The organism is Streptomyces sp. NPDC014889 (genome assembly GCF_043081205.1).
Taxonomy (GTDB): domain Bacteria; phylum Actinomycetota; class Actinomycetes; order Streptomycetales; family Streptomycetaceae; genus Streptomyces.
The window spans coordinates 56,068-113,738 of sequence record NZ_JBIBWH010000005.1 but is presented as its reverse complement, the minus strand read 5'-3'; the positions used below and the strand labels follow the sequence as shown (position 1 = coordinate 113,738).

Here is a 57,671-nt window from a genome sequence, read left to right as displayed (position 1 = left end):
TCCCGGTCGCCGCTTGGCTGGAGGAGCGCTTCGGGGTCCCCGCCGCCGTCGACAACGACGCCAACTGCATGGCGCTCGGCGAGCAGAGCGTCAGGCCCGCCGAGCACCGGCAGTCGATCATGGTGAAGATCGGCTCGGCAATCGGTGCCGGCGTCATCGCCGACGGTCGCCTCTACCGGGGCGCCACCGGAGCCGCCGGCGACATCACCCACATCCGCATCGACGGCGGCGCCGACATCCCCTGCTCCTGCGGCAACACCGGCTGCCTGGAGACGGTGGCGTCCGGCGCCGCGCTCGTCCGCATCCTGCGCGAACGCGGTCTCGACGTCGCCAGCCCCGAGGACGTGGTACGGCTCGCCACCGACGCCGACCCGGAAGCCACCCGCGCCGTCCGCAGGGCGGGCGACCACCTCGGCCAGGTGCTCGCCGCCAACGTCAACTTCTTCAACCCGGACGCCGTCTACCTCGGCGGCATCCTCTCCACCCTCGAACCGTTCGTCGCCGCGGTGCGCAGCAAGCTCTACGAGAGCTGCCACCCGCTGGTGACCCAGCACCTCACCATCGAGCGGGCCAGTCTCGGCGCCGACGCCGGCCTGGTCGGCGCCGGACTCTTCGCCCTGCAGCGCGCCCTGGCCCGCGCCCTCGGCGACATCGGCCGCGCCACCCCCGGCGCCGACCGGCAGCACACCGCCGCGGGCCACGGAGGGATCTGACGCCGCTGCAAAAAGCCTGGCAGTCGCTTAAATTACTCCGCTCACACGGCGACGTACCCGCCCGGGAACCGCGGCCCGCACCCCGGCTCCCGGGCGATCCCCCGGCCCCCGCCCCCGAGCCCTGAAACCAGGGGCCTGTCCAGGGGCCACTCCCGCAGTCCCCGCACCCGCCCGGATACCGAAGTCCGCGGCACGCCCCCTCGTGGCGGGCCGCGGAACGAGCCTCACGCCCCACACCCCGTCCGAGGAGCCATGTCGCACACCCGCACCCCCGCCGCCCGCCCGGTCATCGCCGTCGCCGGGCTCGGCATCGAGTCCTCCACCTTCTCCCCCGCCCGCACCGAGGCCCCCGCCTTCCACCCCTCGCGCGGCTCCGAGATCTTCGACCGGTACCCCTTCCTCGCCCCTGGCGAGGAACTGCGTGAGGCCGCCGAATGGCACGGCGCTCTGGTCGGCAAGTCGCTGCCCGGCGGCACCGTCACCGCCGCCGCCTGGACCGCGCTCACCGAGGAGCTCATCGAACGCCTCGCCGCGCTGCCCCGGTTGGACGGCCTCTGGTACGACATCCACGGCGCCATGACCGTGGAGGGAATCGACGACGCCGAGGCCGTGCTCCTTGAGCGGATCCGCGCCACTGTCGGCCCCGACGTGATCGTCTCCACCTCGATGGACCTGCACGGCAACGTCTCCCGCGAACTCGCCCACCGCAGCGACCTGATCACCTGTTACAGGATGGCCCCGCACGAGGACCACATGGAGACCAAGGAGCGTGCCGTCCGCAACCTGGTCGACCTGCTGGCGTCCGGCGCCCCCCGCCCGGTCAAGGCGTGGGTCCCGGTCCCGGTGCTGCTGGCCGGCGAGCAGACCTCCACCCGGATCGAACCCGCGAAGAGCGTGTACGCGGCGGTCGACGAGGTCGAGGCCGCCGACGGCGTGACGGACGCCGCCATCTGGGTCGGCTACGCCTGGGCCGACGAACCCCGCAACCGCGCCGTCGTGGTCGTCACCGGCGACGACACGGCCGCGGTCTCGGTCGGCGCCGAACGCCTCGCCCGGGGCTTCTGGAACGCCCGCCACGACTTCGACTTCGTCGCCCCGACCGGCACGTACGACGAACTCCTCGACGAGGCCCTCGCCTCCGACCAGCGGCCGTACTTCATCAGCGACACCGGCGACAACCCCACCGCGGGCGGCGCCGGTGACGTCACCTGGGGCCTGACCCGGCTCCTTGAGCGCCCCGAGTTCCAGAAGGAGGACGGGCCGACCGTCATCTACGCCTCGGTGCCGGGACCCGCCGCGATCGAGACCGCCGTCGCCGCCGGGGTCGGCGCCACCGTCACCGTCACCGCCGGCGCCGAGGTCGACGACCGGCACGCCGGCCCCGTCACCCTCACCGGCGTGGTCCACGCGATCCGGCACGGCGACCGGGACGCCGGGACCGAGGTCGTCATCCGGGTCGGCAGCGTGCACGCGATCCTCACCAGGCGGCGCAAGCCGTACCACCACGAGCACGACTTCACCGGCCTCGACCTCGACCCGCGCTCCGCCGACATCGTGATCGTCAAGATCGGCTACCTGGAGCCCGAGCTGTTCGACATGTCGGTCGGCTGGAAGATGGCCCTCACTCCCGGCGGAGTCGACCAGGACCTGGTACGCCTCGGCCACCGCCGCATCCGCCGCCCGATGTTCCCCTTCGACCGCGACATGGCCGACCCGGACCTGACGGCCCGTATCATCCCGGCCTCCGACCAGCCGCTCACCGGGGACGACGAATGACCGACCACACCATCCGGCCGGCACTGGAGATCGCCGTCACCTCACCGGCCGGTGCCCGTGTCGCCCTCGACCACGGAGCCGACCGCGTCGAACTCTGCACCGGCCTGGAACTGGGCGGTCTGACCCCGTCGGCCGCCCTCGTCGAGGCGGTCGCCGCCGTAGGCCTGCCGGTGCAGGTCCTGGTCCGCTGCCGACCGGGCGACTTCGTCCACGACGCCGAGGAGATCGCCCTGATGGTCGCCGAGGTGCGGTCCGTGATCGCCTCCGGCGCCTCCGGCGTGGTCGTCGGCGCGCTCACCGCCGACGGCGGCCTCGACACCGACGCCGTCACCCGCCTCGCCGCGGCGGCCCATGAGACGGGCCGCCCGGTCGAAGTGACCCTGCACCGCGCGATCGACCTGTCCGCGGACCCGGTCGCCACCGCCGCGCTGTTGCCCGCCCTGGGGCTCACCCGGATGCTCACCTCCGGCGGCGCTCCGGCCGCCGGAGAGGGTCTCGCCGCGCTCGCCGCCATGGTCGAGGCCGCGCCCGGTGTGCAGGTCATGGCCGGCGGCGGGGTGCGCCCCGCCGACATCCCGGCCCTGACCGCCGCCGGTGTCGCCGCCGTCCACCTCTCCGCGAAACGCCGCGCCGAACCCCGGCGCGGGGGCGCATGGATCCCCCTCGGCGCCTCCAGCGCCTCCGCCGAGCAGGACACCTACTTCGTCACCGACCCAGCGGTGGTCGCCGAGGCCAGGAGAATGCTGGAATCGCGGGCGACGGGCTGACCGACCGTGCGCTCGCCTGCCGGAGCGCGCCGCCCCGAGAGTGCGCGGTTGCGTTGGACCGCGGACTCTCGGGGCGGGAGGATGCACCGGAACCGATCACCGACCGGAGCCTTCGAAAGACCCAGAGCGGTTCATCAAGTCCGGCAATCGCACTGGGCGCCGTTGTGGTCATCCAGGAGGTCTTGCTCCCTGGTGAGGATGCGCACTTCGGTGGCGCCGACCATTCTCTGGGTTCTGGACGATCTCGGGCACCGCCGCCGGCGACAACCCAGGGCGACTCTGCTGCGCTATTCGCGCCAACTGCGCAGATGGGGTGGACGGTGTCTATCGGTCGCCTTCCTGCCGCAGCAGTGGAGCGAGCCATTGGCGCACCTGGGAATTACGCAACAGAGTCCAGCGGTCGGTCAAAGTCCCCCCGTCACCACTCCCTGCGGCTCGCCGTTGACCGTTACAGCAGGGTCGGCCTCCACCACGCGCACGGACATGTTGATCGGTGCGGGTCGGGCGTTGGCCGTTTCGGCTGCCGAGAGGTGTCGGACGTTGGGGGAGCCGTTGGCGAACGGGCGGACGGTGTGGGCCAAGAGGCGGGTCAGTTCATCGTCGAGGCCGTGCTGCAGTGGGGTGCCGTCGGGGCCGAAGGAGTCGATCTCACGCTCGGCGAGCACCACGCCGGTCTCCGCGTGGGTGGCGGTGAAGCGCAGGATGCCGCTCTCGTTGTAGCGGAACTTGATCTCGATCTTGTTCCGGCGGGTGTCCTGTTCGCGGGTCGGGAGATTCACCTCGATGTTGGCCAGGGGGAAGGCACGGTCGCTGTCGGCCGGGTAGCCGACCTCGCCCTCGATCACCGGCACGCGCACGAAGGAAGCGCCCGGCGTGTCCGGGTAGAAGTTGGCCGAACCCTCTGCGGGGAGCGTGGCGTTGCGTCGGATGATGGCGCGGAAGCCCTTCTGTTCGCCCGCGCTCACGGCCGTTCCCAGGTCGTAACTGGTCACCAGGGAGAAGTCGCTGTCGTCGCCGAGTTCGCTGTCGAGAGAGGCCGCATAGATGGCCGCGCCTCGGGCGACGGCGGTCATGGGCCGGCACAGGCCGCTGTCGACGATGCGGTCGTGGCCGAGCAGCTCGCCCACGGCGTGACGCACCTGGGGGATCTGCGAGGTTCCGCCGATCATCAGAACCGAGTCGATGTCGTCCGGGGTGATGGCCAGGTCTTCCAGCGCCTGCTGGATCGGCTCCAGGGCACGGGTGATGAGCGGGGCGATCGCCTCGGTGTACTCGGCCGCGGAGATCCTGACCTCGCGCTTCGATATCGAGGGGGCGAGGCCGACCGGGAGGTCGAAGAAGAGCGCTCCGTCCACCGGCACGGAGGACAAGGCGATCTTCGTCAGCTCGACTGACCGTCGCCACCGGCGTCGTTCGGCCTTGGTGAGCAGGTCCGCGGTCAGGCCGATCTTCTGCTGGATCAGCTGGGCCAGCGCGTTGTCGAACTCCATGCCTCCGAGGGCGGTGATACCGCGGGAGGTCTGCTCCTCGAAGAGGCCGTCGTCGTATTCAAGGACGGTGACGTCGATGGTGCCGCCGCCCCAGTCGAAGACGAGGAAACGGCCGGGAATCGGGACGTCGCGGACGTACGAGATCGCAGCCGCGGTGGGCTCGTTGAGCAGGGCCCGGACCTTCACTCCGCCGAGCGCTGCCGCGGCACGGGTGCGGTAGCGGGCGCCGCCCGTCGCCTTGGCGGGGACGGTGACGACCGCATCGGAGAGGTCGAGCAGCTGGGCGGAGACACCTTCCTTCATGCGGCTGAAGAGGGCGGCGGCCGCGACCGTGCTGTGGAACTTCTCCGAGCCGACCCAGACGTGGTGCTCCTCGAGCTGGACGGCGGCCTCGAGACCGTCGATGTCGCCGTCCTTCTCGGCACCGGAGCGGGTGCCGAGCATGCGCTTCACGGCATCGAGCGGCTCACTGGTGCCGGTCTTCGCCTCCCAGCCGAAGCAGAGTGTGCGCTGCACGTCGCGGACGGACAGCACGGAGGGGAAGAGCTGCTCGAACTCCGACATCCGCCACTGGGCCGGCACGCTGTCGCCGTCGACCGGCAACACCTCGGTGGTGTGCCCGTTCCAGTGGGCCACCACGGAGTTGCTCGTGCCGAAGTCGATACCGAAAGTCATTGCGTTCCCCTTTGCTTCATCCTGCGGCCCCAGTTACCTCCAGAGCGGGGACGTGAACCGCCGTTTCGCCGCCCATCGCCTCTGTGCTGCTGCTTTTCAGATTCCTGACCCCGGTGTGACTTCTTCCTCTCCTGCTGTACAGGAGCATCCTTCTCCGGCTTCTTCTTATCCACTTCTGCATGGTTCGCCCTGCGTTTCTGCCCCGGTTTCATCTTGCTGGGCTCGGGCGAGGGCTTGGGGAACGGTGCCTCCGCGATTGCCCGCAGCCAGCCGCGTTCGACAAGCTTCCCGGACTCCTTGTCGACATAGGCCGGCGCGACGACTTCGTAGGTGACCGGGCCTCTTTTCGTCACACCTGGCTGGTCATCCACGACGTTGAACAGCAACTGATCGCCAGTGTCACCAACGATCTGCAGGCCGGCCTTCGCCGCCTCGTGGTCGAGGCGGGTCAGCACCGCTTTCAAGCTCTTCGCGTCCAGCGCCTGCCGGTGCAGGACGGCCAGTTGGGCCAGGTGCATCTGGCGCGTGCGGATACTCTCCAGCACACCCTTGCGTACTGCTTCGGTGAACTGGGGAAGCACTCGGCGCATCAGCTCGGCCCGGAGGGCCGAGACCAGATCGGCCTCAGTTTCCTTGTCGGCCAGGGCCGCGCCCAGTTCCTCCGTCGCCGCCTCCAACTCCTTCTCCACCACGGGCAGGAGCGTCTCGTTGACCGACTTCAGGATCGCGGCGGCGTCCAGGGTCCCCGGAGTGAACTCGGGCAAGAGGCTTTCGGTGAACCGCCAGGGCGCAGTTTCAGCCGCCCTGCGCTCACCGCGTTTCCGCACACTTCCGTTGTTCGGCCCACGCCCGCGTTTCTCTCGGGATCCCTTGTGGGGGCCAGAACCACTGTCGCCTTTACCGGCTCCGTTGCTCACGATGTGCTGCTCTCTGGGTCTTCAAGGGCTGCGGTGTCTTCGGCAGCCGGGGAAAGGCGTTCTGTCGCCCTGGTGATTATTTCTCGGGCCGCCTTCCTGCGGGACCACGCGCGGTCGCTGTCCGTGGGCGGCCCGGTGAGCCTCTGCAGAGGCTCGGGCGGGAGTTCCAGCCGGTGGCTCGTGCCGGTGGGGTCCTTCCAGCGGTGCGGGACGAGCGGGACGGCGAACCGGAGTACTTCCTGCTGCTCGCGCTCGGTCTTCTCGATCATGTCCTTGGCCCGGTTGATCCGGACGCGGCCGCTGTCGTCGAGCTCTTTTCTCAGGGCTCGCCAGCCCTTCTTCCAGTCGTCCGCCCCGTCGGGCACGCCGAGCACCATATAGGGGTTGAGGGGCTGGTCACGTTCTCCGAGGGGCCGGTCCTCCAGGAAGCTCCGATTCTTCCGCAGCGTGGCCACGGCACCTCCGCCGAGCTGGTCCTGCACCGGGGGGCGGCCTTCGGCGTCCTGCTCCAGGAGTTTGAGGGACTCCGTCATCTCCTGGCCGGCGCGCAGGTAGGCCTGGATGTTTTGGGCCTCCCAGCGCACCGGCTGCGAGTGGTGCCGGAGCCTCGCTGCCATGGTGAGCGCCGCCTTCCTCCGCTGCTCCGCCGTCTCGCCGTCGCCGCGAAGGAGGGCACGGTGCATCTGCCGCACGGCCCTGATCAGGGTCCGCACGCCGATCCAGCCGTTGAACTTCTTGTTGCTCGCGCTGCGCACGCTGGGGTGGATCCGCTCCAGGAGAACCCACAGCCGCTCCTCGGCGACGAGGTCCTCAGGGACCTCTCCTGTCCGCCGCACCTCGCGCAGCGCGTCGAGGAGCTTCTGCGTCGGCGGCAGGAGGTCGGTCCACTCCTCGGCGACGGCCTTGGCGTCGTTGGCCTGCAGCCTCACCAGCAGGCGCCAGTCCTGCGGCCAGTCACGGCCGGGTTCCGTTCCCGGGCCTGCCTCCCGGCGCTCGCGTTCCAGGGGCCAGGCCAACAGGTCCATCTCCTCGTCGGTGAGGGACGCCGGGTCCAGGCGGGCGCGGAGGTAGGCGGCGCGGGAGGTGCCGTCGCGCTCGGGGACCGCGCCGATCCACTCCTCGTCGATGTAGTCGTCGAGAAGCGGCCGGGGAAGCTTCGCCAGGAGTGCCCTCTGCCGAGGGGCCGGCAGGTTGGTCTCCATCAGGCGACGATCGTCCTGATAGATCTGCCACATGCTGCCCGGTTCCCCCAGGAGCGGCAGCGGCTTGTCCTCCAGCAGGGCGCGGGCGCGGTCGTAGAGTCGGCCGTTGAAGACGTCCAGCCCGTGGTCCTGTGCCATGACGAGCAGGGAGACGCCTGAGACCGGGTCGTCCTGCCGGGATGCCTCATCGGCCGCGGCCCGCGCCAGCGTCTGCGAGGAAGGCGTCCCGGTATCCGTCTTCAAGGCGTCGGGCAGCATGAGTTCGGCGAAGGAGCGGGCACGTTCCCAGGCCTCCCGGTCGGCGAATCCTTCGGGGACCGGTTGGAGCGTGACCGGTTTCGACTCCGGCTGCTTCTGCGACGGAACGACCGGAGCAGGGCCGCCGGCGGCTTCCGCGACCTGCAGAGTTTTCCCAACGGTCCGGCTCTGGGTGCGGGCCTGGCGGAGGGCGAGGCGGCGGGCGATCTCGCGCTGCCGCAGCTCCTCCAGGCGGCCCTGCTCGTCCTGGCCCGCTCCCAGCGGGACTTCTGCCGTCATCAGAGCTCCTCCGCGAAGATGTGCACCTGCTCGATCACCGCGGCAGGGGTCCGGTCCAGGCTGTAGGAGTCGGCGAAGGCGATCCTGGTGGTGATGCCTCCAGCACGGACCTCGTGACGCAGGGCCTGGAGCCGTTCGTTCCCGCACTCGTCGGTGGCGGACTCCAGCGGATGCTTGACGGCGAGCGCGACGGGCTCGCCGGTGAAGTCCGAGGTGAAGAGCGCCACGGGTCCGGCGGCGGTCTCCTTCAGGCTGACGGCGGGCTCCTCGTCCGCCCAACCCTTCAGCAGGACGGCGTGTTCGTCCGGGTCGATCCGCAGTTTCCGGCCGCGCAGGGCGTCGGTCAGGTCGCGGGCGAGCCGCCAGTCGTACAGCGGGTGGAGGCGCATGTTGGAGTAGTCGCGCAGGCAGGCGTAGCAGGAGCTGCGGCAGTTCTGCGCATGATGGTCGGTCTCCAGGTCGTGCACGTACCGGTCGACCGCCTGGAGGAACTCCTCGATGTGTTCCTCCGAACCGAGGTAGGTGCTGAAGCCTGCGCCGTTGTCGAGGCTGTCCGCCAGGTAGGCCATGACGGGAGCGGCCACCGGAGCGTCCGAGCCGTGGATGCCGCTGAGGAGTTCCTCCGGCTGCACGTCCAGGTGCGGGGCGGCGGCACGGCGCAGCAGGGCCGCCAGCGAGTACCAGGCGGCGCGCCGGCCGTGGTAGGCCTCGGGGAAGCCGTCGATCTGCTGGGACTTCGAGATGTCGAAGCGCAGGCCCCGGATCGTGTCGAGGGCGCCCTTGGCTCCAATGAAGAGCATGTCGGTGTGCTGGGTGGCGCCGAGGGCGATCTCCAGGTCAGCTTCCGCCTTGGGGTGGTCCAGAGCGACGTATCCGCGCCACGGGCCGGTGTTCTTGACGAACCGGAAGAGCTTTCCGGCGTTGGTGTTGACGATGTAGCGGTCGCCGCTGCCGGTGTGGACGACCATCCAGTCGTCGGCGGCACGGTGGATGCGCGGGGCGGTCTTCTCCAGGTCGGTGGCGGTCCGTGCGCTGGTGGCGTTGGAGCCGAGCTCCCGGTAGCCGTCGTAGTCCCGTGCTTCGTGGGCAGCCCGGAAGCCTGCGGGCTCCCGGAAGGGGACAGCCTTGTAGTACTTGCTCTCCGCGCCGCAGGCGGGGCAGGCGCCGGCGCTCCCGGTTTCCGGGTCGACGACGGCCTGCGGGTCCACGTGGGAGCAGATCCGGCACATGGCGACCAACTGTTCCGGTCCGAACGGGTCCTCGGCGGCCTGCACTCCGCGACCGCTCGGGACGAGGGAGACCACTCCCCTGGAGCGGAGCAGACGGCCATCCTGCGGGGTCTCGCTGCCCGGTGCGAACTTGCTTAGGGCGACGGCCAGGTCGCGGTTGACGGAGTCGGCCGGCGGCCAGGGGAAGGTCTTCTGCGGGATGCTCCGGTAGAGGAGGCGGGAGCGGGTCGGGAAGCCGAACATGGGCAGGAGACCCGCTTCTGCCAGACGCTGGCTGAGGTCGGAGTGGCCGACCGTTCTGGCTGCCACCTCGTCGACCTGGCCGAGGAGTTCGTCGATGGCGGCCACCGGATCGATGGCGGTGATGTTCTCCGGTGTCGCGGCCCGGAGGGCGGCGGCAGCGGCCTTGATACGGTCCAGGTGCTCGGCGGTCCAGCGGCGGACGGCACCGCGATGCGTCGGCCAGTCGGCGGCGAGGCCGAACTGTCCGTGGACGTTGGTCGTCATGTCCGGCCCCTTCCGGCGGCCCTCCGGCTGCAGGGGCTCGAAGGCCTGGCGCAGGACCTCTCCCAGCAGGACCCGCCGGAAGACGGAGACCATGCCGAGGACCAGGTAGGGCGGCGGCGTCGGGTCGTTGGTGATGGCTTCCGGGCGGGCGAAGTAGTGCTCGTCGTGACTGCGGCCACGGCAGACGGTGAGGGCCACGGCAACCGGGCTGTTGCGTCGGCCCGCGCGCCCCACCCGCTGCTGGTAGTTGAAGCGGGTGGGCGGCATGTTGGCCATGATCACGGTGTTGAGGGGGCCGATGTCGACACCGGCCTCCATGGTCGTGGTCACGGAGAGCAGTTCCAGGCCGTCCGCCTGCGGGACGTCGTTGTCGCCGAGGAAGACGTCCTGGAAGAGGCTCTGCCGACGCTGGGCCTCCAGCCGGTCCGTCTGGCCGGTCAGCTCCGCGGTGCGCAGGGGGAAGTCACCGGTACGGTGGGCGGCCTTCCACGCGTAGTAGTCGTCTTCGAGGACTCCGCTGTACTGCTGGGGCACGGCGGGCAGCGGGGTCAGGCACTTGGTGCACAGTCGCGCGCCCGGGTGAAGGTGCGGCCGGTGGCAGGAGCGGCACGTCCAGGTCTTGTTCTCGCCGGGGCGCAGCGCCACCTTCTCCGGCTTGATGACGTAGTCGACGACGGCGTCCTTCCAGACGCCGAGCACCCGGTCCTCGATCGTCTGCACATCGGTGCCCTGGCGTTCGGCGACCCCCTTCCAGAAACGCTTCAGAGGCGCGGGCGGCCTCTGCAGAGAGGCACGTATCCGGGTGAAGCGCCGCATCAAGCCGAGAATCCGCAGGCTGGCACGCGCCACGGCCTGATCGCTGTCCGGGCCGGTCTCCAGGGGTGAGCGGTCGTCGCGCAGGCAGAGCCAGCCGAGTCCGAGCGATTCGAAGTCACGGCCGCCGCCGGAGAAGAGGCTTCCGATGGTCTCGAGGCGGAGGCGGGAGCGGATGCGGTTGAGCAGTTCCTCCTGTGCCTGGGTGTCCACCACCGCTTCCCGGTCCCGCTTCCAGTTGTAGAGCGCGGTCCAGGGCTGTCCGGCCGAGGTCTGCTGGAGCGAGGCTGCGGGACCGGCGGGGTTGGTGCCGTACGTCAGCAGCATGCCTTCGAGGTCGGAGGCGAGGTCGTCCAGGGAGGGCAGTTCGGAGAACTTCCGCTCCAGGTCGGGCAGGAGTTCCGGTTTCGCGTCGAGGTCGTCCGCGAGGATCGCCTTCAGGCGCCCCCAGTCCGCCGGGTTGCGGTCCCGCAGGCGTTCCATGGCGGTACGGGCACCCGCACGATCGACCGGCTCCCCGGCGTAGTGGGCCTTCAGCAGCTGAAGGTCTCCGAACGGGTCCCCCTGGCTCTCGACGGCCCGGGCGCTGAGCAGGCGGAGAAGGTCCTGGTGGTGACGGAGAGCAAGACCGCTGGCGAGCTCGGAGGCGTCGTCACGGCTGTCGGAGAAGGCGATCGCCTTGCGTCGGCCGTCGGGAAGGTGGCCGAGGGCTTCGGTCACCAGCACCTGGTTGATCTTGTAGAAACCGGTGCGCATCCGCCGGACCGGCGCGTTGCGCAGCCGGTCGGGGGATTCCAGCGGGATGAAACGGCCGTCCCTGTCGTACTTGATCTCCCAGTCGTCGCCGCAGGCGGGGCAGCGGGTGGGGAAGGCCTGCAGCCGGGCCGGGTCGTGGGCCGGCTTCTTGCTCTCCTTGTCCAGGGGCACGGAGATGTGGAACGACCATCCGGTGTGCTGGACGTCCCGGTTCTCCAGGCGGCCGGTGGCGGGCTGGTAGGCGCTGCGGCGGAACTCGAACCCGACCTGCGGCCCACCGTCGGACAGGCCCGCGTTCCAGCCGCGGTCGTCCAGGCCGAGGCCCTTGGTGCGCGGCCAGTACACGACGTAGTTCGCCGCCGTAGGCGCGCCACTGGCCTCGTCGGGGAGCAGATCCAGGTCCGGGAAGTCGGTGTGGAGGGCACCGGTGAACTTGCGCCGCTGGGTGTCCTTGGGGCTCGCGTACCCGCCGAGCATGAGGTCGCCGCAGGCCTGGCAGGAGAGGAGCTCCAGTACGCGGGCGCCGCAGGTGCAGCGGGAGGTGGGTTCGGCGAAGAGCCGGCCGACCCGGCGTTCGGGGCCGTGCTCCACGGGGATGTGGGGGCAGTTCGGGTCTGAGCAGGCCCAGACGCCCTCGATGTTCCGGAAGAAGAAGTGCGCGCGAAGCTGGGGAAGTTCGGGATCCTGGGAGGAGCCGAGCAGGCGCAGAACGCCGTGGAGAGCGTCCTGGCGCTGTTCCTCGGGGACGTCCGGGAAGAGGTTCGTCGCCAGTTCGGGGGCGGGCAGAGCACGAGGCTTGCCGCCTGGAGTGAGTGCGCGCTGGAGCGCCGGGCCGAGGCCGGTCTCCCGGGCCAGGGCGACGGCTTCGTCCTGGGTGACGGGGGCCTTCGCCGCCTGCGCGAGGCGTTCGGTGTGTACGGCCAGGTCGCCCTCGCCGTGGATCTCCTTCGCCTTTCCGGGGATGATCACGCGCCGGGAGGCGGGCAGGGCGAAGAACCCGTCGAGGAACTCGTCGTCCCGGCCGGCCTCCAGGGAGGCGGAGGCGGCGAGCACACGCAGCTTCTCGGGGTTCTTGTCGACGCCGAGGCGGTGGCGGAGGTTGCGTAGCAGGTAGGCCACCTCGGTGCCGGCCGTGCCGCGGTACATGTGAAGCTCGTCGAGGATCAGGGTGAGGCGGGCGCCGGGGGTCTCCTCCAGCCACTTCCTCGTGGCGCTGAAGATGTGCTCCTCCTGCTTGCGGAGCAGCATGATGTTCAGCATCGAGTAGTTGGTGACCATGATGTCCGGCGGCGCGGCCTGCATGTCCCAGCGGGCGTGCATCTCCGCTTCGCCGAGGCGCGGGATGAAGGGCCGCAGCTCCTCGTCGAGCTTCTCGTCGGCCTTGCGCTGCCTTTCCTGGACCTCCCGCAGGTACTGCCGGAGACGGAAGTTCGCCGGCTCGGAGTCGCGGCTGCCGGAGACGGGGGTGGCTCCGGTGTAGCGGCCGAAGTAGAAGCGGTGTCCGTTGCGCTTCCGGTCCAGCCATGCGTGGGCCTCGCGGCTGTCCAGCGACTTCCGGAGCCGGACCAGCTGGTCGTCGGCGAGGGCGTTGGTGGGATAGAGGATCAGCACGCGCACGGCGGCGGGGTGCCCGTGCTCGCTCTGCCGGCTGGGCACGTAGTCGCCGTCTCCCTGCCACCATTCCCGCTGCACCGCACGGGTGCCCTGCCAGTGGGCGGACTCGTCGACCAGGTCGGCGAGGACCGGCAGCAGGAAGGACTCCGTCTTGCCGGAACCGGTGCCCGCGGTGACCACGAAGTCCTTGCCCTCGCAGGCGGCGACCAGGGCGTCGTGCTGATGCTGGTAGAGACTGGTCACGCCGCCGGGAAGCGTGAAGCGGGCGAATTCGGCCGCGTCGGGGTGCGCCCCTGCTTCGGCGAAGGACTCCGCGATGCTGACGCCCCGGGAGGCGTACTGCGGGCGCAGCTCGATCAGCGGGTCGCGCCAGGCCCCGTTGTCCCGGTCCAGGAGGTTGCGCCGCTCCTCCATGACGGAACGGTCGTCGACGCCGAACGGGGTGTCGTAGTAGCGGAAGAGCGCGCTGCGCAGGTCGTCGAAAGTGCCCATGACGTCTTGGACATCGGTGTTCGTCACCGCCGCTGTCTGCTGTTCGCCGCTCATTTGGTCCTCCCGCCGGTGACCGCCACTGGTCGCGGCATGGTCTCCAGGTTCTGCTGCAGCGAGGCCGCGATGGCCTCGGCGAGCGCCCTCGACACGTTGGCGTACGCACGGGTCTGCGTCTGCTTGCCCACCGAGGGCGGGAAGCCGCTGCACAGGACGGCCGCGCGCTCGTGCAGGGCGGGCAGGGGCGCGTACCGGTCGACGAGGAGTCGGCCCATGCCGGCACGGCCCTTGCCAGATTCCGGCCGCCAGCGCATCGCGCCGGTGCGGTGGCGGGCGAGCTCCAGGTAGACGCCCGTCTCGCGTTCCACCGCATGGAAGACGCCGTTGCGGCGTACGCGGGTCAGGCGTGCGTAGTCGGCTCCGCGCCACCGGTACAGGCCGTCCTCGTCGTCCCTTGCCACGGGGACGAACCGCTGGAGGCGCAGCTCGTACTTCTCCAGCGTGTCGGCGGTGCTCCCACCGGGCGGCGCGGACTCGGGGCCCGGCGCCGCCTGCGGAAGCAACTCCATCAACTGGAGGGCGGCGCAGGGAGCGTAGCGGGCCCCGAGGAACTCCGCTGCTTCCTGCAGGGTCCGCGGGTCCTCGTACTGGAACAGGAGGGTGTCGGGCAGCGGGGCCTGACCGGCCTCCGGTCGGTGAGGGACGGTGATCAGTTCCATCCACTCCTGGGCCGCCTCCTTGACGCGCATGCTGATCCGCGCGGTACGCGCACCGGTCAGCAACGCGAGGCCGTCGGTGTGGGGCAACCGGGTCAGCACCGGCGGGGCCACCGACCAGCGGTCGGCACGCAGGTCCACGTCGATGAAGCCGAGGGCGGCGGCCTTGCGCATCCAGTCCCAGTCGGCGTACTCCTTCAACTCCATGCCCCACGCCTGGGCCTGGCTGCAGACCCCGCCGCGCAGGGCGGACGCCTTGCCGCTGCGGCTCTCGCTCAGCCAGCGCAGGAGGATCCCAGCGAACTCGTTGGTGCTCATCGGTCCAGCTCCTTCGCTGCCTGCACGTACGCGGCCCACGAGGGCTCGACGGACGCCTGCTGGGCGTTGAGGACGGCGCGGGCCCATGCCCGCGGGTTGCCGGCGCCCTTCAGCTTCGGCGTTCCAGGGTTCACCGGGCGGCCCCTCCAGCGTCCGCTCCGGCGCTCCAGGAGCCAGCCGCCGATGCCGTGGAAGTCTGTCTCGAAGCGGAGCGGGGCGGGGGTGTCGGGGAGATGGTCCGTCCACCAGTCCGGTTGCTCCGGGGCCTCCAACGTCCACAGCCGTCCGTCGGCCGCCGCGAACAACACCTCTTCCGCGTCTCGACGGCACAGCTCCATGACGGCTGCCGCGTCCTGGGTGGTGGCGCTCGTGCAGTCGGCGCCGGTGATGCCGGTCGGCAGGGCCTGCTCGACGAGGAGGGAGGGCGACACCGAGGCCTTGCCGTCCACGACGGTGAAGCCGCAGACCTTGGTCACCTTCGGCTCGACGACGGTCTGGTCCGCGGTGGCGAAGCCGATCTCGACGCCTGCGTAGCTCACCGTGTGGCGGCCCGGCTCCAGCCGGAGCACGGCCAGGGGGACGGGGCGGCCCGCGGCGGCCGCCTTCCTGAGCTCGGGCCGCTCCTTTCCGTCGACCAGGAGGGTGCCCGTGCCCTCCGTGGCGTCCGGGAGGACCACCTGGGGTTCGCCTCCCCGCAGATACAAGTGGGAATCGAGCGAGGGTGCGAGCTTCAGTCCGCCCTCGAGACGCAGCTTGAACTGGGCCGGGGGCTGCAGGAGGCCGACCGCGCCCTGGACTTCCTGGAGCGCCCGGCGCAGGGTGACCGCGTCGTCGAAGGTGACGGGCTTGTGCAGGGACCAGCCCTGCGGTACCCAGGCCAGCTTGCTGGTGTCGGCACTCCGGCCCGTGGTCGCGGCCTTGTCCAGCAGCCGCTGCACGTCCCGCTGAGCGGTCGGGGCGGCGAGCACCACGTGTGCCCCTCCCGGGCGGAAGCCGTCGGTGCCGGCCCAGACGCCGAGCACGTCGTCCCGTGCGAGGACCAGGACGGAGCAGGAAGGGCGGCTGAGCACCAGGGTGTCCCCGTCGCGGCGGATGCCCCTCGCGAGGGTGTGCGCGCTCGGGGCGGGCAGGCCCGTCACCTCGTAGTAGGCGGTGTCGCCGAGCTGCTCGAGGAGGACGCCGTCCTCGAGCTCGATGCGCTTCTTCTGCTCCGCGGACCGCAGGCGCGCCACCCAGCTGAGACGCCCCGCGTCCAGCCGCACCAGGAGCTCGGCCCGGGTGACACCGGTGGGCACCAGCTCGTCCGAACCGTCCCAGGAAGCGGCGTAGTTGCCGATCAACCTGGCGAGGAAGGGGCGGAACTCCTCCTCCTGCAGGGCGTTGCGGAAGCCCTTGGAGAAGTGCTGCTCCATGCCCCGGATCTCGATCTGGGCCAGCAGCGTCTCCCCCGGCAGGGGCCAGGTCGTGCCGTGTTCCCGCAACGACCGGAAGAACTTCGGCATGAAGGACCGGTCCGCGCCGCTGAGGAGCGCCTGGGACTGGGCGAACCCGATCATGCTGCGGTTTGAGGGCAGGTCGGTGGGGGCGGGAATGGTGCAGAGGCCCCGCGCGCCCTTCTGGCTGTGCTGCCAGGAGGCCAGCACCTGCCACATGCGGGAGACGGGCTCGTAGTGGTGGCTGACCAGTTGCTTCTCGTGGCCGGTCAGCAGCTCGGAGAAGCGGGCGTGGTAGGCGGTGGCCCGGTGGTTCCGGTCATTCACCATCCGGGACGCGGCCATCACCGAGCAGGCGAGCAGCGGCAGGAAGGCGGGCACGCCGTCCCTGTCCTGCTGCCGCTTGCGCCAGCGGTAGTCCTCCAGCGCGCTGTACGGTTCCGCGGTCCCCAGCCGCAGGAACTTGCCCACGCACTGGGCGAGGGGCTCCTCCAAGCCGTATCCGTGCTTGAGTTCCTGCTGCACGTCGTCGTCCACGTAGAACAGCGTCGGGTGGCCGGCGTGCTGCCGTCCGAAGAACTCCTCGGCCAGCACTTCCTGCCACGCCTGATAAGAATGGTCCACTCTGTCCCCAAAAGAGAGGTTCTGATGCCCTGTTCGTGAAAGCCCCGGGGCATGGAACGGTCTTCCGCGTCACCCGAGCCCGCCTCGGACAACGGGCCGCTGCCCAACACCCCCCGGCGCGTCGACCCCCTCGGCCCGGAAGCCCTCGAACGTCACCGCCCGCCGCGACTTAACCCCGCGCGGCAAGCGAAGGCGTATCCACTCATCCCCCACCAAGTTTTCACAAGCGGCCCGTCGCAGTGCCTGCACAGTGAGCCGGAAGCCGGACATCAACTGCAGGTTCCCTGCAACCAAAGGCTACCTGTGAAGGTGATGTGTGCGAGCCAGGGGATTACCAACTGCTCTGCTAATGACTGCTGTCCCTCCCCTCCGATCTTCTCGGGAGCGACGCCTTCTACGCCGCATGCTTCGACGCGGCGGCCCCCGTCCTCATCTGCGGCTCCTGCCGAAGAACGCGCGATACTTCTCGACCGTCCCGATCAGGCAGCGACCGAGAGGGGGCCGGCCCCGGAGCCGAGCGAGCGCAGGATCCGCCCCTCCTCCTTCCGCGCGGCGGAGGAAGGAATTCGGCCGTTGGCGCGGCGGAGGGCGAGACGGGCGAAGGCGTCGGCGGTTTCGTTGAGGTCGTGTCCGATGTGGCCTTTCAGCCAGCGGACCTGGACGCGGTGGCGGTGGCGCAACAGGTGGTCCATCAGCTGCCGGCTCTCCGGGAAGAGGAGGGTGCGGTGGGCGGCTGTCGGGTCGGCGGAGCACAGGGCCGTGTCGACGGCGTCGACCGCCTCGGTGCTGTCGCACAGGAGGACCACGAGTGCCTCCTCGTGGTGCTCGAGGAGACTGAGGGCGGCCGCGCAGATACCGATGACTTCGGCTTCACCACTGCTCGAGGCCAGCGAGTCGCCGTATCCGGTGGTCCCGTCCTCGGCAGCCCAGCCGTAGCCGCACAGTGCGGACTCGTCACCGACGGCGGCGTCGGCGACGGCCACGACGGCGGTGTCAGGAAGGTCGGCGAGCAGGGCGTAGCGGTCCACGTCGGCCGGAACCGTTGCTGCCGGATGTTCACCGTCGCCGTCCTCGCCCGTGTCGGCGGGATGGGCGGCGGCGAGGAGGGCACCGTGACAGCGCGGGCAGCCGTCGGCCTGTTCGGAGCAGTGCGCCTGGTGCCGCACAGTCAGCTCACGCACGCTGTGCCACAACTCGGGTTCGGCGTCGGCGAAGCGAGCCAGAGCCGCGACGCGACACTGCGCCATGAGCCCCGCGAAGGGCTCTGTGGTCGCGCAGGCCCGCATCCGGTCGTGGAGCTCCGTGACCCGGAGCAGGGCTTCACGTGCGCGGGCAGCGAGAACCGCTGTGTCCTGGTACGCGTCGTCCAGAGCGTCAAGTCGGGTGCGCCGTACGGAGAGAGAGCGGGCGAGTGCGCCCCGTTCGGCCTGGCCGATCGCGTAGCGGCCCCAGGCCAGCGCGGCACGGGCATGGCGGCTCCAGCGTTCGACCACCGCGTCGTGCGGGAGGTACGGGTTCTCTTCCTCCCGGGCATCGCGCAGAAGGGCCTGGACGAAGGCGTCGTCGTCGCAGTCCCGCAGTTCACGCACCGGCGCCGGCAGTTCGCCGCCTGCCGTCCGGTCCCAGGCCCACCGGGCGAGGCCGCTCTCCGGCGCCTGCGGCGTGCCGTCCGGCAGTCCCCTGTCGCGGAGTTCCTGCCGCAGGGCCTCGGCGAAGGCCGCCGGGGACACCCTGCGCGCCACCCTCAGCTCCAGCGTGTCCACCGGCCGAAAGCGGCCGGTGAGGCGGCGGGCACGCTGCTCCTTGTACACGGCCTCCGCCTGCGAGCGGGCCCGTCGCACCCTGCGCGCGTGCGCTCGCAGCCGTCGCAGCCGCTCAGGGGGCTGCACCGAGAGTTCCGCACGCCGGACGGCCCCGCGGGCGAGGACATCGGCGTGGGCGAGAACGACGGTGATGGGACCGGCGAGCGAGGCGTGTTCCAGGGCCGCGGCGCTCTCCGGAGCGCAGATCCCGTTCATGCGGGCGAGGACGGCCTCCTGCAGGGCGGTGAAGTCGTCGGCGAAGCGACGGATCAGCTCTGTGTGCTCGGTGATCGTCACGGTGGCCTTCCAGGTCGCGGGTGGTGGTGAGCGGGGCCGCACAGGGTGTGCGACCAGTACGCGGGTGCGGGAGCCGCGGGCCGTGCCCCCGCGGGTGGGGCCCGTCCGGAGAGGGGCGTCGGCCGAGAAGGTCCCGGCGTCAAGGAATTTGCACCACAGGCCTGTTCAACTCCGCAGGCCCCGGATCTTCCGGCCCAGCTCGCTGCTCGGGTCGAGGAGCGAGCCCGCGACGCGGCCGGCGGAGTCCTTCACACCACCGCTGAAGTTGAGCCGGCCGGTGGAGCCGACGCTGGCGCAGACGCCGTCCCAGTAGGCGGGTTCGCGCTCCCAGCGGACGTCGGCGAGCAGGTGCTCGACCGTCTCGTAGCTCATGGCCTTGCCGGGGTCGCACCAAGGGGTGGCGCGGTGCAGCAGGACGCCGAGGCCTGCCATCACGGCCGGGGCGGTGATCGCGCTGCGCCGGGTGAAGTTTGGGAAGCGCCCCTCGATCAGCCGGGACACCAGACGGACGACGACCGTATCCACCTCGTCGGCGTCGGTGTTGGACGGCAGGTCGCCCTCGTGGACGTTGGCCGCCGAGTACTCCACACCCTTGCTGCCGAAGACGGTGGTGACGATCAGCGCCCGCAGCGCGGACAGCGTCACGACCTCCTTGTCGGTCCTGGTGAGCTGCCGCTTGCCGGCGTTGACCAGCCTGCCGAACGGCATCCGCCGGCCGTCCGACTCGACCTCGAGCCTCTCGCCGACGGTGTGGGCGAGGCGGGTGGCGAGATCGCGCTGGTCCATGGACATGGCCAGGTTCTTGGCGACGTCGATGCCCTTGACGTTGCGGTCGTAGAAGATCTGCCGCGCGTCTGCCGGGGAGATCCCCAGATAGAGCTCGAAGGGGATACGGACCCGCCGGCTGAGCTCGGTGTAGGTGAGGCCGAGGGACTCCGGGTCCTGGTAGATGTCGTGCCAGGCGGTGGTCTGGGTCTCGCCGTCTATGGCGATCACCATGGCGTCCGGGGCGACGGTCAGCGTCCGCAGGCCCGAGTCGGGGACCAGCTCGTCGCTCATCGCGGCGATCTCGCCCGCGTGCCAGAGCGTGATCGGGGGCGTGGACCAGGCGGAGCCGTGCTTGCCGAGGATGCCGGCGGCGATGTACTCGGCGTAGTCCGGGATGTTCCTGCCCTTCTGGGACTTCAGCGTCCGCTGCACGGTCGCGCGCAGCTCGGCGTGGCGCCGATCGTGCCCGGACGCGGTCTTGAGGGCGCGCGGGTCCTCCTCCTGACGCGGTGACGGCACGAGACGTACCAGCGTCGCGAGGGACATGGTGCCGATGACCGCGTCCTCGCGGAACGGCATGACGGTGAGCGGGATTCCTTCCGGAGTGCCGCTCGGCATGGTCAGGCGCATGGGTTCCCCCTGTGTGGTGGTCGATCGGCCGTCGCCTGGCTCTGAGGCGCCCTGGACTGGGCGCTCAAAGACATGGGGTACGGCAAGGGCACGCTTCACGCCGGAGGTGACGGTCCCCCGCCGGAAGCGATTACATGTAAACATGACCGTGAAAGCGTTGTCCAACGGCAGCCCGGAGTTGACTTGTGCTGTAGGGTGTAACCACGTCGCCCATCGGAGCCAGGACCACACCCATGTCGCAGCCATCCGCACCATCCGCCCAGGTGACAGCCGCCGAGATCTCCCGCATCGCGGGCGTCACGCGCGCCACCGTCAGCAACTGGCGACGTCGGCACGACGACTTCCCCGCGCCCTCAGGCGGCACGGACAGCTCCCCGCTGTACGACCTGGAGGTGGTCCGCGCCTGGCTCGCCTCACGCGGACAGCACACGGCGGCCACGCCCAGCGGGGAGCTGCGCACCACCCTGCGCCTCCGCGAGCGGCCCGGCGCCGGCACGTCCGACCTGCTCCTGCTGGTCCTGGCGGCGGCCCGCCGCCCCGCCGACGACCTCACTGCTCTGCACGCGCTGTCCGACGCCGATCTGGTGAAGCAGGCGAACGACGCGGCGGCCGAGGTCGCGGACGTGGTGCCGGACACGGAACCCGTCCGGTTCACCGCCGCCGACACCGCGGTCCTGCGCGCCCTGCTGCTCTGCGTCCGCGACGAAAGCGCCCAGACGGCACTGGGCGTACTGGCGGAGAGGGAGCTGGAGGACAGCGCCGCCAGCGGCGCCTACCGCACCCCGGCCCCGCTCGCCGACCTGCTGGCCCGCCTGATCCCGGGCTCCCCGGCCCGTGTCCTCGACCCCGCCTGCGGCAGCGGCACCTTGCTGACAGCCGCCGCCGCGCGCGGCGCGCGCGAGCTGTACGGGCAGGACAGCCTTCCCGTCCAGGCACGACGCACCGCGGTCGGCCTGACCCTGACGGCTGAGGAGGGTGCGGACGTCACCGTGCGCACGGGCGACAGCCTGCGCGCCGACGCCTTCCCGGACCTCACCGTCGACGCCGTGCTGTGCAACCCGCCCTACGGCGACCGGGACTGGGGCCACGACGAACTGGCCTACGACTCGCGCTGGGCGTACGGTTTCCCGCCCCGCGCCGAGTCCGAACTGGCCTGGGTCCAGCACGCGCTGGGCCACCTCGAACCGGGCGGCCACGCCGTGCTGCTCCTCCCGCCGGCCACGGCATCCCGCTCCTCCGGCCGCCGCATCCGCGCCGAGCTGATCCGCAGCGGCGCGCTGCGGGCGGTGGCGGCCCTGCCGCCCGGGGCGGGGATCCCGCTGCACATCGGCCTGCAGGTGTGGGTGCTGCAGCGGCCGGAGCCGACCCGGCCGGCGTACCAGACGGTGCTCTTCGTCGACACGGTGGGCGAGCCGTCGGTGCCGGGGCGCGGCGGTACCCGTTCGGGTTCGGTGGACTGGGCGCGGGTAACCGAGCAGATCGTCTCCGCGTGGACGGCGTACGCCGAGGACCCGGACGGGTTCGAGGTGCAGGCCGGTGTGGCGCGGGCGGTGAGCGTGGTCGACCTGCTCGACGAGGTGGTCGACGTGACCCCGGCCCGGCAGGTGCGTGCTTCACAGGCGGACATCGACCCCCGGGAGCTGGCCGACCAGGTCGTCGTCGCAAGGGATGCGTTGACGGGTGCGGCGCGGTCGGTCGCGCTGCTGGCCGCCACGGAACTGTGGGACGCTGCGGGCGGCAAGGCCCGCCAGTGGCGTTCGGCCACGGTGTCCGACCTGGCCCGGGGCGGCGCGCTGAAGGTCCTGCGGACAGCCCCCGCGTCGCCGAGGCAAGCGGACGGCGAGGGCCATTCGGAGGTGGGTGGCGTGGCTACCCGGCCTACCCTCACCGGCGACGACATCGCTCGCGGAAGCGGGCCGACGGGGCGGGTCGAGGACGCGCAGGCCGCCGAGCAGGTGCCGGAGATCGCCGTGGGCGACGTGCTGGTGCGTGGCCTGATCGGCGGCAGGGGTCCCGTCGCGCGGGTCGCGGGTGAGAACGAGGCGGGTGTGCTGCTCGGTCCGGGCGTGCACCTCTTCCGGCCCGACCCGGCACGGCTCGACTCCTGGTTCCTGCACGGCTTCCTCGGCTCGGAGGCCAACCTGACCGGCGCCTCGACCGGCAGCTCCACGCTGCACCTCAGCCCGGGCCGGCTACGCGTCCCACTGCTGCCGCTGGAGGAACAGCGGCGTTACGGGGAGGCGTTCCGGCAAGCTGCCGCACTGCGTGAACAGGCCCGCAGGGCAGAGGAGTTGGCCGAGGAGACGGCGCGGCTCGTGGCCGACGGCCTCACGGGCGGGCAGCTCGTGCCTAGCGGACCAGAGACTTTCTGAACTCCCCCACTCATGATGCGGACGGACGAGGACCCCACCCTCCCGCCGCGCTCCACGTCATCCGTACCGGTCCTGGAAGGGAAGCGGAAGAAGTCTTGAACAGCAGCAAGCACACGGAGTTGGCGAACCACGCGTGGTCCGTCGCCGACCTCCTGCGGGGGGACTACAAGCAGTCCGACTACGGCAAGGTCATCCTGCCGTTCACGGTGCTGCGGCGACTGGAGTGCGTGCTGGAACCCACGCGCCAGAAGGTCACGGAGACCGTGGCGCAGTTCGAGGGCCAGGACATCATCGCGGACAAGTTCCTCCGCAAGGCTTCCGGCCACGCCTTCTACAACACGTCCACGCTCACCCTGAAGAAGATCGCTGCGGACCCGCAGAACGCGGCGAAGAACCTCGCGGTGTACGTGGGGGCGTTCTCCGACAACGCCCGCGGTGTGCTGGACCGCTTCGAGTTCGCCCAGCAGATCAAGCGGCTGGACGGCGCGGGGCTGCTCTACCAGGTCATCGGCAAGTTCACCGACCTGGACCTGCGCCCCGAGGTCGTGCCCAACCACAACATGGGCTACATCTTCGAGGAGCTGATCCGCCGCTTCTCCGAGCAGTCCAACGAGACGGCCGGTGAACACTTCACGCCGCGTGAGGTCATCCAGCTCATGGTGCGGCTGCTCGTCGCCCCCGACGGCGACGCGCTCCAGCTTCCGGGCGCGGTGCGCACGGTCCTCGACCCGGCCTGCGGCACGGGCGGCATGCTCTCCGCGATGGACGACCTGATCTCGGAGCTGAACCCGGACGCCACGGTGGAGGTGTACGGGCAGGAGCTCAACCCGGAGTCGTGGGCGATCTGCCGGTCCGACCTGATGATCAAGGGCCAGGACCCGGAGAACATCCGCTTCGGCAACTCCTTCTCCGACGACGGCCACGCGCGCAAGACCTTCGACTACATGTTGGCCAACCCGCCGTTCGGCGTGGAGTGGAAGAAGATCAAGGACGAGGTCGAGGCCGAGCACAAGCAGCTCGGCGAGGCCGGCCGCTTCGGCGCGGGCCTACCGCGCATCAACGACGGCTCGCTGCTGTTCCTCCAGCACATGATCTCGAAGATGAAGCCGGTGGACGTGGACGGCGGGGGCGGCTCACGCCTCGCGATCGTCTTCAACGGCTCGCCGCTTTTCACGGGCGCGGCTGGCTCGGGTGAGTCGGAGATCCGCCGCTGGATCCTGGAGAACGACTGGCTCGAGGGCATCGTCGCCCTGCCGGACCAGCTCTTCTACAACACCGGCATCTCGACGTACTTCTGGATCCTGACGAACCGCAAGAGCCCGGACCACAAGGGCAAGGTCGTGCTGCTGGACGCGCGGGACCAGTGGCAGAAGATGCGGAAGTCGCTGGGCGACAAGCGCAAGGAGCTGAGCAAGGACCACATCGCCACGGTGGTCAAGCTGTACGGCGACGCCCTGGCCGTGGCGGGTGACGCAGAGCACCCGCTGCACGGCAAGGTGAAGGTCTTCTGGAACGAGGACTTCGGGTACCAGCGGATCACGGTGGAACGCCCACTGAAGCTGCGGTTCGAGATTACGGAGGAGACGCTGGCGGCGGTGGAGGCGTCCAAGGTGATCCAGAAGCTTCCGCAGGCCACGGTCATGTTCGACGCCTTCGACTCGATGCAGGTCAGGAGCTGGGCCACGAAGCAGGAGGCGTGGCTCGCCCTCAAGGACGCGGTGGTCGCGGCTGGCACGACGTGGCCGACGGGAGCGCCGTTCAACAAGGCACTCCGGGACGCGATCGGGGTACGGGACCCAGAGGGCGAAGTGCAACTCGTCAAGGGCAAGCCCGAGCCGGACCCGGAACTCCGGGACTACGAGAACGTTCCGCTGGGCGAGGACGTCGAGGAGTACCTGACGCGGGAGGTCCACCCGCACGTACCGGACGCGTGGATCGACCACAGCAAAACGAAGATCGGGTACGAGATTCCATTCACTCGGCATTTCTACGTGTACGGGCCGCCGCGGCCGTTGGCGGAGATCGACGCGGAGCTGAAGGCGCTGGAGGCAGAAATTCAGGAATTGCTGCGGGAGGTGACGCACTGATGCAGGAAGTCCCTGGGAAGTTCCTGTTCCGAGAGATCGACGAGCGTGCCGGCGCGAGAACCTTGCCGCTGCTCTCCGTCTCCCAGTATCGCGGTGTCGTGCTCCGGTCCGAGCTTACGGACGACTTGCCCCGAGCGGAGGACCTAAGCAATTACAAGGTCTGCACAGAAGGGGACATTGTGGTGAACCGGATGTCCGCCTACCAGGGTGCCATGGGGCAAAGCCCTAAGGAAGGAGTGGTCAGTCCGGACTACATGGTGTTGCGGCCCGGCCCTCTGGTCGAAAGTAGGTATCTTCATCATCTCTTTCGGTCTGCTTGGTTTCGAGGAGAAGTCGTTCAGCGACTTCGTGGGATCGGATCCGTCGACCTCGGAAATGTCCGCACACCGAGGATCAACCCTGATGAGTTCGGCAGCATCCGGCTCCCGGTGCCTCCGCTGGAGGAGCAGCGCCGCATCGCAGACTTCCTCGATTCTGAGATCGCCCGCATCGATCGCATGACTGCGGCGACGAGCGCACAACAGGACCTAGTTGAGGAGCGTGAATCCGTCGCCTTCACCGAGAGCGTCATCAGGGCCGGCGGACCTCGGCTGCAGGCATTGAGTCTCGGGCAGCACGTGGAATGGCCAGCGATGCCGCTCAACCGCGTGCTCCGTCAGTTGACGAACGGGTACGTCGGCCCAACCCGAGACCTCTTCGTGGAGGAAGGAGTCCCCTATCTCCAGTCACTCCACATCAAGCATGGCGAAATCGATTTTGCTCGGCGACCCTATTACGTCAGCCCTGCCTGGGCAGCCGAACGCCCCCGAATCCGCCTGGGTTTCCAAGACATCCTGATCGTTCAAACTGGCGCAATCGGCGAAGTCGGAATTGTGGGTGAGGATTTCGTCGGGGCAAGCTGCCACGCCCTGTTGATTGCCCGGACCGACCGGCACGTGCTTCGCCCTCGGTATCTCTGGCACGCACTCCGCAGTCACTGGGGTCGGCAAGCTCTGCTTCGTGAACAGACAGGTGCGCTGCACCCGCACCTTGAGGCCGGGAATGTTCGGTTCATGCGGTTTCCGATCCCCTCGTTGTCAACCCAAGACCGCATCGTGGCCGACACAGAAGCAATCACGCGTGACGTGCGAACCATCCAGGCAGCACTCGGCCGACGGATGTCCCTCCAGGCCGAACGCCGGCAAGCCCTCATCACCGCCGCCGTAACTGGCCAGTTCGACGTATCCACCGCCAGCGGCCGCAACGTAACCGAAGGAGTCGCCGTATGAGCCCCGTGCACGACGAGTCGTCCTTCGGTTCCGCCATCGTCGCCGCCCTCTGTAAGCGAGGCTGGCGGGAGGCGAACCCCGAGGACTACCAGGCCGACCTCGGTCTGGACACCAACGAGCTGTTCACCTTCATCGGTGCGACCCAGCCCGACGAGTGGGACGAACTCCTCACCGTCTACGGCGGTAACCCCAACGAGGCGCAGCGCGGTTTCGCGCAGCGCCTCGACCGGGCCATCGCCGACGACGGGCTGCTTCACGTCCTCCGCAACGGCGTGAAGGACCGCGGGGTCCGTCTCCGCGTCGCCTACTTCAAGCCCAACCTCATCTCCGCGGACTCGGTCCTCGACGGCTACCGGGCCAACCGCCTCACCGCCGTCCGGGAACTCCCCTACGCCACCAAGCAGGCCGACTGGGGTCACCGCCTCGACCTGACTCTGTTCCTCAACGGCATCCCCATCGCCACGGCCGAGCTGAAGAACCCGCTCACCGGTCAGGGCGTCGAGCAGGCCAAGGAGCAGTACCGGACCGACCGGGACCCGACCGAGCTGATCTTTACGCGTCGCGTGATCGCCAACTTCGCGGTCGACCCGGACCTGGTCTTCGTCACCACCCAGCTCCGCGGCAAGAGCACCCGGTTCCTGCCGTTCAACACCGGTTCGAACGGTCCCGGCCAACCCGGCGGGGCCGGCAACCCTGCGCCCACCGCCCACGGCAAGTACGCCACGTCCTACCTCTGGGAAGAGGTCTGGCAGCGGGACAACTGGCTCGACCTCCTCCAGCGTTTCGTGCACCAGCAGAAGCAGAAGACGCCCGGCGGCGGCACCACCAAGTCGACGATCTTCCCCCGCTTCCACCAGTGGGACGTGGTCCGCAAGCTCACCGCGCACGCGTCCGTCCACGGCGCCGGCCAGAACTACCTGGTCATGGCCTCTGCCGGCTCGGGTAAGTCGAACACCATCGGCTGGCTGGCCCACCGCCTCAGCGACCTGCACGCCCGCCGCGATCCGCACGTTCTGCGACCCGATGCTCTCGCCGACGGCCGTATCAAGCCCGGCGAGCCCGTCTTCGACAAGGTCGTCGTCATCACCGACCGCCGCGCCCTGGACGCTCAGCTCTCGGCGACCGTCGGCAGCTTCTCGCAGACCGCCGGCCTCGTCGTGAAGGTCGACGAGAAGCACGGGGCGAAGAGCGAGCAGCTGGCCCGCGCGCTCTCCCGGGACACGGGGAAGATCGTCACGGTCACCCTGCACTCGTTCCCGGCGCTGCTGGACTACATCAAGCGCAACCCGACCGAGATCAAGGGCACCCGCTTCGCGATCATCGTCGACGAGGCGCACTCCTCCCAGTCCGGCGACGCCGCCACCGCCGTGAAGTCGGCCCTCCGCGACCTCGGACTGGACGCCGCCTCCGACGACGAGGGCGCGACCACGGTCACCGTGGAGGACAAACTGAAGGCGAAGGCGGTCGAGCGCTCGCACGCCGCCAACCTCTCCTACTTCGCCTTCACGGCCACCCCCAAGGCGAAGACGCTCGAACTCTTCGGCACGGAAGGCGTGGAGAACGGCAAGAGCGTCTACCGCCCCTTCCACACCTACTCCATGCATCAGGCCATCGAGGAGGGCTTCATCCTCGACCCCCTGCGTAACTACGTCACCTACAACACCTACTGGAAGCTCGCGAACCTCAACCACGACGAGAAGGAGGTCGACCCCTCCAAGGCGAACAGCCTGCTCGCCCGGTTCGCGCTCATGCACGAGCACACGGTGTCGCAGCACGCCCAGGTGATCGTCGAGCACTTCGTCGCCCACACCCGCGGCCGGCTCGGTGGCCGGGCCAAGGCCATGGTGGTCACGGCGTCCCGCCACTCCGCCGTGCAGATGGCCCGTGCCATCCGCAGCTACATCGCCGACCGCGACTACGACAGCAAGTATCCGGACCTCGGCGTCCTGGTCGCCTTCTCCGGCTCCCTCACCATCGACGGCGAGGAGACCACCGAGAGCAAGGAAAACGGCGGTCTGCCGGAGAGCGCGCTGCCCAAGGCGTTCGGCTACACCCGCGCCGACGACAAGGCCGCGAAGGCCGGTGGCAAGGGGCAGCAGGAGTACCGGATCCTCGTCGTTGCCGAGAAGTACCAGACCGGCTTCGACCAGCCGCTCCTCACCACGATGTACGTCAACAAGACGCTGACCGGCATCGCCGCCGTGCAGACGCTCTCGCGCCTCAACCGCACCGCCGACCGCAAGTCGCAGGCCGACCTGGCCGTCCTGGACTTCGTCAACGAGGCCGAGGACATCCAGGACGCGTTCCGCCCGTACTTCGATGAGGCGCACACCCTGCCCTCCGACCCGAACCTCCTCTACACGGCCCAGAGTCGGGTCATGTCTGCGCCGATCATCTCGGAGCAGGACATGGACGCGTTCGTCGCCGCGTACTTCGAGGCGCAGGAGAAGGCCGGCGGCTCCCAGGCCAAGTGGGAGAAACTGCACGCCGAGTTGTACCGGCTCCTCTCCCCTGCCGTCACCCGCTTCAGCGCCCTCCTGGAGAGCGAGGAGGAGGACGACGTCGAGGCCGCCGAGGAGTTCCGGGCCAACCTCAACGACTACGTCCGCAAGTACGGCTTCCTCGCACAGATCGTCCCCTACCAGGACGCCGACCTGGAGCGGCTGTACCTGTACGGGCGTTACCTGCTCAACCGGCTGCCCCGCCTCGCGGACGGCGGCGTCGACATAGGCGAAGTCGACCTCAGCCACCTGCGCGTCGAGAAGACCGGAGAGCACGACAAGTCCCTGCTGCCCGAAGGCCCCGCCGAGCTCAAAGGGTTCGGCGACGGGGTCGGCGGCGGCAAGGATGTCGAGAAGTCGCTGCTGTCCGAGCTGATCGAGAAGTTCAACGCGAAGTTCGGCACGGAGTTCACCGAGGACGACGTCCTCCCGGCCTTCAACGCGACGAAGAAGGACCCGAAGGTCCGGGCCGCCGCCCTCGTCAACGACGAGGAGAACTTCGGCGTCGTCTTCGACAAGAAGTTCGAGGAGAACATGATGGACCATGTCTCCACGATCGACACGCTCGGCAAGCGGTACTTCGGGGCGGACCGGGACTTCAAGTCCAACCTCGACCGCAGTGCGCGCCGCGCGGCCTGGCGGATGATCCGCCGGGAGGAAGGGCTGGACGACTTCTGACAGCGGCTTGGGGCACCGGCACCCACTCGGTGCCGGTGCCCCAGGACGCGCCTGCATGTCTCATCCGCGCGCGGCCTGCTCCACGAAGGCGGACCAGGCATCGGCATCAACGCTGAGCATCGGCCCTGTTGCCCGCTTCGAGTCCCTGACCAGAACAACGTCCGACGCGAGGCAGACCTCGACGCATTCGCCTCCCTCCCCGCTGCTGTGGCTGCTCTTGAACCAGTGGGGCTCCCTTGCCTGGCGGTTCATCTCTCTCCCAGAAGTCCCTCGACGAAAGCCATCGACTCACGCGGAGTCAGGGCTTGCGCCCTGAGGATGCCGTACTGTTCCTCAACATCCCGCACCTCTTCCCGCTCGCTATAGAGGCGGCTGTTCCGCTGGACTTCAACGTAAGCCATGCGCTGTCCGTCGCTGGTCTCGATCAGGGTGAACGGGCCTCCGAGGCCGCAGTGTTCAACACCGGTAGTGGACATGATCTGGATTTCCACGTTCCGTCGTTGCCCGTGGAGAAGGATCTGTTCGAGTTGCCCTCTGTGCGTGGACACTCCGCCGAGTGGACGGCGCAGAACCGCCTCCTCGATCACGAAGCTGAGTGTCGGAAGTGGACTTCTGGCGAAGATCTCCTGTCGGGCGAGGCGAGCGGATACCCGTTGCTCGACGGTCGTCTCGTCAAGGAGGGGCCTGCGCATGGCGAAGACCGCACGTGCGTACTCCTCGGTCTGCAACAGACCAGGCACTGCGAGTGCTCCGTACACATGGAGTGAGACGGCCTCCTCCTCCAACCGAGCCATGTCCCGGAAGAAGGCCGGATACCGCGCCCGGGCTACCTCCCCCTTCAACGCCACCAACAACCCGCCCGCGTCCAGCACTTCGTCCGCCTGGTCGATGAACCGCGGCTGCGGAACCCGCCGTCCCTGCTCGTACGAGGCGATGGTGTCCGCCGAGTACCCGACCCGTCTGCCGAGTTCGGCCCGTTCCATGCCCGCCCGTGTCCGCAGTAGCTTCAACTGCCGCCCGAACGCGCCGATCAGGCCCCTGGGAGGCTCGTCCTCAGTACGCCGTTGCCCCGGCACCTCGGCGTCGACGCCGCTCTCACTGTCGTCCAACACCGCACACCCCACTTCCCGCTCACGCGGCCGTACCGTCCCGTACACGGTGTTCGCCCGCGTGTACTCCCCACCGCGTCGGCGCGTCACCCCTGGTCACGCTATGCCACACCCAGCCACGCTGCGTGCATGAACCGAACGGAACAACCCGCACCGGCGATCCCCGTCCACTCCTGCTTCACCCTCCGCTTCAGCTCGACTCCCCGAGGCGCGCGCCTGGCCCGTCGGCTCTGCGGGGAGCAGCTCGACTCCTGGGGCGTGCCGTACGGCAGCGAGGGGCACGACGTGCTGAGCCTGCTCGTCTCCGAGCTCGCCACCAACGCCGTCACCCACGGCCATGTGGCCGGCCGCGACTTCCGTGTCCACCTCCTCGCCCTCTCCGCGCCCGCCGCCCAATCCCTCACCGTCCGCCTGGAGGTCACCGACACGCGGGGCGACAAACTCCCCGCGCACGCTTCCACCTCTGCCCCCGGCCCCGCCCGTACCGGCGGACGCGGTCTGTTCCTGGTCGAGGGCCTCGCCGATCGCTGGGGCTGTGAACCCCGCCCGGACGGCCCCGGTAAGACGGTCTGGGCCGAGTACACGGTGGCGCGGTACGGACCGTCCGCCGCGCCCTCGTAGGACACGGCTGGACGCAGTGATCCCTTTCCGGGGAAACTGGCCGCGACCGACGGGGCTCGGCGGAACGAACGAGCGCGAGTGCAGGACGCGGGGCGGGGACAGGTGCCGGACAGACCGATCGCGGGCCGCTACGAGTTGCTGGAGCGGCTCGGCAACGGCGGCATGGGCGATGTGTGGCGGGGCTACGACGCGGTCCTTGACCGGCCCGTCGCCGTGAAGCGGATCCGGCCGGAGGCCGTCGCCGCCACGCCCCAGCTGGCCGAGGAACTGGAGCGACGCTTCCGCCGCGAGGCACGGATCACCGCCCGCATCCAGCACCCGGGCGTGCCGCAGGTCTACGACGCCGTCCTCGACAGCACGTACGAGCACCTGTTCCTCGTCATGGAGCTGGTGGAGGGCGTCCCCCTCACCCGGTACGTGCACGAGGAGCGGCCCCTCCCGGTCAGCTGGGCGGCGGCGGTCGCCGCGCAGGTCGCCACCGTGCTGTCGTACGCGCACGACGTACCCGTGGTGCACCGCGACCTCAAGCCGTCCAACATCCTGGTCGCGCGGGACGGCACGGTGAAGGTCCTCGACTTCGGCGTCGCGGCGATCCTGCAGACCGACGTCACCAGGCTGACGGCCTCCGGCCGGCCCCTCGGCACGCACCAGTACATGTCGCCCGAGCAGGTACGCGGCACCCGGGTCACCCCGCGCACCGACCTCTACGCCCTCGGCTGCGTACTCCACGAGCTCCTCTGCGGCAAGCCGCTGTTCAGCGCGCGCAGCGACTTCGAGCTGATGGACCAGCACGTCCGCGCCGCGCCCACCCCGCTGCGGCGGCTGCGCGCCGACCTGCCGGAGGCGCTGGAGGCGCTGGTCCTGCACCTGCTCCGCAAGACACCGGAGAGCCGGCCGGTGGACGTGCAGGAGGTGTACGAACGGCTGATGCCCTTCCTGCCCGCGCCTAGGGAGTCCTCCGCCCTCGGGGAGGCCGGGCCGCCCGGGGCGCCGGACCCGACCGGGCTCTACCGCCGCCCCTACGCACCCCGTGCCCGGGCTGAGAGCGGTCCCCGTGTCGCCCCGGACACGGCGGCGCCCGGCCAGGTCGCCGAGTACGTGGTCTCGCCGCCCGAGCGGGAGCTGCTGCGGGCCCAGCTGCGGGAGGTCGACGAGCACTACATCGCCCTCATGGAGGAGGAGCGCTACACGCAGGCCGCCGAGGTCGCGGGCGAGATGATCGAGTCGCTGGCGCGGGCCCTGGGCGCCGAGAACAAGGCCGTCCTCCGGCTGCGGCAGCGCCGGGCGGTCAGCCGGCAGCTCGCGGGCGACCACCGGGCAGCCCTGCCCGAGTTCGAGGCGCTGGCCGAGGCGTTCGCCCGTATCAACGGGCCGACCAGCGAGGCCGCCCGCGACTGCCGCGCCCAGGCCGCCCGCTGCCGCGGCGAACTCGGCCAGGTGACCGAGGCGCTGGCGGAGCTGCAGGAGGTCCTCGAGGTGGAACGGGCCGTCGAGAGCGACGTCAGCGACGCGGCTGTGGAGCTGCGCCGTGACATCGGCATGCTACTGCTCAGCCAGGGCAACCCGGAGGAGGGCCGGGCATGTTTGGAGGCCCTGTACGAGGACGTCGTGCTCGTACACGGCCCGCGTCACGAAGTGGCCGTCGAGGTCGCGGAGATCCTGGCCATGCTCCGCCGGGAACTCGGCGGCGAGTGACCGGCAGATCCCGGCCCGCAACCGGTGAACTGACGCCCTCGGCCCACAGCCACGCCGCCCCGGCCTAAAATCCCGTCATGCCGCACCTCGCCCTCGACAGAGCCTTCTGCCAGCAGCTTGAGAAGCTCGAGAAGCACGTCAGGAACGGCGTGTTCGACGCCTGGGAGAAGTTCGAGCGACTCACCCTCGGCCAGCTCTTCAAGGACCCCGGCCTGAAGCTGGAATCCCTCAAGGGCGCCAGGGACCGGCAGATCCGGACCATCCGGATCACCCAGGGATACCGCGGTGTGGTCCTCGCGCCCGAGACGGGGGACACCTTCGTGCTGCTCCGGGTAGGCCCGCACGACGAGGCCACCGAGTGGGCGGTGAAGCAGAAGGCGACCATCAACGCCGTCACCGGCGCTGTGGAGCTCCGCGAGATCGCCACTCTGGAGGAGCTGACCCCCACCTACCGGCGCATCGCCCCCGTCGAGGAGCAGCGGCTCTTCGCGAAGGTCTCCGACGGGGAGATGGCCGCGCTCGGCATCGACGCCACCACCCTCGCGCAGGCACGCGTGCTGACCAGCCTGGAACAGCTCGACGTCTTCGGGCGGTTCTTCCCGCCGGACCAGTACAAGGTGCTGGAGCACCTGGCCCTCGGCGCGAGTGTCGAGCAGACGTGGCAGGAGGTCGTCGTGCCAGCGCTGGCCGACGCGGCTTCGCAGGAGCCCGTCGACACCACCGACTACGCGACCGCCATCGCGCACACCCGCACCCGGATCGCCGTCGTCTCGGACGCCGACGAACTGCGCGACATCCTCGACAAGCCGTTCGCCGCCTGGCGGATCTTCCTCCACCCCGCCCAGCACAAGGTCGCCTACCGTCCGTCGTACTCCGGCCCCGCCCAGGTGACCGGCGGGCCCGGTACCGGGAAGTCCGTCGTCGCCCTCCACCGGGTGCGGCACCTGCTGCGGCACCTGCGTGACGGCGACCGCATCCTCCTCACCACCTTCACCAACGCCCTCGTGGACTCCCTCAACGAAGGGCTCTGCCTGCTCGTCGACGATCCGGACCTGCGCGACCGGGTCGACGTCATGACCGTCGACGCCTTCGCCGGACGCGTGGTCAGCACCTCGCGTCGGCCGCTCACCGGGTACGAGGAGACTGCCCGGTGGGAGCGGGCCGCGGAAGCCACCGGCTTCACCGGCACCCCGCAGTTCCTCGCCCAGGAGTACAAGCACGTCGTCCTCGCCCAGGACATCCGCAGCCGGAAGGAGTACGAGAGCTGCGAGCGCCGGGGCCGCGGCAGCACGCTACCGTCCTCCGCCCGGCCGCTGGTGTGGCGGACCGTGGAGGAGTTCACCCGGCGGCTGGCCGAGGACGGGCTGCGCACCTACCTCGGCACCTGCGTGGAAGCCACCGATCTGCTGGCTGAGCAGGGGCCGTGCTACCGCCACGTCGTCGTCGACGAGGCCCAGGACCTCCACCCGGCCCAGTGGCGGATGCTCCGCGCGGCCGCCCCGCGGCGGCCCGACGACCTGTTCATCGCGGGCGATCCGCACCAGCGGATCTACGACAACCGGGTGTCGCTGAAGTCCCTCGGCATCAACGTCGCCGGCCGTTCGACCAAGCTGCGCAAGAACTACCGCTCCACCCAGGAGATCCTCAGCTGGGCGACGGGACTCCTGCTCGGCCGCCCCTACGCCGAACTGGCCGACAGCGGACGGCACGACACCCTGATCGGGTACAGCTCGGCCCTGCACGGTTCCGGGCCGCGCGTCCACGCGGCTCAGACGGAGGAGGCCGAACTCGACGCCCTGGTCGAGCAGGTGCGTGAGTGGGTGGACGGCGGCGCCGCGTACGGGGAGATCGGGATCTGCGCACGGTTCAACAAGACCTGCGAGAAGGCCAAGGACCGCCTCATAGCGGCCGGCGTCCCCGCCAGCCGGGTCCGCGCGGGAGCCGCCCGCACCGACGACGCGGTCAACGTGGGCACCATGCACACCTTCAAGGGGCTCGAGTACCGCTACACCGCCGTCGTCGGCGTCAACGACCGCGCCCTGCCGAACCCTTCGGCCATCACCCCGGAGGAGGTCGACCGACTACAGCACGAGGCCGACCTCGCCGCAGAACGCTGCCTGCTGTTCGTCGCCTGTACCCGGGCCCGGGACGGCATGTACGTCTCGTGGACCGGACAGCCGAGCCCGTTCCTGGTGGAGGCCGGCTGCGGGGCAGGGTAGCCGACACAGTCCGCTCACCTTCCCTGAACCGAGCCAAGACGCAGGCAGTTTGACGATGCTTTCACTTATGTGGGAAGGTGTAGTCGCTTCAGCTCGTGAAGGCGGCGCGGCGAAAAACGTCGTGGCGTGAGGGGTGGACGGGCGGTAGCGAGGGGGATGCGGCTTCAGCCGCCCGCAGTCTTGCCGGGGATGCCTGCGACCGGAACCCTCTCCTGCCCGCAACAGTGCGGGACGCCCATCGGTGGGGCGCTCGCGGAGGGGGTGTGTGATGGCCGAGGAGAAGGCTCCTGATGAGGGAGCGGTCGAGAAGGCCGGGCGGTGGATCGCCGATCTCGCGGAGAAGGTCATGGTGAACGGCGTGGGGCCGATCACGGGGTCGGTGACCTGGGCCGAGGACCGTCTTTCGCGTCGGCAGGGCACCGACTACAAGGCACCTGATGACGATGAGCGCCGTTCTCCCGAGGACATGAAGGACGACATCGATGCGGTCATCGCCCGGCTCATCAAGGAGTCCGTGGCCGCGGCCGGGACTCAGGGGTTCGTCACCGGGCTCGGAGGCCTGCTCACCGCGGGCGTGACGATCCCTGCGAACGTGGCCGCATCCTTCGTTGTCAACATGCGGATGGCTGGTGCCATCGCGCACCTTCGGGGGTGGGACGTCCGTGATCCGCACGCACGGACCGTCGCGATGATGCTCGCGATCGGGATGAGCGCGCAGAGCGTCCTGGCCGCCTTCGGGGTGAAGGTCGGCCAGAAGCTCGGCGAGCAGGTGATCAAGAAAATCCCGATCGCGATGCTCCGGGCGATCAACAAGAAGGCCGGGTTCTTCCTCGTCTCGAAGTACGGAACCAAGCGCGCCGCGATCACGCTCGCCAAGGGAATCCCGATCCTGGGAGGCATTGTCGGAGGGGTTGTGGACGCGGGAGCGACCGCTGTCATCGGACGGGCCGCGGACAAGGCCTTGCGCGGCGACACCCTGCGGACCGAGGAACTGGAGTAACGAAGAAGCGAACCAGGTGGACGAGCGCTCGTCCGTTCCTCGCTGCCCATGGGGGAGCAGCGAGAGGACTTCCGGCACTTCCTGCGCTCGTCGCCGCCTGGCCTTGTCAGATCTCCCCGCCGCCGACACCACGCGTGGCCGCGCCGACGGTCGGTCCGCCTTCACCGACTGGGTCCGCTTCGTCGTCGCCTCCGGTCTCCCGTGGCGGCGGAGGTTGCCCGCGGGCTTCCCGCACTGGAACCGAGTCTCCAAGCCTTTCGCCCCTGGCGCGAGTCCCAGGTTGTGTCCTTGAACAATCGCCGCGTCAACTCCCGGTAGGGAAGCCCACTTCGGCCGGAATTGCCCTCAAAGCTTCGAGCGGACCCGATGTGAACGGGACCGGAGCGCCGGTCTCGCCCCGCGGCGGCCTCACCCAAACCGAGGACGACCTCCGGGCCGGAATGCTCGCCTTCACCCTCGGCGACTGACGACAGGGTTCCAGCGGCAGAAGGCCCTTCTCCTCGGGTACTGACCGACCCCCGGCCCGGACAACCCTCGGGGTGGGCGAGCCGCTGTGCGAGCTGAGGGGTCTGACGGGCTGATGCCTTGTCAGCGAGGCGATTCTGATAGATGTTTCCACTGGGTACGGGCGTTTCGTTTCGCCCGTAGCGGTGCCGGGGAGCACCGCGGGGAGGGACGCACATGAGCACCACCACACGCGAGGAAGTCATCGCCCTCGAGCAGAAGGCGGTGGACCACGCGTACGACTGCTACGAGGCGCGGCTGGCCGAGATGAGCGGGAGCTCCGCCGCCATGGCCTCGGCGAGCGGCAAGGACAGCATCGCCGTCCGCAAGGCGGCGGAGGCGCGGGCCGAGGCGTACGGGGGACTCGGCAACGAGGCGCTGGTCTTCGCGCGGGTCGACGCTCCGGAGGAGCCAGGGCAGGAGCCCCGCCCCTGGTACATCGGCCGCCGCAGTGTGCTGGACGAGGAGCGGGAGCCGGTGGTGCTGCTGTGGACCAGCCCGCTGGCGGACAGGTGGACCAAGGCGCCGCCCGAGAAGCCGGGGGATGTGGTCCTGCGCCGGCGGCTGCAGTGCGCGCGGCGTGTCGTCGAGGGCTACGTCGACGAGATCGCCGTCGCACGGCCGGCCCCCGACCGTCCCTCCGCCGCTCCGGCTCCCGCCCTCACTCCTCCGCGGATTCCGAAGCCACGGCCACCGGCCGACGACCGGGCCGAGGTGGAAAGGCCGCAGGAGTCGGACGTGGCCGATCCATCGGCGCCCGCCCCCGAATCTGTCCCGAAATCGGTCCCGGAAGAGGTCGCCGATCCCCGTGGCTCGCGGCCTGAACGGCGCCCGCCGGCCCCCACGCCGGGTGACGTGGCGCGTGTCCGGCGGGGCAAGCCGCTACAGCCGGACGAGTTGCTGCTGCGCGAGCTGCAGCGTTCGCGCAGCGGCCGGATGCGGGACATCGTCGAGACGATCCGCCGCGACCAGATGGACCTGGTGACGGGTTCCCCGACCGACATTCTCGTCGTGCAGGGCGGCCCGGGCACCGGCAAGTCCGCGGTCGGTCTGCACCGGGTCACCTGGCTGGTCAACAACGAGCACTTCAAGGCTCAGGACATCCTCGTCATCGGCCCTCACCAGCGGTTCCTGGACTATGTCGGCCAGGTGCTGCCCACCCTCGGCACAAGGGACGTCAACGCCGTCCAGCTGTCCCGTCTCTGGGACGCCGACACGCCTGGCACCGATACCGCGCAGGCGCGCCGGGTGAAGTCGGACGAGCGAATGGCGGCCGTGCTGCGGAACCGAGTCGAGAGCGAGTTCCGCCCCGAAGCCGTCGACGACCTCACCACTCCCCCCGCCTTCGAGGGGGACGAGCCCGCCGTCATGGTCACGGCCGCCGGTACGACCTTGCGCGTCCCACACTCCCAGGTCGTCGACCTCCTCACCACCGCCCAGAACGGCGGCGGCCCGTACCGGCAGCGCCGGGACCGCTTCCGCACCCTGTTCGTCGACCTCCTCCTGCGCGAGCTCACGGACATCGCTCCGCGCCGCGGCCAATCACCCACCATCCGCAGGGAGTTCGAGCGCAACCGCCGGGTGGAACGGCTCGTCGAACGGATCTGGGCGTCCCCGAGCGCCAGGGAGGCGCTGCGCAGCCTGTACGACTCTCCCGACCTGCTCCGGTCCTGCGCCGACGGCATCCTCGACGAGAACGAACAGGCCGTCCTGCACCGGCCCCGCGCCGCCACCGCCGATGCCGAGCCCTGGACCCTCGACGACCACGTCTGCCTCGAGGAGCTTGAATTCCTCATCAGCGGCGAAGTCCCGCCTCGCTACGGGCACATCGTCGTCGACGAGGCCCAAGACCTCACGCCCATGCAGGCACGCGCCCTGCGCCGCCGCTGCGCGGCCGGGGGCTCGATGACCGTTCTCGGCGACCTCGCCCAAGCCACCGGCCCGCACACCCACACGAGCTGGGAACTCCTCGGCACGCTCCTGTCCGACCACGGCGACTGGCGCGTCTCCGAGCTCACCACCAGTTACCGCGTACCCGCGGAGATCATGGAGTTCGTCGCTCCGCTCGCCCGCGCGGTCGCCCCCGATCTGCCCTACCCACAGGCGGTGCGCGAGGCGGGCGAGGACGCGGTACGGACCGTGGCGACCGAGCCGTGGAAGCTCCTCGAGGACACCGTCACCCACGTGACGCGCCTTGTCGGTTCCAGCGACGACGGGAACAACCTGCGCTCCATCGCCGTCATCGTCCCCGACGACTCCACCTGGCTGGACGAGATCACCCGCCTCCTCGATCAGAGCGACGACCTCACCGGCCCTCGCCGCGAGGCGGTTTCGGTGCTGGCCGCCGCGCAGGCCAAGGGCATGGAGTACGACCACGTCCTGGTCCTGGAGCCGGCCACCATCGCCGCCCGCGGTCCGGCCGGCCTGCGCCAGCTCTACATCGCCCTCACCCGCAGCACGCAAACCCTCACCGTGCTGCACACCGCACCGCTCCCGGAGGCCCTCACGAACACCGTCCCCTCCCCTGCCCCCGCCGGCATCCCCAGCTCCTCTCCCGCCGAGGCCCGGCCGGGCGATGAGGCCGCCGTCCCGGAGATCGGCACGGACGTCCGGGTGAAGGTCGTCGGTCCCGGCCCGGGCGGCCGCTACAAGGTGACCGCGCTGGCCCCGGCCCTCGACCGTCCGTTGATGCTCACGGTCCGGCACGGCTCCACCCCGCCCCGCACCGGCGACGAGCTGGACTGCTGGGTGTTCGCCAACGAGACCAACCAGACCGTGCTCACCACCGACCAGCGTGGCCGTATGCCGATCTCGTCCACCATGGCGCCCCGCTACATCGCGGCCCTGGGCGTACTCGACGAGCTGGTGTCGGTCACAGACGGCGAGCCGCAGGACGCCCGCGCCCGCCTGTCCGAACTGAAGGGCATGGCCAACCGCGTCCTCCGCCGCGACCAGGCGGACTGGGTGGACGTAGGACGTGTCCTCGGATCGCCCGACAGGCACCGGTTGAGTCTCCTGCGCGATCTCGCCGCCGGAACTCACCGAGCGCTCAAGGACGGCGCTCTGGACATCGCCGCCCTCCGGGACCGACTCACCGGCTCCGGCTGGGCCGACGGCCTCCTCGAGGCACGCGGTACCCTCCGCGCCCGCATGGACGACGCCACACCCACCGCCCCGGACAAGGCACCCAGCACCGCTATCGCTCCCGAGCGGCAGCCCGAGCAGAAGGAAACCGAACCCGTGCCCACCTCCGGAACAGCGGCCGCCGCGCCCGCCACCTCTTCCGAAACCGGCGAGCAGTCCGCCCTCCTCCAGACGTTGGAGGCCTGGGCCGCGGCCGACCGCACCTGCAAGAAGCACGAGGCGGTCCGCCACGCCCTGAAGTCGGACCTGTTGTGGGCGGACCTCGAGCCGGTGGACTCCCCCGTTGTCGACGTCAGTTGCGTCACGGACGAGGGCCTGCGCCTGTACGAGGTCCTCGGCGCCGGCCGTTCGGCCTACCAGGACCTGCGTGAAGGAGCGACCCGCCTCCTCGAGATCAATCACACGCTGCCGACCTCGGCCACCGGCCTCTACCTCGTCCTGTGCGAACCCCCGACCGAGAACTGGGCCGCCGACGCCGTCCGCGACATCTTCGCCGTGTACCTCCTGTGGCGCACGCCGGACGGCTGGGGCGGCGAGGTCGTCGGCACGGCGCTCGGAGGGTGATCCGCTCCGTCCTCCCTTCCGACAGCGCCGGCATGCCGGGGAGCATCGGCGCCTGAAGTGGCGCGGGTGAGTCAGGCCGTAGCGTACGAACAGCCGTCACCCGTCGCCGGCCCCAACCTCCGGGCACTTCGGCCCGTTACTCAGGAGAGACAAGCCCCGTACGGAGTACCGGCGGGCCGACCGAAAAGGCACGGCATGCAGATTTCGCAGATCCTGCACAAGATCGATTCCGGGGACATCGCCCTTCCGGAGTTCCAGCGCGGTTACGTCTGGACCCGTGACCAGGTTCGCGCGTTCTTCCAGTCGCTGTACCGCGGCTATCCGATCGGGGGGTTCCTCACCTGGAGCACCAAGGCCGACAGCGCGAGCACCCGCGGCGGCGGCCCGGAGAAGGACGGCACCGTACAACTGCTGCTCGACGGTCAGCAGCGGGTGACCACCCTCTACGGCGTCACCCAGGGACGCTCACCGCGCTTCTTCGAGGGCAACCAGGCGGCACTGGCCGGGCTGCACTTCCATCTGGAGACCGAGACCTTCGAGTTCTACGCCCCGGCCAAGATGAAGGACAACCCTCTGTGGGTCGACGTCACCGGCCTTTTCCAGGGCGGGCTTGGCACGCTGCTCCCCTCCATCACCGCGCTGGCCGGAAGCGACGGGTCCCTGGTGGCGGCCTACATCGAGCGCCTGAACCGGATCACCCAGATCAAGGACCGCAACATCCACATCGAGGAGGTCACCGGAAAGGACATGACCATCGATGTCGTCGTGGAGATCTTCAACCGCGTCAACTCCGGCGGTACCAAGCTCTCCAAGGGCGACCTCGCGCTGGCAGCGATCTGCGCGTCATGGCCCGACGCCCGCCCGACCATGAACACCGCTCTGAAGAACTGGTCGGACGCCGGTTTCACCTTCAAGCTGGACTGGCTGCTCCGCAACGTCAACGCGGTTCTGACCGGGGAGGCGCAATTCTCTAAGCTGGGTGACGTAGAGGTGCCGGAGTTCCAGACGGGGCTGAAACAGACCATCGAGTCCATCAGCTACCTACTCAACGCCCTCGGCGGCCGCCTGGGCCTCGACCACGGGCGGGTACTGAACGGCCGGGCCGCCTTTCCCGTCATGAGCCGGCTGCTGCACCACCATTCCGGCAAGTTCCCCGACGCCATGACCCGCGACCGGCTCTTCTACTGGTTCATCCACAGCTTCCTCTGGGGCCGGCACACCGGCGCCACGGAAACCGCCCTCAATCAGGACCTCGAGGCGGTTGACGCCGGCGGGGTCGACCGGCTGATCGAGACTCTGCGGCAGGCCCGCAGCGGCCGGCTGGAGGTCCGGCCCGACGACTTCCAGGGTTCCAGCATGGGATCCCGTTTCTACCCGCTGCTCTACATGCTGTCCCGGGTCCACGGGGCACAGGACCTGGGAAGCGGGGTCCCGCTGAAGGACGGCATGCTCGGAAAGCTCAGCTCCCTCCAGGTGCACCACATCTTCCCCAAGACCCTGCTCTACAAGCACGGCTACAGCAGGGCCGAAGTCAACGCGGTCGCCAACTTCTGCTTCCTCACCCAGGACACGAACCTGCAGATCAGCGCCAAGCGGCCGGATGACTACCTGCCGGAGATCGCTCAGAAGGTTCCGGGTGCCCTGGAATCTCAGTGGATCCCCACCGACCCGGAGCTGTGGCGCATCGACGCCTACCGCTCGTTCCTCGCCGCCCGACGCGAACTCCTCGCCGAGGCTTCGAACAGGTTCCTCACCAAACTGCTCGAGGGACCGTCTCCCGTCGGCCTGGCCGCACCCGCCCACGCCGCGGTCCTCAGGTCGGCCGCCGCTCCGGTACCCGCCGCTGCCACGGACGAGGACATGCCCGGCCTGGCCCAGCTGCTGGAGGACCTGCGGCGGCGGGGCTTCGCCGAGCCTGAACTGGACAGCGAGGTGACCAACCTGGTCCCCGGCAGCCTGGTCCTCGTGGCCACCGCGTTCTGGCCCCAGGGCCTGCAGGAGGAGGTGGGCGACCCCGTGGTCCTCGTCCCGGAAACCACCCCGGACGAGCAGGCCGCCCTGGAGGCGAGTGACTACCGCGTCTTCCACAGCGTGGACGCCTTGCGGCGCTACGTCGGCAACATTCACGCAGACCAGGCGGCGTGACAAGGCGGGGCCCGCGACCGCAGGTCGTTGGGTCAGGGCGTGGCCACGTGTCCGGGCAGGCCGCCGCACACCGGCCAACCGGACGCCCCTGCGCCCCTTCCCGTCCAGTGGATGCGGCGTCAGTAATGCAGTTTGTCGCGGTTGTGCGCGCGGTCCTGGGCGTGGAGCAAGACCTTTACCGATCCGCGGCTCTGCGCAGCGGTCATGGACCGGCTCACTTCAACGTCCTCCTCATCGGGGCCGGAACCGAGTCCTAGCGCCTGGCTCGCGCCAAGGTGAACAGGAATGAAGGAGCGGTCGAACGCCATCTGGCATGATCGCGCGGTGAGTAGTGCGACGCTGCTGGCCTCGGAGGGCGTGGAGCCACATGTCCGCCCTCACTGCCGGGGCCGGCCCCGCCATCGTCACTCAGTGGATCAACGAAGCCCAGAACGGCAAACGAACCGCCCTGGCAAAGCGAAGAACCTCCACGAGGTCGCACAGCGCCTCCAGAGCGCCGATCCGAGTGGGAAGGCCTCACTCTACGAAGCTCTCGGCATCGCAATCAGCTACGGAAACAAGGGCCCCGACCGTAAGGTCGGGGCCCTTGTCCCTGCGAGTGTCCGAGGGGGGACTTGAACCCCCACGCCCGATAAAGGGCACTAGCACCTCAAGCTAGCGCGTCTGCCATTCCGCCACCCGGACCAGGTGTCTGCCGCCTGACCGGGGGTGTTCCCCGCGGCGACATGGACAACAATACCAAGCTTTCGGGGTGCCTTTCACCTGCGTATCCGCCCCCAGGAGGGGGCCTGGGGGCGTGACGCGCCCGCCCAAAGTGCTGCGCGACCCCTGGACACCTCTGGCGAGATGCGGCAACTTCATACAGTATTCGTCGACTGTATGCAATAAGACGGTCCGGCGCCGTTCCGCAACACTCCGGGCACCCCAGAGCCCGGCGCATCGTCACCGATCCCCACCGACACGGCGAGGAGATGGCCAGACATGACCGCGGATCCCCTGTCCACCAGAAGCACCCCGGGACGTACCCGCACGGCGTACGGCTCGTATCGCGAAGTGACCGACTCCCGGGGGCGTGTGTACCGCCTCGGTGAGACGGACCTGGACATACTCGGCCATTCACGCAAGATCATGGTGTACCTGCCGTGGGTCTGCATGATGGCCATCAGCGTCTCCGAGTACGCGTACGGCTCGGCGGAGGACACTCTGTCGAAGGCGCACGGCTGGACCCAGAGCAACACCTTCTGGATCCTCAGTGTCTGGGTGTTCTTCCAGGCCGGCATCGCCTTCCCCGCCGGGTGGCTGCGCGAGCGGGGCATCCTCACGGCACGCCGGGCCATGTACCTGGGCTCGGGCATGTGCCTCGTCGGTTTCCTGGCCCTCTCCCACCTGCACGACGTGCTGCTCGCCCTGCTCGGCTTCGGCGTCGTGGGCGGCGTCGGCTCCGGGCTGGTCTACGCCACCTGCATCAACATGGTCGGCAAGTGGTTCCCGGAACGGCGCGGCGCGAAGACCGGATTCGTCAACGGCGGCTTCGCGTACGGCTCGCTGCCGTTCATCTTCGTCTTCAACTACGCCTTCGACACCGGGAACTACCACGAGGTGCTCGACCTGATCGGCGTCTACGTACTGGTCGTGGTCGCGGTCTGCGCGTTCTTCTTCAAGGACCCGCCGAAGAACTGGTGGCCCGCCGGCATCGACCCGCTGTCGCACTCCGCGAAGAACAAGAACACCGCGAGCCTGGCCAAGAACCCGCCGGCGGTACGGCAGTACACCCCCATGGAGGCCATCAGAACCGGCATGCTGCCCCTGATGTGGGTGACGATCGTGATGACCGCCGGCGTGTCGATCTTCGGTATCTCCTTCCAGGTCGCCTTCGCCAAGGAGGTCGGCTTCGGTCCGTTGGTCGCCGCGTCCTCGATGGGCGTCATGGCCGTCATCAACGGCGTCGGCCGGGCCGTGGTGGGCTGGCTGTCCGACCTGTGGGGCCGCAAGACGGCGCTCGTGTTCGTCATCGTGGTCCTCGGGCTGGCCCAGTTCGGTGTCATCTGGGCCGGTCACATGAAGAACGAGTGGCTGTTCCTGTTCTTCGCCTTCCTCTCCGGCTTCGGCGGCGGCGCCTTCTACCCGATGTTCGCCGCGCTGACCCCCGACTACTTCGGCGAGAACTACAACGCCACCAATTACGGGCTGGTCTACAGCGGCAAGCTGGTCAGCGGTCTGTTCGGCGGCGGGCTCGGCGCCATGGTGGTCGCCGCGTGGGGCTACTACGGCGCCTACGCGCTGGCCGGTGGCGTGTCGATGGTGGCCGCGGCCCTGGCGCTGCTGCTGCGGCAGCCGGGGCGCGGCGGCCGCGACGCCACGCCGGCCGCGGAACCGGCGGCGGGCTGACACCGCGCGCGACGGGCGAAGGGGCCCTCCCCACGGCCGCGGGGAGGGCCCCTTCCCGTGCGTTACTTGCGGCGCAGCGCGGCCATGTTCCGGTAGCCGATCCGCGCGTGTTCCAGCGACTGGGCCGGGTCGGTGGAGCTCGGGGCGTTGTCCTGCTCGACCATCGGGTGGTGGTAGTTCGGGTGGCCGACCCGGGTGAAGAAGGTGGTGTAGTCGATGACGCCGGTGCCGAACGGCACCATGTCGTAACCCTGTCCGTTGGTGTTGTTGACGACACCGTCCTTGGCGTGGAACAGCGGGTAGCGCTTGTTGTGGCGGGTGACCAGCCCGGCCGGGTCGAAGATGTTCTGCCGGGTGGCCCCGTCGTGGTCGGTGTAGGTGCGGAACTTGTACTGGGCCACGTGCGCCCAGAAGATGTCCATCTCCAGCCAGACCAGCTTGGGGTCGGTGATGGACAGGAAGTACTCCAGCTTGCGGATGCCGGAACTGCGGGTCGGGCGGCCCTGCGCGTCGAGCGGGCCGCCGTCGAGCAGGAAGCCGTAGGCGGCGTCGTGGTTGTGGGTGTAGAGCTTGAGCCCGGCGCGGCGGGCGATCTCGCCGAGGGCGTGCCACTTCTCGGCGGCGACGTCCCAGTCGGCCTTGTAGTTGCTGCCGGTGGGGTCGTTGCCGGTCCCCACGTGCTGCATGCCGAGGATGTTGGCGATCTCCAGGTGCTTCTTGAAGGTGTCCAGGTCACCGGTGGTCAGCGGCCAGGAGCCCGGGATGAAGCCGTGGTTGCCCTGTGCCCGCAGCCCGTACTCGTCCAGCCAGCCGCGCAGCAGCCGGGCGCCCTCGACGGACTCCAGGTTGGCGCCGCCGGGGGCGTTGGCGTGCTGCCCGTAGCCCGCGAACTCGACCTGCCGGTAGCCGAATCGGGCGAGCTGCTCGAACACGGCGCGGAAGCCGGAGGGCAGGCTGGTGGAGTACGGGTCGCGGCCCGTGGCGTCGCGCACGGTGTAGAGGATGATGCCGCGCTTGTCCTCGGGGACGAGCAGGTGGCCCTTGGCCTTGCCGTTCGACTCGGCGGGGGCCGCCTGCACGGGGGCCGCGCCGAGGACGGGTGCGGCGATGGCGCCGGCCGCGACGGCGGTGCAGGTGCTGAGGAAGCTGCGGCGGCCGATGCCCAGGCTGCGGCGGAGCTGTTCGTCGGTGCCGTGGTCGGTCGCTTGGATGTCGTTCACGGGTGCCTCTCTTCGGACTTGGGGTCTGCTTGGCCGAGACCGGCGAGGTGGAGCAGGAGTGACTTCACGTCGGTGGCCGCGATGCGGTCGCCGACGGCGCGGGGGGTGGAGCACAGGAGGAGCGGACCGTCGTCGTCGCTCGCGGGCAGGCGGCCGTGGCTGCCGCGGATGGGTGAGGCGTCGAGGGGTACGACCGCCATGCGGTAGCGCAGGCCGAGTTTCTTGCGGGCCACGGCGGTCGCGGCCTTGACCTTCACATAGGGGTCGTGCGGATCCATGAAGAGCTCGACCGGGTCGTAGCCGGGTTTGCGGTGGATCTCGACGAGCTGCGCGAAGTCGGGCGCGCGCTCGTCGTCGAGCCAGTAGTAGTACGTGAACCAGGCGTCCGGCTCGGCCACGGCGACGAGTTCGCCGGAGCGCGGGTGGTCGAGGTGGTGGGCCTTCTTGCCCTCGTCGTCGAGGAGTCGCTCGATGCCGGGCAGTCCGTCGAGGGCGGCCCGGGTCGCGTCCAGGTCCTCGGGGCGGCGCACGTAGACGTGGGCGATCTGGTGGTCGGCGACGGCGAAGGCGCGGGAGGCCATCGGGTCGAGGTACTCCATGCCGTCCTGGGTGTGCACTTCGAGCAGCCCGGCCCGGCGCAGGGCGCGGTTGATGTCGACGGGCCGGTCGGCGCGGGTGATGCCGTACTCGGACAGCACGACGACGGTACGGCCCTCGGCGCGGGCGTCGTCCAGGAGCGGGGCCACGGCGGCGTCGAGGTCGGCTGCCGCTTGGAGGGAGCGCGGGTCGTCGGGCCCGTAGCGTTGCAGGTCGTAGTCGAGGTGGGGCAGGTAGCAGAGCGTCAGGTCGGGGTGGCGGGTGCGCAGGATGTGGCGGGTGGCGTCGATGATCCACTGGCTGGAGACGAGGTCGGCGCCGGGGCCCCAGAAGTGGAACAGGGGGAACGTGCCGAGTTTTGCGGTGAGTTCGTCGTGCAGGGCCGGCGGGCGGGTGTAGCAGTCGGGTTCCTTGCGGCCGTCGGCGTAGTAGACGGGTCGCGGGGTGACGGTGATGTCGGTGTCGGCGCCCATGGCGTACCACCAGCAGATGTTGGCGACCGTGTAGCCGGGGTGGGCGCGGCGGGCGGCGTCCCACAGTTTGTCGCCGGCGACGAGGCCGTTGTGCTGACGCCACAGCAGGACGTCGCCGAGTTCGCGGAAGTACCAGCCGTTGCCGACGATTCCGTGCTCGGCGGGCATGGTGCCGGTGAGGAAGGTGGACTGCGCGGCGCAGGTGACGGCGGGCAGGACGGTGCCGAGCGCGGCGCGGGAGCCCGCCTGGCCGAGGGCCTTGAGGTGGGGCATGTGGTCGAGGATGCGCGGGGTGAGACCGACGACGTCCAGGACGAGCAGGGGTGTCGGTCCCTGGGGCCGGGTCATGGCAGTTCCTTCAGGCCGAGGTCGGTCAGCAGGTCGCGGGCGAGGGCGAGTTCGGCGGCGATGCCGTCGGCGAGCCGGCCGCGGTCGCGGGGGCGCAGCTCGGTCGGGAGCGCCTGCCAGGTGTAGGTCTCGACCTCCAGGTGGCGGGTGAGCGGCCGCGGGCCGCCGACGAGCCGGGTCAGCGTGGTCTTCAGGACCGGGAGGGTGGAGGTGAGGGGTTCGGCGGGGGCCGCGTGCAGGGGTACGTGGAAGTGGGCGCGCCAGGGGGCTGAGTCCGGCAGGACGTCGCCGCCGAGTGCGGTGCCGAGGTCGTCGGTGCCGCGCAGGCCGGCGGCGGTGACCGTGCGCGTCTGGTGCAGGAAGCGGGGCTCGTCGAAGGCGGCGAGGGCCTCACGGACCTCGGGCAGATGCGGCTGTCCTGCGTGCAGGGCGGCGGAGAGCTGGGACTTGACGATGGGCACGCCGGCCGTGGTGAGGGCGTCCAGGGCGGTGTGCGGGTCCTCGAAGGAGGTGGCGAGGTGGCACGTGTCGACGCAGATGCCGACGCGTTCGTGGCCGATCGCGTTGAGCGGGGCGATGGCGTCGTGGGTGGTCTCGACGACGCAGCCGGGTTCGGGTTCCAGGCCCACCCGGATGGAGCGGCCGGTCAGCTCCTGGAGGGCGTCGAGGCGTTCGGCGAGGGTCAGCAGTGCGGCGCGGGACTGCCCGGCGCGGGTGTCGTCGTACGCGGTGCGCCAGGCCAGGGGCAGGGTGGAGATGCTGCCCTCGCCGACGTCGTCCGGGAGGAGGCCGGCGAGGATGCGGGCGAGCGCGGTGGTGTGCTCCAGGCGTGCGGGGTCGGCCCAATCAGGTTGGTAGACGCGGTACTTGACCTCTTCGGCGCCGAAGCCCTGGTACGGGAAGCCGTTGAGGGTGACCACCTCGAGGCCGTGCCGGTCGAGTTCGGCGCGCAGGGCGCGCAGCGCGGACGGGTCGGTGTCGAGGGTGCGGGCGGCGTCCCGGGCGAGCCAGAGGCCGATGCCGAGGCGGTCGCGGCCCAGGCGGCGGCGTACGGGCTCGCAGTGGTCGCGCAGTTGGGCCACGACGCCGTCGAGGGTCTCGGCGGGGTGGACGTTGGTGCAGTAGGCGAGGTGGACGGTGGAGCCGTCGGGGTGCCGGAAGCGCATGGATCACTCCCCGCCGCGCAGGATGCTGTTGCCCTCGTGGGTGGCGCCGGTCGCGGCCACGTCGAGGCTCAGCCGGCCGCTCAGTCCGTAGAACTCCACGGGGTTGCGCCACAGCACGCGGTCCACCTCGTCCTCGGTGAAGCCCTCGGCGAGCATGAGGTCGCCCACCTTGCGGGTCTTCAGGGGGTCGCTTCTGCCCCAGTCGGCCGCGGAGTTGACCAGGACCCGTTCGGGGCCGTGGGAGCGCAGGATCGCGACCATCCGCTCCTCGTCCATCTTGGTGTCGGGGTAGACGGAGAACCCGAGCCAGCAGCCGCTGTCCTTGGCCTCCTTGACGGTGGTCTCGTTGAGGTGGTCGACCAGGACGTGGTCCATGGACAGCGCCGACTCCCGTACGACGTCGAGGGTGCGGCGCAGCCCGGCGAGCTTGTCGCGGTGCGGGGTGTGGACGAGGGCGGGCAGCCCGTGGTCGGCGGCGAGCTGCAACTGCGTGGAGAGGGCGGTGTCCTCCTCGGGCGTCATCGAGTCGTAGCCGATCTCGCCCACGGCGACGACCTGGTCCTTGACGAGGTAGCGCGGCAGTTCGTCGAGGACGGGCAGGCAGCGCGGGTCGTTGGCCTCCTTGGGGTTCAGGGCGATGGTGCAGTGGTGGGCGATGCCGTACTGGGCGGCGCGGAAGGGTTCCCAGCCGATCAGCGAGTCGAAGTAGTCGAGGAAGGAGGCGGCGGAGGTGCGGGGCTGGCCGAGCCAGAAGGCCGGTTCCACGAGGGCGCGGACGCCGGCGGCGTGCATGGCCTCGTAGTCGTCGGTGGTCCTGGACGTCATGTGGATGTGGGGATCGAAGATGCGCATCAGGACTCCTTGCCGTGGGGGTCGGCCGGGCCGTGCGGCGCAGTGCCGGGCTCGGTCAGGGCCAGGACGCGGTGCAGGTCCTCGGGGACCTGGCGGCCCGCCGCGGTGCGTTCGGCGGCGTAGTCGCCGAGCATGCGGGCGAGTTCGGCATCGCCCCGGGCGCGGCGGCCCAGGTCGGCGACGCTGTCCACGGACACGCCCGTGAACAGGCACTTCAGAACGGCGTGCCGCCATGCGTGCGGCGCCAGGTGCCGGGCGGCGTAGGGGCCCACGGCGGTGGCGACCAGCCGGGTGTCGTTGGTGCGCAGGGCGTCCTCGACGAGCGGGAGGGCGTCGGGTCCTGGTACGAGGTGGGGCAGGGCGCGCAGGACGGCGCGGCGTTCGTCGGCGGTGCCCTGGCGGTAGACCCGGGTGAGGGCGTCGAGGTCGGCGCGGGCCGCGTGCAGGATGAGGACGCGGGCGGCGTCGGCGTGGGCGGGACCGCAGCGGCGGCCGGCCTCCGCGAGCCGCAGTTCCCACACGGAGATCGGGCCGTGGGCGCCGGGGTGGGCGGCGGCCTCGTCGAGTGCCTGGCCGAGCCAGGCCCGTGCGGGCGGGGTGAGACCGGCGTCCGTACGGACGCGTAGTTCGTCCGTCGGGGCCGGTGCGGGGGCGGTGCCTGCCGTGGGGGTGCCCGCGGTGCCGGTGCCGATGTCGTACGGGTGGGTCATCGGGTGCTCCCTTCTGGGGTGACCGGATGCTCGGGGGCGGGGGGTGCGGGGGCCGGGGGCTCGTCCGTACGTGGGGCGGTGGTGGCCGCGCGGCGCAGGTACGGCAGGGAGAGCCCGGCGTGGTGCGGCCCCGCGTGGGAGTGCCTGGGCAGTTCCACGACGGTCAGGCCCTGGTAGCCGGTGGCGGCCAGGGCGGCCAGTACGGGCGGGAAGTCGATCTCGCCGTCCCCGAAGGGGAGGTGTTCGTGCACGCCGCGGCGCATGTCCTCGATCTGGACGTGCCGCAGCCAGGGTGCGGCGGCGCGCACGCACTCGGCCGGGGGCAGGGGTTCGAGGCACTGGCAGTGGCCGATGTCGAGGGTGAGGCCCAGGTCGGCGGGGTCGCCGAGGGTGCGGCGCAGATGGTGGAAGTCGGCGAGGGTGGCGAGGAGATGACCGGGTTCGGGTTCGACGGCGAGGGGGACGCCGGAGGCGGTGGCGGCTTCCAGGACGGGGACCAGGGACTCGGCGAGCCGCTTCCACGCCGTGTCCCGGTCGGTGCCGGGCGGGGTGATGCCGCTGAAGCAGTGCACGGCGTGGGCGCCGAGGTCGGCGGCCACCCGTACGGCCCGCAGCAGCAGGTCGACGCGGCGGGCGCGGTCCTCCGGGTCCTCGTCCAGCAGGGAGGGGCCGTGCTTGCGGCGCGGGTCGAGCACATAGCGGGCGCCCGTCTCCACGGTCACGCCCAGGCCGAGCGCGTCCAGCCGCTGCGCGACCCGCCGGGTGCGGGCGGCCAGGTCGGGGGCGAGCGGGTCGAGGTGCATGTGGTCGAGGGTCAGACCTACGCCGTCGTAGCCGAGGTCGGCGAGCAGGCCGAGGGCGTCGTCGAGGCGCAGGTCGGCGAGGCCGTTGGTGCCGTAGCCGAAGCGGAGGTCCGCGGCGGGGCCGGGGCTCATGTCACGCTCACCTTCCTCGCGAACCTTCGGGCCAGGGGGGCCAGGGCGGCGGTGCACAGGGCGGTGACCGGTCCGCCCGCGCGGGCGGACAGCGCGGCCTGGAGCGGGATCATGGCGCGGATGCCGCCGCCGACGGCCCTCTGGGTGAGCGGCGGGGAGGGGTTGAGGACGGCGTGGGCGAGGGGGCGGGCGACGGTGGCGGCGTAGCCGAGCGCGAGGGCCGCGCGGAGCGCACCGCCCGGTGCCGGGGTGAGGCCCGGCGGGCCGAGGGGGGCTGCTCCACCTCGGTCCGCCGGGAGTCGGAGGGCCACGGCGGGCGGGGCCAGTGCGTACGCGACGCAGGAGGTGACCGCGAGGGCCGCGAGCGGGACGGCGGCGGAACCGCCCTGGGTCTCGCGGCGGGAGACGGCGGTGACGGCCAAAGTGTGGGCGCCGAGGGCCGCGGCGGACGGTACGGCGTCGCGGACCCGGCCGCCGCTGGCGGCGGCGCCGAGCACCAGGTCGAGGCTGCGGGCCGCCGCCATCGCGGGCGGGCCCGCCCAGTTCCGCTTCAGTCCGAGGTCGTACGCCCAGACCGTGGCGGCGAGCGGTACGGCGACGGTGAGCGCGGGCCGGCCTGCGCGGGCGGCGAGCGCGAGTCCCAGGGCGGTGAGCGCGCCGGCCGCGGCGAGCGCGGCGCCGGGGGCGATCCGCCCGGAGGGCAGCGGCCGGTGGGGGCGCTCGACGGCGTCCTCGGCGCGGTCCGCCCAGTCGTTGAGCGCCATGCCCGCCTGATAGAGGCACAGGGACGAGCCGACGGCGAGGAGCGTACGGGCCCCGGGGGCGCGCCCCGCTGCCGCGGCCCCGGCGAGGGCGTCGCCGGGGACGGTGAACAGGGCGGGCAGCCGCAGCAGTTCGACCCAGTCGGCGGGGGTGCCGAGGGTGGGCGCGACGGGATCGGCATCCGCCGGCGCCGGCCGGGGAGCCTGTTCCGAGGCATCGGACCCTTGTGCCTGCCCGGCGTCGGGCGTGGGGGTGGCTGTGGCGCTCTTCCCCGCCGGGCCGGCCGGATCCGCGGACCCGGCGCCTCGGCGCGGGCGGCCACGGGCCGAGGACCCGCGCGCCGCGACGACGGCGGCGGCGGTCACCGCCAGGGCGACGGCCACCAGGCCGTGGCGGGTCGTCACTGGTCCCCCAGCCGTCGGCCGAAGTCCAGGAGCGCGGCGAACTGCTCCCCCAGCGCGGCGGGGGCGCCCGGGTCGGGATCCTTGAAGTAGAAGCCGAGTTCGGGGCGCGGGCCGGTCAGCCCGCGTTCGTGGGCGCGGGCCAGCAGCCGGGCCAGGTCGAGGACCAGGGGTGCGGCGAGCGCCGAGTCGCATCCCTGCCAGGTGGTCTGGAGGGTCATCCGGGAGCCGAGAAAGCCCTCGAAGGCGATGTGGTCCCAGGCGGTCTTCCAGTCGCCGAGCGCGGGCACGTCGTCGATGTGCACCTCTCCCTGGGGGACCGTGCCCAGGGTGTCCGCGAGGACCCGTTCCTTGCCGGAGTTCTTCGCCGCGGCGGCGGCGGGGTCGGCGAGGGCGGCGCCGTCGCCGCCGCCGAGGAGGTTGGTTCCGGACCAGGCCAGCACCCGCAGCGCCCGCTGCGCGAACATCGGGCCGAGCACGGACCGCAGCAGGGTCTGCCCGGTCTTGCCGTCGCGGCCCGCGTACGGCAGGTCGGCGGCGTGCGCCTCGGCGGCGAGCGCGGGGTGGTGCAGCCCGGTCGAGGGCGTGAAGTTGACGTACGGGCAGCCCGCGCGCAGGGCGGCCGCCGCGTACAGCGAGCTGGCGGGCAGGGAGGTGCCCTCGGGGGCCGGTTCGGTGGAGGCGACGTTGACGACGACGGTGCGGGCGAGGCCGTTGCGGTGGGTGAAGTCGCGGATGTCGCGGGCGAGGGCGTCGATGAGGGCGTCCTCGCTCCGGGTGTCTCCGGGCAGTGGGCCGCCGGTTCTGATCTCGCTGTCGGCGGCGGCCAGTTCACTGTGGACGGCGGACGGCAGACCGTGCGGCAGGACGCCGCCGGCGGCCAGGGTCTCCGCGCGTTTGGGCAACGGGCAGTCCACGGTGTCGTGCCCGCCGAAGACGAGGGAGGACAGGGCGGGCAGACCGCTCGCGGCGAAGGGCTCCGTCTCGGTGACGAGCCCGGCGGCGGGATGCAGCCCGGCGGAGACGGCGGCGCATCCGGTGACGGCGGTGGTGGCGACGGAGCCCCTCGCACCAATCAGCCAGACGCCGGTGCGGGAGGGGGAAACGGAAGGTTCGGCGGACATGGGCAGCCTCCTTGTCGTACGCGAACCGAATGCCGAACGAGTGATCGAGCGCCGGACGGCCTCCGAAAGCCACCGACGCCTGACGCCGGACCGGCACCGGAGCCGGGGCCGGGGCCGGCGTCCAGCTCCGAAACCGGATCCCCGACCGGTCGGAGCCTCGGTCTCGGCCGAAATCGAGCGCAGGCCCGGGGCCGGATTCAGGTCCGGTGGTCCGGGCCGGAACCGGTACAGCGTTCCCGTTCGGGCCGGGCCTTGGCCGAGGTGGGCCTCGGTCGAGGGCCGTGATCGGACCTCGGCCCGGATCGGAGCCGGGAGCCGAGGCCGGGGCCGGACCGAAGTCCGGCACCGGCATCACGTCCCCGTCCCGTCCCGGCCGGGCCCCGGTGGGAGCCAGGGCCCGGCCTGGGCCGGGGTGCCGGGCCGGGGCACGGCTTCGGGGCGGGGCGCAGGTTCCCGTGGAGGGGTCTGCGGACCCCGGTGGTTGGGGGCGGCGGGCGGGAGTCCGGCGTCTCTCGCCCGCCGCCGCTTCGGGCGCCCTTGGCGGGCGGCGGTGGTCAGGCCTTGCGCGGGTTGCAGTCGGCCTTCTCCTGGCCGGTGGCGTACTTCAGGCCACCGAGCAGGTGACTGCGGAAGCCGGCCTCGGCGTAGGACTCCTTCGTGTGGCCGAGGCCGGTGTAGAAGGAGCGCCCGCCCTGGTAGGCCTGGCACCAGGCGATCGGGTGGTCGCCCTTCATGTTGCCGCCCTGGTAGGAGGTCTCGTCCAGGGCGGCCAGGACACGGGCGCTGTCACGCGGGTTGGAGCGGTAGTTGTACCACTCGTCGGTGCGCTCCCACGTGTCGTCGAGGTCCTTGGTTGCCGGGTGGTCGTGCTCGGGGACCAGGACGGTGGCCTGCTGGATCTGCGGGTGCGAGTCGAAGTAGGCGCCGACCAGGCCGCCGTAGAACGGCCAGTCGTACTCGGTGTCGGCGGCCGCGTGGATACCCATGTAGCCGCCGCCTCCGGCGACGTACTTCTCGAACGCCTGCTGCTGGTCGGCATTGAGGACGTCGCCGGTGGTGGAGAGGAAGACGACGGCGTCGTAGCGGGCGAGGTTGGCGGTGGTGAACTGCTTGGCCTCCTCGGTGGCGTCGACGGTGATGCCGCTCTGTCCACCGAGGTCCTTCAGCGCCTGGACGCCGGTCTCGATCGAGTCGTGCCGGAATCCGGCCGTCTTGGAGAAGACGAGGACGCGCTTGTCGTTCTTCGCGGGCTTCTTGTCCGAGATCTTGAAGTCGTCGACGTCGAAGAGCGCTCCGTCACCGCCCTTGAAGACCAGGTACAGCTCGGTGGTCTTCTTCGGCAGCTTGCTGAGCGGGATGTCGATGCTCTGGAAGGTCTCCCAGCCGCCGGTCACCGGGACGACCCCGGAGCCGTGCAGGGTGCCGTTCGGACCTCCGGTGCGGACCTCCAGGTAGCCGCCGGCGCCGCCGGAGGAGACCCGGGCGGTGAGCGTCTGGGCACCGCTCAGGTTGTACGGCTTGAACGAGATCCAGTCGCCGTTGTCGATGTCGCCGACGGTCTTGCCGCCGTGCGCCTCGGTCTTGTCGTAGGTGCGGATGCCGCTCTGGTTGCTGAAGTGCTCGGCCTGCCGTTGGCGGGGCTGGAGCACGATCCGGGCGTGGGTGGTCAGCGCTTCCTGGCCACCACCGCCGTTGTCGGTGTACTCGGCGTCGAGGACACCGAAGATGTTGGCGTTGGGGTCGTGGTCGGCGTCGGCCGGCACGGTGAGGGTGCCCTCGCAGCCGTTGGCCGAGGTGATCGGGTGGCCGTGGCTGTCGTGGCCGAGGATGTAGCGGACGGTGACCTTGGAGCAGTCGATCTTCTTGTCCTCGGGGTCGGTGACCTTCACCTTGAACGGGATGGTGTCGCCGAACTCGAAGAGGGCGCCGTCGGCCGGGGTCTGGAAGGTGACGGTGGGCGCGGTGTTGCCGACGACCACGTGGACGTTGGCGGTGGCGGTGTAGCCCGTCGGGTCCGTCACGGTGACGGTGGCCGTGTACGTGCCGTTGGTGCGATAGGTGTGCTGGGCCGACTCGCCGGTGCCGGTGGTGCCGTCACCGAAGTCCCAGCCGTAGGTGAGCGCGTCGCCGTCGGCGTCCTTGCCTGCCGCGGAGAAGGACACCTTCAGGGGCGCCTTGCCCGACGTCCTGTCGGATGTGGCGGTCACGGTCGGCGCGTGCCCGTTGGTGACGTTCTCGATCCGGTACAGCGCGGAGTTCTCGTCGCCGCCGAACCAGGACAGGCCGTAGTCCAGGACGTAGAGGGCGCCGTCCGGGCCGAAGGCCATGTCCATCACCTGGGTGCCGGACCAGGGGAAGGGGTTGATGGACTTGACGGTGCCGTCGTCGTCCTGCTCGATCCGCTTGATCCACCGGCGGCCGAACTCACCGGCGAAGAAGTCCCCGTCGTAGGCCTCGGGGAACTTGGCGGCGGACTTCAGGTCGGGGTCGTAGCGGTAGACCGGGCCGCCCATCGGGGACTCGGAGCCGTTGCCGAACTCGGGTATGGAACCGCCGTCGTAGTCGATCCAGGCCGGCTGGGCCGGCGGGAGGTCGACCAGGCCGGTGTTGTTCGGCGAGGTGTTCTTCGGCGCCGAGCAGTCGAAGGCCTCACCGGACTGCTTGGTGGCGAAGTCGTACTTGATGTACGCCTCGTTCTTGCCGACGCAGTAGGGCCAGCCGTAGTTGCCGGGCTTGGTCACGCGGTTGAACTCGACCATGCCGGCGGGGCCGCGGGTGGGGCTGGCGGCGCCGGCGTCCGGGCCGTACTCGCCGATGTAGATGGTGCCGGTGGGCTTGTCGATGCTGAACCGGAACGGGTTGCGCAAGCCCATCGCGTAGATCTCGGGACGGGTCTTCGGGGTGCCCGGGGCGAAGAGGTTGCCCTCGGGGATGTCGTAGGAGCCGTCCGGCTTGACCTTGATCCGCAGGATCTTGCCCCGCAGGTCGTTGGTGTTGGCCGAGGTGCGCTGGGCGTCGAACGCCGGGTTGCGGTTCGACCGCTCGTCGATGGGGGCGTAGCCGTCGGAGGCGAAGGGGTTGGAGTCGTCGCCGGTCGACAGGTAGAGGTTGCCGTCCTTGTCGAAGTCGATGTCACCGCCGACGTGGCAGCAGATGCCGCGGGAGGTCTTGACCTCCAGGACGTTCTTCTCGCTGGCCAGGTCGAGGGTGCCGTCCTGCTTCAGGACGAAGCGGGAGAGCCGGTTGGCGCCGTCGAAGGGGGCGAAGTCGGCGGCGGTGCCGTTCTCGGGCGCGTCGCCGGGCGGGGTGTTCAACGGCGGTGCGTAGTAGAGGTAGACGAAGCGGTTCTCGGCGAAGTCGGGGTCGATCCCGATGCCTTGAAGCCCTTCCTCGTCGTGGTCGTAGACGGCCAGCTTGCCGGCGACGGACGTGTTGCCCTGTGCGTCGGTCAGCCGCAGGGTGCCGTCGCGGGAGGTGTGCAGGACGCTGCGGTCCGGCAGCACGGCCAGCGACATCGGTTCACCGACCTCGGCCGCGCCCTTGGCGAGGGTGACCTGCTGGAAGTCCTCGGCGGCCGCCGCGGCCGGTCTGGTGGCATCCGGGCCGGTGGCGCTCGCCGGCGGCGCGGCGAGCGCGAGCGAGCTGCCCGCGAGGAGTGAGCCGGTGAGTAGTGCGAGTGCCTTGCGGAATCTGGGACGTTTCCTGTGCACGAAGATCCCTCCGGGAGGGTGGGGGTCGTACGGGGCGGTTGCGATGCGCCGGGGTGCGCCGTCACCCCGGAGATGTGCGGGACCTGTACAACTCCGGGACCGTAGCTGGCTTTGTCGGAGTCGGGTAGTCCTTGCGCAGTAGAGAAGTTGGTCTTTTTCCAGTGTCAGGACAAAGCGGGGCAGCGGGGGGCGCCCCGCAGCCCCGAAAGGGGCGCGGGGAACTGCGCGACCAGCCACTACGGGCCCCGCAGCCGCGGACGAACAGCACCCGGAACGGCGCTCGCGCCCCCGCCGAACCGGCGGAGCTACTCGCTCCCGAACGCCGCGTCGAACGACGCGCTCGGCGGGTCGAAGTCGAACTCCCTGAGCCGCCGCAGCGCCTCGGGGGCGCCCTGGAGCCGGTCCATGCCGGCGTCCTCCCACTCCACCGACACGGGGCCGGTGTAGTCGATGGACCGCAGCATCCGGAAGACGTCCTCCCACGGCACGTCACCGTGTCCGGCGGAGACGAAGTCCCATCCGCGCCGGGGGTCGCCCCACGGCAGGTGGGAGCCGAGGCGGCCGTTGCGCCCGTCGAGGCGCTTACGGGCCTCCTTGCAGTCCACGTGGTAGATCCGGTCCCGGAAGTCCCACAGGAATCCGACCGGGTCGAGGTCCTGCCAGACGAAGTGGCTCGGGTCGAAGTTCAGCCCGAACGCGGGCCGGTTGTCGACCGCTTCGAGGGCCTGACGGGTGGTCCAGTAGTCGTAGGCGATCTCACCGGGGTGGACCTCGTGGGCGAAGCGGACGCCCTCGGCGTCGAACACGTCGAGGATCGGGTTCCAGCGCTCGGCGAAGTCCTCGTAGCCGCGTTCGATCATGCCGGGCGGTACGGGCGGGAACATGGCGACCAGGTGCCAGATCGAGGAGCCGGTGAACCCGATGACGGTGTCGACGCCGAACGCGGCCGCCGCCCGCGCCGTGTCCTTCAACTCCGCTGCGGCCCGCCGCCGTACGCCCTCGGGC

The 57,671-nt window shown here is 70.4% G+C and carries 34 protein-coding genes and 1 tRNA gene (2 of these 35 only partly in view); 14 read left to right on the top strand and 21 right to left on the bottom strand.

Annotated elements, in window-relative coordinates; translation table 11 throughout:
- The 3 genes from ACF09J_RS11585 to ACF09J_RS11575 form a co-directional block, all read left to right on the top strand.
- Positions 1 to 713 carry the 3' portion of an ROK family protein gene (locus ACF09J_RS11585; protein ID WP_392305200.1) on the top strand. The gene continues 538 nt to the left of window position 1, outside the view, so the window shows 713 of its 1,251 coding nt (coding positions 539–1,251); its start codon lies off the left edge, out of view; its stop codon occupies positions 711 to 713.
- Between the two features lie 252 nt (positions 714 to 965).
- Positions 966 to 2,489 (top strand): M81 family metallopeptidase, encoded by a 1,524-nt coding sequence (locus ACF09J_RS11580; protein WP_392305199.1) that lies wholly within the window; start codon positions 966 to 968, stop codon positions 2,487 to 2,489.
- Complete coding sequence (locus ACF09J_RS11575) at positions 2,486 to 3,256, top strand: copper homeostasis protein CutC (RefSeq protein WP_392305198.1); 771 nt, start codon at positions 2,486 to 2,488, stop codon at positions 3,254 to 3,256. The genes ACF09J_RS11580 and ACF09J_RS11575 overlap by 4 nt, the downstream gene beginning before the upstream one ends.
- A gap of 404 nt (positions 3,257 to 3,660) precedes the next feature.
- Here the strand turns inward: ACF09J_RS11575 and ACF09J_RS11570 are convergent, their stop codons facing one another.
- The 8 genes from ACF09J_RS11570 to ACF09J_RS11535 form a co-directional block, all read right to left on the bottom strand.
- Positions 3,661 to 5,421 (bottom strand): Hsp70 family protein, encoded by a 1,761-nt coding sequence (locus ACF09J_RS11570; protein WP_392305197.1) that lies wholly within the window; start codon positions 5,419 to 5,421, stop codon positions 3,661 to 3,663.
- Complete coding sequence (locus tag ACF09J_RS11565; protein ID WP_392305196.1) at positions 5,418 to 6,185, bottom strand: hypothetical protein; 768 nt, start codon at positions 6,183 to 6,185, stop codon at positions 5,418 to 5,420. Before ACF09J_RS11565 ends, ACF09J_RS11570 begins: the two co-directional genes overlap by 4 nt.
- A gap of 149 nt (positions 6,186 to 6,334) precedes the next feature.
- Positions 6,335 to 8,077 (bottom strand): hypothetical protein, encoded by a 1,743-nt coding sequence (locus ACF09J_RS11560; protein ID WP_392305195.1) that lies wholly within the window; start codon positions 8,075 to 8,077, stop codon positions 6,335 to 6,337.
- Complete coding sequence (locus tag ACF09J_RS11555; RefSeq protein WP_392305194.1) at positions 8,077 to 13,542, bottom strand: DEAD/DEAH box helicase; 5,466 nt, start codon at positions 13,540 to 13,542, stop codon at positions 8,077 to 8,079. The genes ACF09J_RS11560 and ACF09J_RS11555 overlap by 1 nt, the downstream gene beginning before the upstream one ends.
- Positions 13,539 to 14,519 carry a hypothetical protein gene (locus ACF09J_RS11550; RefSeq protein ID WP_392305193.1) on the bottom strand — a complete coding sequence of 327 codons (981 nt, stop codon included), beginning with the start codon at positions 14,517 to 14,519 and terminating at the stop codon, positions 13,539 to 13,541. Before ACF09J_RS11550 ends, ACF09J_RS11555 begins: the two co-directional genes overlap by 4 nt.
- Positions 14,516 to 16,576, bottom strand: coding sequence for a hypothetical protein (locus ACF09J_RS11545; RefSeq protein WP_392305192.1), 2,061 nt, complete (start codon positions 16,574 to 16,576; stop codon positions 14,516 to 14,518). Before ACF09J_RS11545 ends, ACF09J_RS11550 begins: the two co-directional genes overlap by 4 nt.
- Positions 16,577 to 17,055: 479 nt before the next feature.
- Positions 17,056 to 18,675 (bottom strand): RNase H family protein, encoded by a 1,620-nt coding sequence (locus ACF09J_RS11540; protein WP_392305191.1) that lies wholly within the window; start codon positions 18,673 to 18,675, stop codon positions 17,056 to 17,058.
- A 165-nt stretch (positions 18,676 to 18,840) separates the two neighbouring features.
- Positions 18,841 to 20,073 carry a DNA sulfur modification protein DndB gene (locus tag ACF09J_RS11535; protein WP_392305190.1) on the bottom strand — a complete coding sequence of 411 codons (1,233 nt, stop codon included), beginning with the start codon at positions 20,071 to 20,073 and terminating at the stop codon, positions 18,841 to 18,843.
- Positions 20,074 to 20,306: 233 nt separating this feature from the next.
- Here ACF09J_RS11535 and ACF09J_RS11530 point away from each other — a divergent pair, with 233 nt between their 5' ends.
- The 4 genes from ACF09J_RS11530 (at position 20,307) to ACF09J_RS11515 (ending at position 28,979) form a co-directional block, all read left to right on the top strand.
- Positions 20,307 to 22,445, top strand: a complete 2,139-nt coding sequence (locus tag ACF09J_RS11530) for an N-6 DNA methylase (protein ID WP_392305189.1) — start codon at positions 20,307 to 20,309, stop codon at positions 22,443 to 22,445.
- A gap of 95 nt (positions 22,446 to 22,540) precedes the next feature.
- The gene (locus ACF09J_RS11525; protein WP_392305188.1) at positions 22,541 to 24,532 is read left to right on the top strand and encodes an N-6 DNA methylase; all 1,992 of its coding nucleotides are present in this window, start codon (positions 22,541 to 22,543) and stop codon (positions 24,530 to 24,532) included.
- Complete coding sequence (locus ACF09J_RS11520; RefSeq protein WP_392305187.1) at positions 24,532 to 25,800, top strand: restriction endonuclease subunit S; 1,269 nt, start codon at positions 24,532 to 24,534, stop codon at positions 25,798 to 25,800. The genes ACF09J_RS11525 and ACF09J_RS11520 overlap by 1 nt, the downstream gene beginning before the upstream one ends.
- Positions 25,797 to 28,979 carry a type I restriction endonuclease subunit R gene (locus ACF09J_RS11515; protein WP_392305186.1) on the top strand — a complete coding sequence of 1,061 codons (3,183 nt, stop codon included), beginning with the start codon at positions 25,797 to 25,799 and terminating at the stop codon, positions 28,977 to 28,979. Before ACF09J_RS11520 ends, ACF09J_RS11515 begins: the two co-directional genes overlap by 4 nt.
- A gap of 60 nt (positions 28,980 to 29,039) precedes the next feature.
- On the opposite strand, the gene ACF09J_RS11510 is transcribed toward ACF09J_RS11515, so the two are convergent.
- Together ACF09J_RS11510 and ACF09J_RS11505 are read right to left on the bottom strand one after the other, a co-directional pair.
- The gene (locus ACF09J_RS11510; protein ID WP_392305185.1) at positions 29,040 to 29,231 is read right to left on the bottom strand and encodes a DUF397 domain-containing protein; all 192 of its coding nucleotides are present in this window, start codon (positions 29,229 to 29,231) and stop codon (positions 29,040 to 29,042) included.
- Positions 29,228 to 30,055: a helix-turn-helix domain-containing protein gene (locus ACF09J_RS11505; RefSeq protein ID WP_392305412.1), complete on the bottom strand. Its 828-nt coding sequence runs from the start codon at positions 30,053 to 30,055 to the stop codon at positions 29,228 to 29,230. Before ACF09J_RS11505 ends, ACF09J_RS11510 begins: the two co-directional genes overlap by 4 nt.
- A gap of 162 nt (positions 30,056 to 30,217) precedes the next feature.
- Here ACF09J_RS11505 and ACF09J_RS11500 point away from each other — a divergent pair, with 162 nt between their 5' ends.
- The 6 genes from ACF09J_RS11500 to ACF09J_RS11475 all read left to right on the top strand — a co-directional run bounded on the left by ACF09J_RS11500 (position 30,218) and on the right by ACF09J_RS11475 (position 41,980).
- Positions 30,218 to 30,709 carry an ATP-binding protein gene (locus tag ACF09J_RS11500; protein WP_392305184.1) on the top strand — a complete coding sequence of 164 codons (492 nt, stop codon included), beginning with the start codon at positions 30,218 to 30,220 and terminating at the stop codon, positions 30,707 to 30,709.
- A 102-nt stretch (positions 30,710 to 30,811) separates the two neighbouring features.
- Entirely contained in the window at positions 30,812 to 32,404 is a 1,593-nt protein-coding gene (locus ACF09J_RS11495; RefSeq protein ID WP_392305183.1) for a protein kinase, read from the top strand.
- Between the two features lie 77 nt (positions 32,405 to 32,481).
- Complete coding sequence (locus ACF09J_RS11490; RefSeq protein WP_392305182.1) at positions 32,482 to 34,623, top strand: UvrD-helicase domain-containing protein; 2,142 nt, start codon at positions 32,482 to 32,484, stop codon at positions 34,621 to 34,623.
- Positions 34,624 to 34,891: 268 nt separating this feature from the next.
- Entirely contained in the window at positions 34,892 to 35,623 is a 732-nt protein-coding gene (locus ACF09J_RS11485; RefSeq protein ID WP_392305181.1) for an EcsC family protein, read from the top strand.
- A 681-nt stretch (positions 35,624 to 36,304) separates the two neighbouring features.
- Complete coding sequence (locus tag ACF09J_RS11480) at positions 36,305 to 39,835, top strand: HelD family protein (RefSeq protein WP_392305180.1); 3,531 nt, start codon at positions 36,305 to 36,307, stop codon at positions 39,833 to 39,835.
- 195 nt (positions 39,836 to 40,030) lie between these two features.
- A complete protein-coding gene (locus ACF09J_RS11475) occupies positions 40,031 to 41,980 on the top strand; it encodes a DUF262 domain-containing protein (RefSeq protein ID WP_392305179.1) in 1,950 nt (649 codons plus the stop codon).
- 599 nt (positions 41,981 to 42,579) lie between these two features.
- On the opposite strand, the gene ACF09J_RS11470 is transcribed toward ACF09J_RS11475, so the two are convergent.
- Positions 42,580 to 42,664: transfer RNA gene (locus tag ACF09J_RS11470), tRNA-Leu, on the bottom strand.
- 297 nt (positions 42,665 to 42,961) lie between these two features.
- Here ACF09J_RS11470 and ACF09J_RS11465 point away from each other — a divergent pair.
- A complete protein-coding gene (locus ACF09J_RS11465; protein ID WP_392305178.1) occupies positions 42,962 to 44,368 on the top strand; it encodes an OFA family MFS transporter in 1,407 nt (468 codons plus the stop codon).
- A 62-nt stretch (positions 44,369 to 44,430) separates the two neighbouring features.
- On the opposite strand, the gene ACF09J_RS11460 is transcribed toward ACF09J_RS11465, so the two are convergent.
- The 10 genes from ACF09J_RS11460 to ACF09J_RS11415 form a co-directional block, all read right to left on the bottom strand.
- Positions 44,431 to 45,588: a sugar phosphate isomerase/epimerase family protein gene (locus ACF09J_RS11460; RefSeq protein ID WP_392305177.1), complete on the bottom strand. Its 1,158-nt coding sequence runs from the start codon at positions 45,586 to 45,588 to the stop codon at positions 44,431 to 44,433.
- Positions 45,585 to 47,006, bottom strand: a complete 1,422-nt coding sequence (locus ACF09J_RS11455) for an alkaline phosphatase family protein (protein WP_392305176.1) — start codon at positions 47,004 to 47,006, stop codon at positions 45,585 to 45,587. The genes ACF09J_RS11460 and ACF09J_RS11455 overlap by 4 nt, the downstream gene beginning before the upstream one ends.
- Entirely contained in the window at positions 47,003 to 48,172 is a 1,170-nt protein-coding gene (gene eboE, locus ACF09J_RS11450) for a metabolite traffic protein EboE (protein ID WP_392305175.1), read from the bottom strand. The genes ACF09J_RS11455 and eboE overlap by 4 nt, the downstream gene beginning before the upstream one ends.
- A 3-nt stretch (positions 48,173 to 48,175) precedes the next feature.
- Entirely contained in the window at positions 48,176 to 49,024 is an 849-nt protein-coding gene (locus ACF09J_RS11445) for a TatD family hydrolase (RefSeq protein ID WP_392305174.1), read from the bottom strand.
- Positions 49,024 to 49,734, bottom strand: a complete 711-nt coding sequence (locus ACF09J_RS11440) for an EboA domain-containing protein (protein WP_392305173.1) — start codon at positions 49,732 to 49,734, stop codon at positions 49,024 to 49,026. The genes ACF09J_RS11445 and ACF09J_RS11440 overlap by 1 nt, the downstream gene beginning before the upstream one ends.
- Positions 49,731 to 50,669 (bottom strand): sugar phosphate isomerase/epimerase family protein, encoded by a 939-nt coding sequence (locus tag ACF09J_RS11435; protein ID WP_392305172.1) that lies wholly within the window; start codon positions 50,667 to 50,669, stop codon positions 49,731 to 49,733. Before ACF09J_RS11435 ends, ACF09J_RS11440 begins: the two co-directional genes overlap by 4 nt.
- Positions 50,666 to 51,835 (bottom strand): SCO3242 family prenyltransferase, encoded by a 1,170-nt coding sequence (locus tag ACF09J_RS11430; RefSeq protein ID WP_392305171.1) that lies wholly within the window; start codon positions 51,833 to 51,835, stop codon positions 50,666 to 50,668. The genes ACF09J_RS11435 and ACF09J_RS11430 overlap by 4 nt, the downstream gene beginning before the upstream one ends.
- The gene (locus tag ACF09J_RS11425) at positions 51,832 to 52,956 is read right to left on the bottom strand and encodes an inositol-3-phosphate synthase (protein ID WP_392305170.1); all 1,125 of its coding nucleotides are present in this window, start codon (positions 52,954 to 52,956) and stop codon (positions 51,832 to 51,834) included. Before ACF09J_RS11425 ends, ACF09J_RS11430 begins: the two co-directional genes overlap by 4 nt.
- A 554-nt stretch (positions 52,957 to 53,510) precedes the next feature.
- Complete coding sequence (locus ACF09J_RS11420) at positions 53,511 to 56,666, bottom strand: ThuA domain-containing protein (RefSeq protein ID WP_392305169.1); 3,156 nt, start codon at positions 56,664 to 56,666, stop codon at positions 53,511 to 53,513.
- Positions 56,667 to 56,971: 305 nt separating this feature from the next.
- Positions 56,972 to 57,671, bottom strand: the 3' portion of a protein-coding gene (locus ACF09J_RS11415; RefSeq protein WP_392305168.1) for a sugar phosphate isomerase/epimerase family protein. The gene runs 302 nt beyond the window's last position; 700 of the gene's 1,002 nt are visible here — the last part of the coding sequence; the start codon falls outside the window, past its right edge; its stop codon occupies positions 56,972 to 56,974.

What these genes read in the sequence shown, in the direction of transcription:
- ACF09J_RS11550 (WP_392305193.1), bottom strand. Translation starts at nt 14,519, where the DNA reads ATGAGCACCAACGAGTTCGCTGGGATCCTCCTGCGCTGGCTGAGCGAG.
- ACF09J_RS11445 (WP_392305174.1), bottom strand. Translation starts at nt 49,024, where the DNA reads ATGCGCATCTTCGATCCCCACATCCACATGACGTCCAGGACCACCGAC.
- eboE (WP_392305175.1), bottom strand. Translation starts at nt 48,172, where the DNA reads ATGCGCTTCCGGCACCCCGACGGCTCCACCGTCCACCTCGCCTACTGC.
- ACF09J_RS11560 (WP_392305195.1), bottom strand. Translation starts at nt 8,077, where the DNA reads ATGACGGCAGAAGTCCCGCTGGGAGCGGGCCAGGACGAGCAGGGCCGC.
- ACF09J_RS11490 (WP_392305182.1), top strand. Translation starts at nt 32,482, where the DNA reads ATGCCGCACCTCGCCCTCGACAGAGCCTTCTGCCAGCAGCTTGAGAAG.
- ACF09J_RS11580 (WP_392305199.1), top strand. Translation starts at nt 966, where the DNA reads ATGTCGCACACCCGCACCCCCGCCGCCCGCCCGGTCATCGCCGTCGCC.
- ACF09J_RS11575 (WP_392305198.1), top strand. Translation starts at nt 2,486, where the DNA reads ATGACCGACCACACCATCCGGCCGGCACTGGAGATCGCCGTCACCTCA.
- ACF09J_RS11530 (WP_392305189.1), top strand. Translation starts at nt 20,307, where the DNA reads ATGTCGCAGCCATCCGCACCATCCGCCCAGGTGACAGCCGCCGAGATC.
- ACF09J_RS11570 (WP_392305197.1), bottom strand. Translation starts at nt 5,421, where the DNA reads ATGACTTTCGGTATCGACTTCGGCACGAGCAACTCCGTGGTGGCCCAC.
- ACF09J_RS11480 (WP_392305180.1), top strand. Translation starts at nt 36,305, where the DNA reads ATGAGCACCACCACACGCGAGGAAGTCATCGCCCTCGAGCAGAAGGCG.
- ACF09J_RS11555 (WP_392305194.1), bottom strand. Translation starts at nt 13,542, where the DNA reads ATGAGCGGCGAACAGCAGACAGCGGCGGTGACGAACACCGATGTCCAA.
- ACF09J_RS11515 (WP_392305186.1), top strand. Translation starts at nt 25,797, where the DNA reads ATGAGCCCCGTGCACGACGAGTCGTCCTTCGGTTCCGCCATCGTCGCC.
- ACF09J_RS11475 (WP_392305179.1), top strand. Translation starts at nt 40,031, where the DNA reads ATGCAGATTTCGCAGATCCTGCACAAGATCGATTCCGGGGACATCGCC.
- ACF09J_RS11535 (WP_392305190.1), bottom strand. Translation starts at nt 20,073, where the DNA reads ATGCGCCTGACCATGCCGAGCGGCACTCCGGAAGGAATCCCGCTCACC.
- ACF09J_RS11425 (WP_392305170.1), bottom strand. Translation starts at nt 52,956, where the DNA reads ATGTCCGCCGAACCTTCCGTTTCCCCCTCCCGCACCGGCGTCTGGCTG.
- ACF09J_RS11500 (WP_392305184.1), top strand. Translation starts at nt 30,218, where the DNA reads ATGAACCGAACGGAACAACCCGCACCGGCGATCCCCGTCCACTCCTGC.
- ACF09J_RS11485 (WP_392305181.1), top strand. Translation starts at nt 34,892, where the DNA reads ATGGCCGAGGAGAAGGCTCCTGATGAGGGAGCGGTCGAGAAGGCCGGG.
- ACF09J_RS11520 (WP_392305187.1), top strand. Translation starts at nt 24,532, where the DNA reads ATGCAGGAAGTCCCTGGGAAGTTCCTGTTCCGAGAGATCGACGAGCGT.
- ACF09J_RS11440 (WP_392305173.1), bottom strand. Translation starts at nt 49,734, where the DNA reads ATGACCCACCCGTACGACATCGGCACCGGCACCGCGGGCACCCCCACG.
- ACF09J_RS11455 (WP_392305176.1), bottom strand. Translation starts at nt 47,006, where the DNA reads ATGACCCGGCCCCAGGGACCGACACCCCTGCTCGTCCTGGACGTCGTC.
- ACF09J_RS11435 (WP_392305172.1), bottom strand. Translation starts at nt 50,669, where the DNA reads ATGAGCCCCGGCCCCGCCGCGGACCTCCGCTTCGGCTACGGCACCAAC.
- ACF09J_RS11465 (WP_392305178.1), top strand. Translation starts at nt 42,962, where the DNA reads ATGACCGCGGATCCCCTGTCCACCAGAAGCACCCCGGGACGTACCCGC.
- ACF09J_RS11510 (WP_392305185.1), bottom strand. Translation starts at nt 29,231, where the DNA reads ATGAACCGCCAGGCAAGGGAGCCCCACTGGTTCAAGAGCAGCCACAGC.